This is a genomic window from Agrococcus phoenicis, assembly GCF_047302415.1.
Classification (GTDB): domain Bacteria; phylum Actinomycetota; class Actinomycetes; order Actinomycetales; family Microbacteriaceae; genus Agrococcus.
Genome location: NZ_CP154854.1, coordinates 1 through 54,202, shown reverse-complemented (window position 1 = coordinate 54,202; position 54,202 = coordinate 1). Strand labels below are relative to the sequence as shown.

The following is a 54,202-nucleotide window of genomic DNA, read 5'->3' as shown; positions in this document are numbered from 1 at the left end:
CGCCTCGATCGTCTCCCCGAGCAGCTCGTCGAGCTCGAGCCGGTGGCGCTCGGCGCCGTCATGGGTGAGCCGCAGCGCCCGCACGAGCCAGGCGAGCGTGCCGCCCTGCACGAGCAGGGTGACGATCGCCACGACGAAGGCGACCAGCACCAACTCTGCGCGCATCGGCACATCGGCGGGCAGCGTCTGCACGGCCGCCACGGTGACGACGCCGCGCATGCCTGCCCATCCGATCGCGAGCATGTCCCGCCAGCCGAGCCGCTGGTCGTCGAGCGCCTCGATGTCATGCCCGCGCATCGCGTGGAGCCGCCGCAGCCTGGTGGCGCGCTTCGACCCCGCCTCGGCCTGCTCGAGCTTGCGCCCGAGGCGCGCGTGCTCGCGTCGACGGTTGCGCGCGGCGCTCCGCAGCCACCACATGAGCGGCGGCATCGAGGCGAGTCGCACCGCCAGCAGCACCGCGCACAGCAGCAGCCCGACGAGCACCACGTTCACCAGGTGGCGCTCCCCCGCGCCGACCGCGTCCATGATCACCAGCAGCTGCATGCCCATGGTCAGGAAGACGCCGTTCTCGACGATCACCGAGAAGGTCGCCCATGTGGCGCGCTCCTGCGCGCGCCTCGTGGCGCGGATCCGCACCTGGCTGCGGTTGCCGATCACGAGGCCGGTGATCACGACGGCGACGATCCCCGAGCCGTGCAGCGACTCGGCCGCCAGGAACGCGAGGAAGGGCGTGGCGAGCGAGATCGCCGTGTCGATCGCGCGGTCGTTGGCGAGCTGGCGGATGCGCACGGTCGCGGTGCCGACGACGGCGCCGACCACGACGGCGACGACGACGGCGAGGACGAAGTCGCCCAGGAGCGGGCCCGCATCGATCTCGGAGTCGCCGACCTGCACGATCGCGGTGACCGCGGTGCTGAGCAGCACGAGCGCCGTGGCGTCGTTGATGAGGCCCTCGCCCTCGAGGATCGTCACGACGCGCGGTGGCAGGCCGAGGCGCTTGCCGAGCGCCGTGGCGGCGACGGCATCCGGAGGCGCGACCACGGCGCCGAGGGCGAGCGCGGCGGCGAAGCCGATCACCGGCCACAGCGACTGCAGCACGAGCGCGACCGCGAGGGCGCTCACGCCGACGAGCAGCACCGCGAGGGAGCCGATCACGCGCAGGTTGCGGCGGAAGTCGACCGCCGGCACCTTGAGCGCCGCCGTGTAGAGCAGCGGCGGCAGGATGATGGTGAGGAAGACCTCGGGCGGGACCTCGATCTCCGGCACGCCGGGGATGAGCGAGATGCCGGCGCCGAGCACCACGAGCAGCAGCGGCGCGGCGACGCCGATGCGATTGGCGATGGTGGCGACGGCCCCGACGATGAGGATGCCGATCACGACCACCAGGGTCACTTCCGTGGTCACGCCGTGCATCCTCGGATCGTATCCACCTGCGCATCCCGAGGTTGCCGCCGTAGCCTGAGCGCGTCGGCCCGGAACCGTGCCGACGCGACACAAGGAGGAACCATGGCCATCACCTCGAACGCCAGCGCGACCTGGAACGGCGACCTCGCCTCGGGCAGCGGCACGGCGGAGCTCGCCTCCGGATCGAGCTTCGACCTCACGTGGAAGGCACGCGCGGAGGAGGGCGGATCGGTGACGCCCGAGGAGCTCATCGCCGGGGCGCACGCCTCGTGCTTCTCGATGGCGCTCTCGCACACCCTCTCCCAGGCTGGCCACACCGCGGAGTCCCTGGCGACCTCCGCCAAGGTCTCGTTCGTCGCGGGCACCGGCATCACGGGCAGCGCGCTGACGGTGAGCGGCCGCGTGCCCGGGATCGACCAGGCGCAGTTCGCCGACTTCGCCGAGCAGGCCAAGGCGGGATGCCCCGTCTCGCAGGCGCTCGCCGGGGTCGAGATCACGCTCGAGTCAGCGTTGCTTGAGGTCTAACTTGCGTTTCGCGCAATGTTCGCCCTAGCCGCCGGGTGCAATTCCGGGCTATAAACAGAGTTGACAGACTTTCCAACTCAACGAAGGAGCATCATGAAGCTCAACAAGCCCGGCCGCCGCGGTGACGATTTCATCATCATGGGCGACCTCGTCATCACCGGAGACGACTTCATCATCATGGGTGGCGGCGACGACTGACCGACGCCAGCACGAACCCGAAGCCGCGGCCCCGACACCTCCGTCGGGTCGCGGCTTCGGCGTTCCCGGGGCTCGGAGTGCGGCAGACCCCGGGCGCGGTGCGCGCGTGCGGCGCTAGCGCTGGCGAGCCACCGCCCACGCCTCGGTGACGCCCTCCCCGGCGGCGAGGGTCAGCTGCACCGGACCCTCCGCGGGCAGCTCGTAGGTGAACGGATCGGCGCGGGCCTGCTCGCACTCGATGGTGCCCTCGAGGAGCGTCGTGCCGGAATCGCCGACCGAGGCGCTCAGCAGCGAGAAGCTCACGGATTCGCCCCCGGTGCACTGCCCGTCGATGGACAGGACCCCGCCCGCCTCCAGCGGGGCGCGGACGTCTGACGTCGTGGTGGGCACGCCGTCGACGATCGCGAAGCGAGCCCTTGCGAGCTCGCCCTCGACCGTCGCCGGCTCGGCGTAGTCGACGCTCTCGCCGCTGCTGCTGGGGATCGGCGAGCGCGAAGGTGAGGGTGAGGGCTCTGCCGGTGGCGTCGACGCGGACGACGAGGGCTCGGGCGGCTCCACCGAAGTGCATCCGGCGCAGACCGCGCCGAGGGCGAGGGCGGTGATGATCGCGGTCCTCCGTGCAGCGCTCATCACTGCACGCTAGCAAGCCGCCCGCGGCGTGGCCCTGACCGCCGCCGCTGCACAGGGGGCCGCGACGAGCTGAGCCTGAGCGGAGGACAACCCCGTGACGCCCGACCGGTCGCGGATGGAGGGAAGGGCCAGCCACTCGCGACCGGGGCGACGGCTGTCGCGCGGAGCGAGGCCGAGCATGCAAGAACCCCCGGCCAGACTCTCGTCTGACCGGGGGTTCTTCATCTTCACTGTCTCAACACAGTGCGCGCCCGGAGGGATTCGAACCCCCAACCTTCTGATCCGGAACCTACGGCGGAGCGCGCCCATTTCCGCCTGAACGTGCCCGTCCGCCGGCTGCCTACTTCACTGACGTCCCCCCACGTCCTTGGGCGCCTCTACGTTTCTGGACGGGTTCTTGGACGCACCTTGGAAGTATCACCTGCCTTAGCGCTATCTCACGGACTCGGATACTTCCTTGACGCGGAACTCGTCAGTGTGCGTTGCGGGGCGTTCGCGACTCAGGCTGCACGTGGTTTTGAAGATGCGACTCGACATCCTCGGGGGAGGTGTACTGAGCCTTGATCTGCGGCCACCATCGACTCTCGGCCACGGCTCTGGGCCCGTACCAGCCCTCGCTCGCGCGAGTTCTCGTCACGATCAATCCGTGGCGAGCTCGAGAGAGCATGACCAGCAGGACCCTCTGCTCTTCATTCAGCGCGTCACCGTGGCTATTGCGCTTCCCCGGCAAGTGTCCCTCCTCGAGGCCAACCACGAACGCCCAGTCGAACTGCTGGCCCTTTCCGGTGTGGGCGTTGAGCAGATGGACTCCCGGGCCGACCGCCTGCTTGGCATCGGCCGTCCGCATGGATCTGACGGCGGTTCGGGCGGTCGTTGCCTCGCTCCGCTCAAGGGTGTCGAACGCGTCGTCGACGAGCTCCCTCGCGTCAACGTCAGCAGGGTTTATCGAGTTGAGGACAGCGAGCCGCGCGTCGGCGACCGCGGCACCCCGCGGAAGCGCAGCGACCGTCGTCTGGATCAGAGCCACGGTCGCAGGGTCCTCGATCGCGAGCTCCCACCTGCGCACTGGAATGTCCGTCATGTCGGCGAAGGCGGCGTCAATGGACTTCCTCCGCCATCCGGCCCTGGCGATGATCCCGATGGAGGCCTCGGGCGAAACACCGTGGATCGATGTCGCCAGCCGAACCGCCAGCTCTGCCTCGGCCGCCTGGTCCTGGAGCACGAGCGCGGCGGAGCAGCCCCCACCGGGCCACTCGTCCGGCAGGGCGGCGACGAGACCCGACCCCGGGTCGATCTGCTCGCTGATCGAGCTGACCGTCTCGAGGACCATCGGCGAGGAGCGGAATGACTGATTCAGCCTGATCGGGTCGCCGCAGGTGCGCCTGACCAGCGCCTCGACCTCGACGGGCGCGGCACCTGCCCACGAGTAGATGCCCTGGAGCGGATCGCCTGCGAACGTGCGTCGTTCGCTGCAGCCGAGGACCGCGAGATCGAGCTGCTGCAGCGAGAGGTCCTGGAACTCGTCGACGATGACAGCGCCGAAGTGCGCCTGGTAGAGCCGCGCAACCGCTGGGATGCGGAGCAACCGCTGCGCGTGCCGAAGGAGGTCGTCGTAGTGGAGCTGGTTGGTCTCCTGCCGCGCGAGTTCGACCGCCAGCGCGAGTTCCGCGTCTCGGCCCGAATAGTGGTCGCGGATGGCTTGCAACACCTCGGCATCGGAGCGAGGTCCGCGCTTGACTTCGCCGAGCAGCGTGTCGATGGCGTACACCTCGGAACCGGTTCCGCCAGCCGCCTGGATCGCCCGCTTCGCGGTGCTCGTCTTCGGCATCCCGAGGTCGTCCATGCGCAGGCCGATGGTCCTGCCGTGCGCGAGGACGACCTGGGTGGCGAAGCCGTGGAAGTTGCGCACAACCATCTGCCGACGCGCTCGCGCCTGCCCCATCACCGAGCGCAGGCGCTCCTCGAGGTTCGCGCGGGCGCGCTTAGTGAAGGTCAGGGCGAGCACTCTCTGGTTCGGCTGCAGCGAGCCGATCTGGTGGGCGGCCCTGTGGGCCAGCACCTCGGTCTTCCCGCAGCCCGGAGGGGCGACGATCAGCAGATGGTCCCTCTCGGAGGTCGCCGCCGCCAGCTGCTCCTCGCTGAGCGCGAACCCCGTCATTGCCGGCTCAACTCGTCGAGCATTCGAACGAGCCTTGCCACGCTGCCGATCCTCTCGGCGCTGCCCGCGTCTAGCGCTTCCGATATGCAGGTCGCAGCTTCCACTTTACGATTGCCGCTTCGGCAGAACTTCGCGACCGCCTCGGCGGAAATGTCTTCGATGGCCTTAGCTTTGGACGCCTGGAGTATCCCCTGCTCCCGGCAGAGCCCACTGTCGACGAGGGCCTGCGCCGCGACTGGTCCGCCGAGCGCATTCGCGTACTCGTCTTCAAGGTCTTCCTTCGAGATGAAGACCTTCTTGTCGATGACGTTCTTGGGCTTTCCTCCGAAAGCCTGGACCCACGACGCGCTCTCCTTCTCGTCCACGAGGCCGAGCAGAGTCGGCCCGAATCCGTCGGGGCCGAGGAGAGGGAAGACATTTCTGAACTTGTCGGCCCCGTCCAACTCGACGACCACTGCTCCGAGCCGGTCGAGGTCGATCCCGAGTTCTTTGGCGACCGCCTCGACGATCACTCGGTCGGCGTCGCCCTCCACGAGGACGACGAACCTGGCCGTCAGCGCTTCCAGCAAGCGCGGCGACCACCAATGGGCTCGCACTTTCTCGACCTTCGACAGCTTTTCGTCGCCGATCTGGTGGCAATGCCCGTGCCGGTCCACCGAGATGACCTCGGCGGGCTCGAACCGGTGGAGGACGTACGGCGAGTGGGTGACGATGATCTTTTGGTTCCCTTCGCCGCTGAGGAGGTCGGCCGCCGTCCGCTGGCTCGTGGGATGGAGATGGATCTCCGGCTCGTCGATCGCCAGGACGTTCGCCGTGCCCTCGGCCAGGTCGAACAGCGTCATCGACATGAGCTGCCGAAGCCCGTCCGACTGCTCCATGAGCGACACCTGGCCATCGCCGCGGTTCAGGAAGATGGTCACGTCCTGGAGCACGTCGCTGGACGGGTCCGTGACGCTCCGGACTGCGAAGTCGTCCTTGACGACCGCGCGCGGCATCGCACGGCTGAGGTGGACAGCAACCCGGTCGAGGAGTTCCCCGACCGACTCGTTGCCCGCCAGCTCCTCGTTGAACTTTTCCAGGATGGTCTTCAGCCCGTCCTCGTTCGTGCCGAGGTCGGCAGCGTCCAGCAAAGTCCTGACCGGACTGTGCGCGCCCTCCATCATTGAGGCTCCCCGTGTCGCCTTGAGGTAGCGCCAGCCGAAGGCCTCGAGCTGCTCCCGGGTGGGGGCTCGTTCGTGGCCGCTCTCCGGGAACCACCGACGTATCGTCACGGCCTCGTCATCCTCGGGGTCCAGCTCCACGATCATCTGGACCCAGAGGTATTCGCTGGACTGATCCTCGGCGATACTGATCTCGGAGGGGAACGGCCGTCTGTTCTCGTTCGTAAAGTCGGTCCACATGGCATTGACGATGAGCTGCTGCTCGGGGTCCCTCAGATCCCCATGGGACAGAGCCTGGTACAGGCCCGCGGTGCTCGATCCCAGCAGCAGGTTGAGCATCCGAAGGATGGAAGACTTGCCGACGTCGTTCGCTCCCACGATGACGGCGTGCCGGCGCACGTCGAAGGCCAGGTCCTGGATCCGGCTGTGATTCGTGATCCCCAATCTTGACAGTCTCAAAGTGACCGCCCCCTTCCGCTGCTACCCAACTCGTATTGCCTTCATCGCTGCATGAATGATGCACTCCAGGAGCGACAGTTGCGGCTCACAGTCTCAACTCGAGCTCTCGCTGGGTGATCGTGACAGGTATGGTGCGTCATTCAATCTTTTGAGCGTCGCTAGATAGGAGCCCAGCCACATCCTCGCAGGAACACGACCTTGTCAGTGCAACGATCGCCTCCATCAATTCGACGCCGTCGAGTGCCGCCCCCTCAGCCAAACCAAAGTGGCGCGGGGGTCGGCTCGCTATCCCCTGCGATCTGCGGGAGACTGTCGCGCTTCGTCCCGTTCTCGTCGAACCCGGACGGCATCGGACACACCTGCTCGAACTTGGAGCCCAGGATGCCCTGCGGCAGGGAGCGCGGCCTCGACGGCATCGTCCGAGTTCATCTCGGAAGTATGCCTGCCTCGGCGACGACGCGGGAGCCCTCGGGGTCGACGCCGGGGACGGTGGCTGCGATGTCGTAGGTGGTGAGCATCGCCAGCGGCAGGATCGCCTGCAGGGTCTCCTTGGAGCGGGCGCCGATGCCGTCGCCTTCGACGTAGCGCATGGCGTCGATGATGCGCTCGGCTCGCTGGCGCAGCGTCCCGTCGCGTCCGAAGATGTCGATCTTGATCGGCACGGTCGGGTCTGCCAGGCGCACGACGCGAAGGTTGACCTGCTGGCCGGTGAGGGCGGATGCGCGCGCTGCCCACATGCCGAGGTCGCGGGAGAGGCGGCCGTCGCGCTTGGTGTCGAAGATGACGCCGGCCTGGCTGGTGTACTCGGTGTTGGCCATCGCTTCGCCGACGATCCACTCGAGCAGCTTCGACTTGCCGGAGCCGGGGTCGCCCAGGACGATGACGCCGGCCCACATGTCGGAGCGCGACAGGTGCGCGGTGGTGCCGTCGCTGGCGCCGATCTCGGGGCCGATGGGGTGGGCGAGCGCGGCGGGCACGCGGCGCGATGCGGTCGATCCGGTGCTGGTCGCTCCGGGTAGCGCGAGGGAGGCGACGAGCTCGGGTCCGACGATGAAGCTGGAGTGGGCCAGCGGCCACTCGCCGTCGTTGGCGGGCACCTCGACCTGGCGGCGTTCGTCGCCCTCGCCGACCCAGCGGGTGCTGGCCTTGCGGGGCGCGCGGGGCGGGGTGAGGCGGCGCGGCGGTGCGGGCACGAGGCCGGCTGCGAGCTTGCGCTGGATGCGGGTCCAGCCGGAGCCGATGATGCCGCGGTGCTTGGTGATGGTGGTGGCGGCGATGCAGGCGGAGATGGCGGCGACCGCCCACGGCCAGGCCGTCGGCAGGGTCAGCTCCGGCACCTCGGCCAGGTACGGGGCGCCGACGAAGGCGCCCGCGGTGGCGAGTACGCTGATGCCGGTCGCGCGCCACCAGGGGCGCATGAGGGCCGAGCGGCTGACGGTCTCGGCTGGGGCGATGATGTCGAAGCCGCCGAGGGCCGCGGTGAGCTGCTGGACGAGCTCGGCGCTGCGCCCGGCGATCTCGCTGCCGGCCCAGATGGACACGATGCGGCTGGATGCGCGCAGGCTGTGGTGGGTGCGGGCGTCGCGCTGGTGGGTGAACCACCTCGACCAGTCGCTGCGCTCGGCGCGGGTGGGCTCGCGCATCGACATGGCGACCCAGTCCCCCGGCATGAGGTTCGCGTCGATCGAGTCGGCGACGGCCTGGAGGGCGGTGCCGGCCTGCGTGTCGAGCTCGACGCTGGAGCGTCCGTGCCGCCAGGCGAGCCGGTGCAGGTCGGGGCGCTGGAGGTCGACCGGTTCCTCGTCCTGGTTGGAGGAGGCGTTGAGGCTGGTGGCGATTCGGAATGCGCGGTTCTTGGCGTTGCTGCCGTCCGAGACGAAGCGGCGGGAGATCGCCCCGTCCTGGTCGCAGAGGGCGACGAGCGTGGTGCCGGATGCGGCGGTGGAGAACGCCTCGGAGACGGCCTGGGAGAGCTTCCGCTCGACGTCGGCGTGCAGCGTCCCGGCGCGCGTGAAGGTGAAGGAGGTGGCCACGCGACCATCCATGCGGCAGGCCCGATCGACTTGGGGCTGGGGCGCAGGAAATCGTGTGCGCCCGCAACGTCTTTGCGCGCCGCCCGAGCCCCAAGCCGCGCCGGCCCGCGGCCGAGCCGCTCCTCCCCGGGCCGCATCGGTCCACATCGCCGCGGCGCGTCGCTGCGCCCCATCACGATGCTGTCTGCGTCAGGGTCTCCTTCGTCGTCCCTTCCTGGTCTCCCTTGGGGAGCGGCTGCGGCGTCACGGGGTGTCGCCTTGCCGGCCTTGTGGCCCCCTCCATCCGGCGGTGTCCACTGCGGCGCGGTACGTCGTCCCGGAGGCTTCCGCCTCCTCCTTCGCCGTCCCGCTGCGATTCGATGCTGCCCGCATCGCTTCGCTGCTGCGCGCCCGCCTGAGTGGACGCTTGCTCGGGGCGCCGCCCCGAACCCCGGGAGTCGGATGGTGCTGGAGTGCAGGTGGGTGTGGTCCGGCATGGGTGCTGGGGCCCGGAGGGCTGCGAGACGTAACGCCCAGCCTCGCATCGTGACGATTCGCCCCTTGCCCCCATGGCACTGTCCGCCGCCGGCGGGCACCGAAGCCTGGTGGAACCGGGGCTGGCCCTCATCCCGGGACGCGCTGCACCGCCCCGGAACGAGACGCACCCCGGAAGGTGGAGACGGGATGCCCGCCGCCGGCGGGGAAGCACAGCAGAGGTCAGCTGCAGAGCAGCACGGAACGAGACGAGGAGGGACGAAGCGGAGCATCACGCATCGGGTGTGCCGGAGGCAGAGGTTCGCGTGGCCGCAGGGCGTGTCGGAGAGGCGAGTCGTGGCAGAGCGGGACGTGGCGGAGCATGCAGGAGGTGAGTGGGGTTGGCCCGCCGCCGGCGGGACCTCGAGGTAAACACAGGTGGACGGTTCGAGCCGGAGGGTGCGCAGGGTGCGCGGCCGGAGTGGTGCCGGAGGAGCTGCAGGGCAGAGCCGGAGGTAGAGACAGAGCTGGAGGTGAGGCAGAGGAGGGAGCAGGTGGCGAAGACGGAGCAGGGCGAAGGCGAAGCCATACGAGGGAGCCGCCGGAGGCGGAGCCCGAGAGCACGAAGCGGAGCAAGGAGCGGAACGAGTAGGAACGAATCGAACATCACGTCGATCCGGTACATCGCGGAGCGTGTCGTGGGGCGAGCCCCGGAGGGGCGAGCCCTCCTTCTTATGGTGCTTCCCGGTCTGCTGCTCGTTGTCGGTGGTGCCCGGAGGGTGCCGCTATCGCGGCGGCTCGGCTTGGCGGCCTCGCGTGGCTCCGGGCGGTGGCCGGGGGCGGGGGTGGGTGTGCGCGATCGCGCGATCGGTGCCGAGCGCGGCGGGCTGGTCAGCGGAGGGTGCGCGTGGTGGCTCGCTGCTCGAGGAGGTAGGCGCGGATCGTCGTCCAGGCGAGCGCGTCGAGTCCGGCGAGGCGGCGGCCTGCGGGGGTGGCGGCGATCAGCTCGTAGACGGTGAGCCCGAAGGCCATCGGTGCGAGGCAGAGGAACACCAGCGCGAGGCCCGCGCCGGCTGCCGGGTGGGTGAGCGATCCGGTGACGAGCGGCGCGACCGCGGCGAGAGCACCGCCGGCGAAGAGGGTCACCTGCCAGGTCATCGCCGCAGACGAGATCGTCGCAAGGCTCGGGTCGGCACCGGGTTCGTCTCGGTCGAGCTCGGCGTGCATCTGGCGGCCGCCGGATCGCGCGATGCGGGTAGCCGAGCGCAGGAGCTGCTCGCGGCTGTGACCGACCCGGGCCGCGTTCCGGCCGGCGTCGACAGCAGCCTGGTGGAGGGTGGCTCGAGCCTGGAGCCCGAGCGCGGTGATCGGGTTCTCTGGTCTGGTCGGTCGAGACATGGGACGCTGCTCCTTGGGGTCGCCTGGTGCATAGGCGGTCGCCGCCTCGTGGGGCGTGAAGCCACACGACCGAAGGAGGGGCCGAGGATGCAAGAGAGCAAGAACGCCGAGCAGCGCGACGCCACTCGAACGCAGCGTCGACCGCAAGAGACGCTGCCGGGTACCGCCATCGTCGCCCTCACCGCTGTGGTCCTCGTCTCCGCTGTCGTGGTCATCACCTCGCTCGGCGTGCTGGTCTGACGACTCCGCATCGGCAGCCCCGCGACGCACGACGAAGCCCCCGGTCCTGACGCCGGGGGCTTCGCTGGTCGAGGGGTGCGGGGCTACTGGCTGAGCGTGCTGTCCGTCTTGGCCAGGTGTGCTTGCAGCCGGCCCATCGAAGCGCGGCGGTCGTCCTGCAGTCGGGTGCGGGCGGCGGCGCTGATGGTGACAGCGGTCGGGGTGACGGTGCCGTCGGTGGTGGCGCCGAGCGCGACGAGCAGCTCGTAGGCGTCGGCGTCCTCGGTGCGCTCGATGGTGACGTCGTGGTCGACTCCGCGGCAGCTGTCGCCGAGCGCCTGCTCGATGAGGTCGGTGCGGGCGATGGCGGCGGCGTCGCTCTCGTTGCGGGCGAGGTGGCGCGCGAAGTCGCGCATCGCCTCGGGGCTGGTGGCGGTGGTGTGGTGCCACTGCTCGCGCGGGTCGATGGCGCGCAGCTCGAGCTCGTCGATGGTGAGCTCGTACTCGCTGACCGAGGTCGCCTCGTCGTAGGAGATGCCGTGGTCGGTGAAGACGCGCGAGGTGGGGCTGACGATGTCGACCCCTCGCTGCCGGGCGATGGCGAGGATGGCGGAGGCGGTGGCTTGGCGCGACTCGACGTTCGCGTCTGTGCGTGCGCGGCGGGCGGTGCTGAGCCGGTCGAGCCTCTCGCCGATCGCGGGGTGTTCGGACAGCTGTCCGGCCTGGCCGGGGGCGGCGCCAGCTGCGAACTGGCCGCCGGTGGATGCGGGGCTGCCGGCGGGGCGGTGGGCGCGGCCGTGGTTGTCGATCGACATGGGATGCCTCCTGGCTGTCTCACCTGGAGCATCTGCGGGCGGCACGCCCGATGCGGCTACCGGGCGTCTGCGAGCACGGCGCTCAGCGGGTGCGCCGGCGTGATCCAGACGATGCCGGGGTGGTCGTGCTCGATCTGGTGCGCGACGTCGGTCGGGGGCTGCTCGCCCTTGATGCTGACGAGCTCGGCGAGGAGCGACTCGAGGCTCGGCGTGGGTTGCGCGTAGGCGACGGTGGTCTCGGTGCCGGTGGGCTGCGCGATGACGACGACGTGCTCGCCGATCGCGCGCACCTCGGTGATGCGCAGGCCCGTGTCCGCTTCGGCGTTCGGGGTGCCCCACAGGTCGGCGATGATGGCGGCGAAGTCGTCGGTGATGGTGGTCATGGTGTGGCCCTCTCCCCTGGCTTGGTCGCTCTGGACATAGCCGGTGCACGACGAAGCCCCCGGCGCGGCCGGGGTTCGGTCGACGACCGGGCGTGCTACGAGGACTGACCCGGCGCGTACTTCCAGAGTTGGAAGATGGGGGCGCCAGGTTCGAGCTCGAGCTCTTCGACTGAATCGTCGAGGATCGCGTTCGCGCTCTTGTTGTCGAGCGGGTCGAACTCCACCACGCCAGGAACGAAGTGCATCAGCAGGGGACTCAGCTGGAACATGGTTGCGATAGTGACGGTCTTGCCCGTGGCGGGGTGGCGGACGACGTCGCCGTCGTAGACGTCTGCCGCCGTCTTCCACTCCTCGATGAGCTGCAGCACGATGCGATAGTGGCACACCGCGCACGACGAAGCCCCCGGCGCGACGGCCGGGGGCTTCGGTCGGGTCACTCGAAGTAGCCGGTGACTCCGAAGAGGTACGAGCTGCAGGGGTCGCCGTAGAAGTCCGAGGTGAACGACACGGTGCCGCCCGGAGCTGCCTCCATCTCGTTCGTGTAGTCGCCGAAGGTGCGCTCGATCGTGCCGGCCTCGTCGAAGCAGTAGGTCGAGACAGAGAAGGGGCCGACCTGCTGCGCGTCCGACTCGTTCGTGGCGGAGCCGATGAAGCCGGTGTCGGTCGCCGACCACTCGGTGACGCGGAGGTCGCCGGTGTTGTAGAAGGACGTGTCGGCAGGCATGGAGTCGAAGTTGAACTCCACGTCCGCATCCTCGGGCACCTCGCCCGACTCGAGGTAGATGTAGGCGAGCCCCAGGCCACCCGGCGGGATCTGCGCAGGGGTGGTGCCCTGCGACATGCCGTTGGCGACCATCGCGCCCGCCGAGTCGCGCACCGTGGCGGTGGCGTCGACGTGGGAGACGGCCTCGCTGGTGTTGTTGCGGAACACGAACGGGAGGGTGCGCGCGTCGGCGTCGAGAGTGCCGACGCTGACGGCGGAGATGACGTCCGGCTCGCCGTCCTCGAAGTCGGTGACGGTGGCGTTACCGCCGAGCAGGCCGTCGGCGTTGAGGGCGAGCGGTGCGGCTGCCTCCGGCTCCGGCTCCGCCTCCGGCGGGGCGGTCGTCTCCGCCGGCGCCGAGGCTGCGGCTGGTGCGGAGGACTCGGCGGCGGGCTCCTGCGCGGGAGGCGCGATCGAGCAACCAGCGAGCAGGGCCACCGCGAGGGAGGCGATGACGAGACGGGAGGCCGTGGGGCCGAAGCGGTGCTGCACTGGGGTCGTCCTTGATCTTCACGATGTCTGCCGTCAAGCGATGGCATCAGGAGCATCGTAAGCCGGGCCGGGGACAGAGCGGCGACGGAACGACGAAGCCCCCGGCGCGATGGCCGGGGGCTGGTGTCGGTCGGGGCTGGGTCAGCGGCCTTCGGCCATGACGATGTAGTCGAGCGCGGTCTCGTAGCTGGAGGCCGAGTCGGCGGCCTCGCGGGCGCCGGCGGGGCTGTAGCCGGCGCCGACCATCTGGGTGAAGGCGACGTCGGGGTCGTACTCGTTGAGCGAGACGTTGCTGCCCGTGCGCCGCGGGAGCGTGTCGAGGTCCTGCCGCTCATAGGGGTCGTCGTCGAGGAAGTCGGGGACGCGGGCGTCGTCGTGGCGGTCGCCGTCGTGCGGCTCGTGCAGCCACTCCCATGCTTCCGGGGCGAGGCGGCGCCAGGGGCCGACGCCGCGGCCGTGCGCGTCGCGGTCGCGGCCGATGAGCTCGGAGTCGCCGGTCATCATGTCGTCCTCGTAGTCGTCCCAGACGGCGACGATCTCGTAGCCCTCGAGCGGGGCGAGGACGCGGTCGATGTCCTCGCTGGTGTAGCCGTTGGCGAAGGTGCCGCGGTGCTCGAGGATGTGCGTGTGGTCGGGCAGGGTCATGCCGAGGGGCTGGCCGAGCTCGGCGGCGCCGGCGGGTGCTGCCTGGGGTGCGAACTGGCCGCCGGTGGAGGCGGGGCTGCCGGCGGGGCGGTGGGCGCGGCCGTGGGTGTCGATGGTCATGGATCCTCCAGTGGTCTCTTGCCTGGAGCATCTGCGGGCCTGGCGCGCGGCGGAGACTTGGCGGGTGCCGTCAGTCGGCGCTCTGGCGCATCGCCCATCTGCGGAGCGTGGCGCGGATGCGCGCGGGGTTGACGGCCGCGTAGCCGCCGCCGGGCAGGCGGTCGCGGATGCAGCGTCCGGCGAGCAGCTCGGTGCGGGCGATCAGGGCCGTGTCGACCGGTGCGCGGTCGGGCACGAGGGCGGTCAGCGGGTCGCCGGGGCGGATGCCGGAGACGAGCGGGATGCGGATGGATGCGGCCGCGGCGGCGGTGAGCTCGTGCACGGGGGCGCTCATGCCTGCTCGATGATGTCGCCGAGCCAGTGGATGAGGACGACGTTGCCCTGGCGCCTCATCGGCTGGCCGGAGCTCCATGACTGTGCGACGTAGACGCCGGGGCGACCGGTGGGCTCGAGCGTGTAGTCGGCGCCGCGCGGGCCGGTGATCCACATGGTGGAGGAGCCGGCGTGGTCGCCAGTCGCCTCGATGCGCTGCTCTCGGACGGTGAACTCCTTGCCTCCGAGCTCGATCGGGGCGAAGTGCTGGATCGTGTAGCCGTCGTGCTGCTCGATCGGGGATGCGGTCTGGAGACTCATGCTCCTTCCATAGGCGGCGGGGTGGGACAGGAAGGCGGTCGCGCGGCCCTCTAGATAGTGAGGGGGAATCCATGATCCGCATCCGCCGTGACGGCAGCTTCACCTACCGAGGCGAGCAGTGGCTCGTGCTCGGCGGCGGCCCTGCCACGCCCAACGCTGACTTCGGGTACGAGCTGTGGTGCCCGAGCCGCTCGGTGAGCGTCGACGGGTTCTTCCGCATGTCGGACATCCGCGCGTACCTGGCAGAGGCCGAGGCGAACGGATGGCCGCTGGAGGAGTGAGAACGCGACGAAGCCCCCGGCGTGACGCGTACCGGGGGCTTCGGTGGCGGGTCAGGCGAAGGTGCCGTAGGTGATGCCGACGATCGCGCCGAGGATCATCCAGGGGCCGAACGCGAGCTGGCTGGCGGAGTACGTCAGGCGGCCGACCATGAGGGTGATGCCGAGGATGGCGAAGAGGAAGAAGCCGGAGACTGCGCCGACCGCCAGCGGGATCCAGCCGTACCAGCCGAGGACGAGGCCGATCACGACCGAGAGCTTCACGTCTCCCAGGCCCAGGTCGTTGGGGCGGAACCAGGCGAGCGCGAAGAAGGCGATGCCGAGGATGAGGCCGCCGAGGCCGGCGGTGAGCAGGCTCCCCCACGCACCCGTGACGATCGCGGCGAGCACCAGCAGCATCGCGACGGCGCCGGTGGTGGGCCAGACGATCTTGTCCGGCAGGCGCTGCGCTGCCTGGTCGGTGGCGACGAGGAGGCTCGAGCCGATGACGAACGCGACGAGCACGAGCGCGACCGCCCACGCGCTCGTGATGGCTGCGAGGTAGGCGCCGAGGACGCCGGCGATCATCGGCGGCACCCAGCGGGCCAGCCACTTCGACTCGGCCGGGTCGGGGTTGCCGGTCGGCGTGAGCATCGCGGAGAACAGCTCGGCCATCTGGTCTCGCTCCCCGCCGGGGCCGGCAGGGACGACGGGCTTCGAGCCGTGGGCGACCATCGCGCGGGCGTAGGGCGTCAGCGCGTAGGCCGCCAGCGCGGCCACGGCGGCGGCGACGAGGATCTGGATGATGCGGCCGGGCTCGGTGAGCTGGGCGAGGAAGTCGGCTGGGGTCACGAGGGTCTCCTAAGTCGGGGCGGCGGCGGCCGCTCGGTGTCCATAGGCGGTCAGGCGGTGAGGCGGACGAAGCCGGTGCACGACGAAGCCCCCGGCGCGATATCCGGGGGCTTCGTCGTGGAGGCTCTAGTCGATGGGCTGGGCGAGCGCGGCGGCAGCACCGGCACCGAACTCGCTCTCGTACTCGTCGATCGCCCGCTGCAGGATCGGCTCGTGAGCGACGAAGCGCTCGCCTCGCACGGCGCCCTCGACGTGCAGGGATGCCGACCACGTCGCGCCGCCGCCGGTGATGCGTGCGCCGCGGAGTGTCCAGCGGTGGATGGCGCTCGCCTCGATCGTCATCTCGAGCATCGCGGTGTGCGTCGGCCCCTTGCGTCCACCGCTCAGCTGCTCAAGCAGCTCGTCCTCGCTGAGGTGGCCGTGCCGGAGCGCGAGGCGTCGCGCCTCGAGCGCCTCGGTCATCTCGTCGATCTGCTGCTCGTCGAGAAGTGCGGCGATGGCGGTGACGTCGGTGCGGTGCTCGGGCTCGGTCCGGAGGTCGAAGCTGTTGGGCATCCAGCCGTGCTGCGTCTGGATCTCGAACGAGCGGTCTGCGAGGTGCTCGGGGTCCAGGTGCTGCAGGTCTGCAGCCTCGAATACCTCTGCGCCGCTTGCGACCGTCTCGCCATCCTCTTCGACGAGCTCGGCCATGCGGATGCGATCGGGCTCGTACTCGGTCGTGCCCCAGTGGAGGTAGGCGGCGTTCGGCCAACGGGACTGCAGCTGCTTGCGCGCAGCTTCGATGCGCTCGGTGGCGACGAGGCGCTGCGCTGCGTCGAGCGCCACGGCACGCACGAGCTCGCGGTTCTGCTCCGGGCTGAGGCCAAGGCTCTGGGACTGGCCCGGGGCGGCCTGCGCGGCGAACTGGCCGCCGGTGGATGCCGGGCTGCCTGCGGGGCGGTGGGCCCGGCCGTGGGTGTCGATGGTCATGGATCCTCCAGGGGTCTCTTGCCTGGAGCATCTGCGGGTCAGTGCCAGCCGTGGCCTGTCTCGGTCAGCCCGCCTGGTGGCTGCTGCAGTCGCAGCCGCGCATGCCGAGGATGTCGCGCTGGCCGTTGTAGGCGCGCATGACGACCAGGCGCACGTCGACCGCGGTCCAGGAGGCGATCCGGGCGGGCAGGAGCGTGGCGATGCGGGAGATGACGCTGCCGAGGAAGAGGTCGTGGGCGATGAACGCGATGACGGCAAGGCTCCACAGCATCGAGGCGTCGAGCGCGATCCCTTCGTCGACGACGCGGGCGCCGAGCCGGAACACGAGGACGGCGAGGGTCGCGCCAAGCACGCTCGTGAGCCACTTCGGCCGCACTTCTCGCTCGAGGCGTGCCCGCTCGCGCTGAGCGAGCACGGCGGTGCAGTCGGCGATGGCGTGTGCCTCGTCGGGCGTCGCGCCCTCATCGCTGGCGAGGCGGCCGATGCGGATCGCACGCTGGTGCTGATCGGCGGTCTGCTCGTTCAGCCGCTCCTGCCGGTCGCTCATGCGGGCGCTACTACTCGGCGATCGGACGGGGCGCGCTCGTCATCGCGCACCTCCTCGGCGCGTGCGCGTGCTGCGCACGCGGCTCGCATCGACCAGCAATTTCAGGTCCTTCTCGGGTACGTAGCCGAAGCCTGCGTCGATCGTCACTAGTGGCGCGTCGACGTAGATCGCGGTCGCCGCATGGACTGCATCCATGGAGTGCAGAGCGGCATCGGTCATAACCAGGAGCACGTTGTCTGAGACTTCGTGGAGCTCGATGCACGCTGACGGGTTCACCGACAGCAGCTCCTCCCACTCCTCGACGAGGCGCTTCGCTAGACGGCTCGCGCGACGCCGGACGCGTCCATCCGCGTGCTTGCGCGGCCAGGCGCGGGAGCCGTGTTGCTTCTTGATCGCGATCTTGAATGCCGTCTCCGCCAACTCGACCTCGAGGACGCGGTTGTAGTACAGCGCCGTCCCGTGCTCCACCATGCGTTCCATGAACTCCGCACACGCGCCGTGGTGATCCTCTGTCGGCACGAGCACGGCAACTACAAAGCAGGTGTCGAGCACGACCGCGTCGGGCACCTCGGCGATCGCCTCGAACGAGACAACGCCGCGCTCAAGGGCGGGGCGACCCCGAGCGGTCAACGCGTCGTCTGAGTCCGAGGTGCAGGCGAGCGCGTCGTCGACTTCGTCCTGACGCTGCCAATAGCCGCCTTCGCGATCTTGATCCGCTTCGACTTCGCCACCTTGGGCGCGACAAGGCGGCCGCTCTTCGCGGAGGCGCTCATCTTGCGGTATCGGGTAGCCATGCGTGAATGGTAGCCCGGGGAACCGTGCACATCTAGAGTGCGGGCAATGATCAGTTGCCCCGTCGGTGCCAAAGCTTGGCACAGGAGCCAGCCAGGCTCTCAGCGCCTGCTGCCAGGGGCTCGCTGTACCAGGACCTTCATCGTGCACTCCCAGCATCGGCGACAGCCCGTTCGCGGGGCTGCCGGTGTCAATGATGGCGCGGTCGCGGTCGAGCACCACCGCCTACAAAAGTATGCGCGTGTCACCACAGCGCCATAGCCTCGCCTTCGATGACGAACCGTCCAGTGGAGTGGGAGGTGCTGCACCCGCTGACGGGCGCCGAGCTCGCCGTGACGCGTCTCGTGTGGCACGGGCCCTGGCAGGAGCCCTACTTCCGGGTGGTCAGCGCGAACTCGGAGCGCGAGCAGCGCAAGCTCATCGGCTACTGGGGCACTCTCGACGACGCGCACACCGCCTGCCTCGCTGTCTACGAGCGCGCCACCGGCAAGTCGATCAGCGGCGGCGACCTCCCGCCGAACCTGCACGTTCCGGCGCAGAAGCCGCCACCCGAGCCGCACACCACCGGCCAGCCGGCACGCCCGCAGCTGCACAGCAGCCGGGCCTGAGCGCCACCTTGCCGCCATGCCCGACCCGCTCGACCTGATCCCGGTGGAGGCCTGCCCCGACTGCGGCACGGTGCTGCACGAGAGCGGCTGCCGCGGCTGTGGCTTCGAGCGGCCACCACTGCCGGGTGACTGCGGACACGATGTCGGCGCCGATCTTCCGAGCATCAGTGGCTGGTAATCCATGCACGGTGAGCCCTCTTGTAAAAGCCACTCGGCTTGGCATAAACTTTAGTAAAAGGAACTTGGCTGGCTGTTAGGAGACAGGATGCTTACACCCGAATCGGCTGCCAGCATGGCGGACTTCGGCGAGCATGTTCGCGATCGCCGGATGGTGCTGGGGCTGAGTCAGCAGGTCGCCGCGGCGCGCGCCGGCGTCTCCATCCCGACGCTGCGCGCGATCGAGGAAGGCTCCGGCGGTTCTCGCCTCGACTCGGTGTTCAAGGTGCTCGACGTTCTCGGAATCGCTGGGACGATGACCGAGTCGATCGACCCGCTGCGCACCGAGCTCGGCGTTGCCAGAGCATCCATGCTGGCCAGGAAGCGCGCGCCACGCAGGTCGAGGACGACGTGATCCAGGTCACCCTCGCTCTTCCGGGCGGCCGTGAAGTCGTCGCCGGGCAGATCACCGAGCAGGCGGGCCGAGGCCGGGCGAAACCGACCCCCGTCTTCGAGTACGACGCGAGGTTCATCGCTGACCCTGATGCGTACTCCCTCTCCAACGACCTGCCGCTTGGGCCCGGCCCGCACTGGCCGCGCGACGGACGCGACATGTTCGCAGGCTTCCAGGACGCGCTGCCAGATTCATGGGCCAAGCGCCTGCTGCACGAAGCGCACCGACGGGGCTTCGCCGCACGCGGCGAGAAGGTAGAGCCCGCAACCGACCTCGAGCTGCTCCTCATGGTCGGCGATGAGCACCGGCAAGGTGCACTGCGCTTCTGGCGAGATGGCGTCGCCCAGCGCCCCGACAGCGTCCAGACAACCCCGCTCGAGCTTCGCTCGCTCGCTGCGGCCGCAGAGCGCTTCACCCAAGGCAAGGAGACTGCGGATGAGTTCCGAAGGCTGCTCGCTGCGGGGTCGACCCCTGGCGGCTACCGCCCGAAGACGAACGTCAGAGACGATGCAGGCCATCTGCTGCTGGCGAAGTTTCCTTTGCACACGGATCCGTACGACGTCTCCGCGTGGGAGGAAGCCACCATGCGGATGCAGAAGGCCGCCGGCATCGACGTCGCTGGCTCGAGGCTCATGCGCCTCGGGCGCTCTCGGCATGCCTTCATCACTGCCCGCTTCGACCGCGAGGGCCCTGCGCGGCTGCACTACCGCAGCGTCGCAGCCATCTTCGGCACTCAGGTCGGCGAACGCATCCCCTACTCCAGGATGGCGCAGCTGCTCCGCAAGGAAGCCTCCGATCCGAGGGGCCTGCAGCGCGAGCTCTTCCGGCGCGCCGCCTTCAACACGCTGGTCCGATGCACGGATGACCACATGCGCAACCACGGCGTCATCCGACGAGACCGCGGCTGGGGCCTCTCCCCCGCCTTCGACGTCAACCCGCACCGCGACTATGCCGACGCAACTCCGCTGACCGAGGCTGACGATCCTGCAGACCGCGACATCAGAACGCTCGCCGCCGCGCACGACGCCTTCTCGCTGAGCTCGGCCGACGCGGCCCACATCATCCGCCAGTGCGCTGCCGCCACCGACGGGTGGTTCCACGCAGGGGCGGCCGCCGGCGTCGAGGGCGAGGCGATCGACTTCATGGCGCGCGCGTTCGAGCACGACAACCGCGTCCGTGCACACCGCCTGAGTGCTGTCGACTCCAAGACGATCGACGTGTCACCTGGACATCAAGAGCGGAAGCCGGCTGGCGCCCCGCGCTCGACAGGAGGGCAGTTCGCAGGCAAGGCGCCCCCGCCACCGGCCTCGCACCTCTAAGCCGGCAGCAGTCGCCGCCTATGCCCTCCTCGAGAGACGAGCACGAGGAGCGCGCGATGAGCATGAGCATGTGGGAGAAAGGCAAGGTCGTCCTGCCTGCGGCGGCAGTGGCCCCGCTGAAGCAGGCGCTGCGCAAGGCGCAGAACGAGATGTACGACGCGGTGCTTGCTGAGGCGAAGCGCCTGGAGCCGATCTACGCCGGACAGAAGCCGCGCCGCGGCTACCTGCCAGTCGGGCTGCCCGAGCCCCGTGGCGAGGCTGCCGAGCACGCCGACCATGCGATCTACAGCCGCTGGCACGACCGCGCCGGCAGCACCCGTGTCGGCCGCATCACGCCTGCTGACCTCGAGCAGGTCGTCGGCGCACGCGCGACTAACCGCACGACCACGTTCACCTGCGGCAGCTCGAGCCTCAGCATCGACGGTCGCACGCTGACCTGGGACGTCGACGAGGGCAACCGCTCCGTCGATGACGCGCACGCGCAGTTCCTCTTCCGGGCGCTCGAGCGACAGCTCGACGGAACGGCCTGGACCCGCGGAACCGGCGGCATCTTCTACGGCAAGAACGAGCACGGCGAGGAGGCCTACGGCGCCAGCGGCGACTACGTCTCCAAGCATTGGGGCCCGAAGGGCGCTGCTGAGACGCAGGCATGGGTGGGCTTCGGTGAGCGCTGAGCGCGGCGACGCCCCGGATGCCGATGTGGGGCCCGAGATGTCGGACTTTCCCCGACCGCCGTGGTCCCGGGATGACCGCATCCACCTCGCCTCTAAGGTGCAAGGCCTCCGCCTCCGCCGCGGCATGAGCCAGATCGAGCTGGCCGGCGCCGCTGACGTGACGCCAGCCACGATCAAGCACATCGAGTCAGGAATGGCACCCCGCCCGCTGACGCTGAAGCTGGTGCTCGTGGCCCTCGACGTGCCAGTTGGCGCCTAGCGCGAGGCGATGCGCGCGTGCAGTGCGCGCTCAACCTCAGGCGCGCTGAGCGTCACTTCCCGCTCGCAGCGAGCGTCGCGTGCAGCTGCGCACGGCCCACCCAAAGATCGCGAACCTCGATGGGCCCGATCCACCCTCCAGGAACGAGCATCGTGTCGTAGATCGCCGCGACGATGCTGAGGTGCTGCTCGCGCGTCATGTGTGCGAGGTCGCTACCGCGCGGCATCTGCATTCCGTTGAGCGTATTGAGCTGCTCGGCGCGCGCTGCCTGCGCTGCGACGCGTGCCTGTTGCCTCGACTCGCTAGCCATGGCTGCTCTCATTGTCGGCGGATCAGGACGAAGTGATCGTCGCACGCAAAGGCGTCCCCGGGCTGACGGGATCCAAGTCAGAGAGCAAGAGCCTGCGCCTTCTCGATCAACGCGATCGACCTTGGCGAGGGCTGTTGCAGTCGGGGAACCACGAGCTCACCTAGATGACGAGCAGCCGGCACTTCGCCGCCACGAACTCCTCTTCAGTGAGAATGCCTTCGGCACGCAACGCTGCAAGCCGCCCCAGGAACTCGAAGAGCTCGCCGGTGGCTGTCGTCATCGGCGGCGCTGGTGGAGACTGAGGCCGCTTTGCCTCGGCGACGCGACGCCGGAGTTCGTTGAAGTCCGAGAACGCGAGGGCTTGGACGTTTCGATACCGAAACGTTATCGCCGCGACCCGCCAAGCCTGATCGAATGGACCCGTGATGGCGTCACCTGCCGTCTCTATGAACCGCCGTCCGCTCGAGAGCAAGGAAGCCCGTGAAGAAACTCCGCAACACACTAACTGTCGCAGTGCTCGCTGCGGCGCTATCGATCAGCGCAGCCCCATTGGCTTCAGCGGCCAGTGTTGAAGACTCCAGCAGCGACGCAGAGGTATTCGAGTTCACAGTACCTCGTCCGAACCTCACCGGGAGTAACGAAGGTGCGCCGCGCAGTACGGCATCTACCACCGCTGTGGCAGCCATCTGTGAGTTTACCCAGAGGGTGGACTACGTTCACATCTCTAGCACTTCGACCCGACGTGCGGTCCAGTCCCACGGCAATTGGGACAACGAGAACTGCAACTACGCGCTCGCGGACGTCACCACTCAAATAGACAAGAGGAACGTTCTGGGCTTCTACTATGCGGTCGGAACGCAGGGCAAGGGTCGCCTGGCTCCGAACCCAAGGGGGCTTACGAGCGGCAAGCCGGGACGAGTAACCGCCCACTATGACTGCAATGGCACAGCTGCAAACATGTGGCGTTCTTGGACCGACATTGACATCGTTGGCTATAACGACGCGCCCAACCGTGTCTATTCGCCGCCGATTGAAAGGGCGTGCGGTTAACGGTTGAGGAGCGCGGCGGGGCGTCTTGAGCAAATCATGAACATGCCTAGCGATTGCGCAAGACGCCCTGGTCGCCAGAAAGGTCAAGAATGAATGCAATTGTCGCGCCACGATGTAACTCACGAGTGGTATTCGCTGCGCTGACACTCGGTACTTTGACAATTGTGGGGTGCAGCTCACACGAAGACGACTACGAGGACGCGGCGCAAGTCGCAACTCAGTTCATCGGTGACTACGATGAGTGGGCTCAGGATGGTTATTCAATGCCGGTGCCCGAGCAACTTCGCACTGCTGTAACTGTGGAAACACTTTCACAACTTGAATCCGATGGTCGCTGGTATTCCGACGGCGGAGTCCAGCAGACTGGGTCGCTCATTGTCGCTGAGGTGCAGGTCACGGAAGAGACAGCGAGGCATGCACGAGTCGAAGCCACGCTGGATTCTTCGAATATTGAACTGCTCGCTGATGGGGAACCCGTGTGGATCAGCGAGGACTCCATCGTGAGGATCGTACTCTCGCTCGAGCGAGGCGACGAGTGGCTCGTCGCGCACATCAACTATGAGGACAGCTGAACTTCGATTTAGAGTGTTACATTTGCGTTTGCTACCATTGAGCCATGGAACACTCGGAAGAAGTGCAGACGTCGGAACTCGAATGGCTTTTCTCCTCGCCCGCCCCTTGGCGCGATTTGGTTGCTTTCGGGCCCTCGCTCTTCGGCTCGTATGCTGTCCTGAGCTTCCTAGAATGTGCACCCTCTTCGCCTGCCGCTCCGGATCAACCGAAGGAACTTGTTTCCGGGGATCCTGAGAAGTTGCAAGTGGTACTGTCCGAACTGCGCCGATTCACGCGTACTCCAGACGAATGTTACCTGTGCTACTGGGACGGCAACTGGGGGCTAGATCTCGAGGGCGGAACCGTAGGCATCGCCGAACGGATGTATTTCTTCCGTCGCGGTCACCTTAGCGAGCGCGGCGAGTGGATACTAGTCCCTGCTGGCATCACCGAGTCGCCGGAGCAAGAGGCACTCCCGGCTTTTATCTGGCCGAAGGACCGATCATGGTGTGTTGCAATCGACGTCGATTCAGACTTCGCAGGGATCGGTGCATCGGCAGAAGCGATCGTGCAACTTGGCACTTTAACTCGGGTCTCCGTCAAGCATCTCGAACGAAACGGCTCTGCGAGTTCGTGATAGTAGCGCGTCTTCGGGCAAGTCGCTGTTAGCCTCGGTGGTCTTCAAAGCAACTCCCGCTCTGAAACGAGCGTCGCGATGCGCGACCGAAGCGGTCATTCCCCGCCCGTGCGGTGGCTACCGCTGTCTTCTTTAGCCCCGCCTACTCGTTTGGCGCTCGAGCGAGCCTGGCCGGTGGGGAAGGGTGGACGCCTACGAGGTGCACCTGCTTTCTTCGTGGCTGGGCGTCGGGCTTATCGTCGCGATCGTCGCTGCAGCGGCGCTGGCGAGGCGCCTTCCGACCCACGGGACCCTCATCACCACTGCTCTGCAGCTGATCGCTCGCCTTATCCCCGTCCTGGCCATCGTCGGGCTGCTCGTACTTTTGGACAGCGACCCCGGTCCGCTCGGCTCCCCGCCGATTTCGCAGGGCCCGAGCTCGCTCTCTGCAAGACGATCCAGTCCATCATCCAGGCGAGGCGTCGGAGCCGGGCGGCTGACCGGGACGTACAGCACCGGTGACCAATCCGCCAGCAGAACGGGCCGCGCCACGTCGGGCCGGCACGTGGCCAGAGGCTCATCACGCCGGAAACCGCCCAATCATCTCTGATGCCGTCGCGCTCGCATCCGAGTCGCAAAAACGAGCGTCTGCGAGAGGCTTGCGGAGCGTGTCGCTCGACACTCGTGCGACGGCTTGTGCGTCTCGCAAAACCCTGCCTCAGAATCAACGCGTCAGAAAGGCGGCACCACGATGAGTTCTGAGAAGCGGCAGGGCAAGCTGCTCGGCTACTCGCGCGTCGCCACCTCGGGCCAGGACGCTCGGGTCGAGCTGGAGGTGCTCGGGACTGCTGGTGCAGGTCAGATCTTCACCGTCTCCGCACCTGGCCGGAAGGCGTGGCGGCCATAGACCACCAACTGTGTGATCGCGTGTGAGGGCGACACCACCATCATGTGGCGCCTCGCCCACGCTGGCCGCTTCGTGAAACTCATCGTCCGCTTTCGGCAATCCGAGGCGAGTGCTCCACGGCAATGCCTCAGTCGTGCGCCACGGCACTATCGCGATGAGTTGGCCGAGCCGTCCCAGTTGCCCTCAACCTCGCCCAAGGCGATACTTGCCCACCTGCGCTGGTAGGTGTAAATAGCGCCGCCTCGAAGCCTCCAGGTTGCCGCGACGAGATCGAGCACAACCCTGACCATGCCGTCGAAGTTCACCGACGTGGCGCCGGGATGGCCTTCACGAGGCCGCTTCATGGCGACTAACTCCCATTCGCGGCCGAGCAGATCATGGCGGAGCATGTCATGCGTGAAGCGATTGCGTGCGCGGTATGCGACGTGAGCCGCGGCGACCGATGCCTGTAGCGCGACCTTTGCGCGGCCGTCAAGGGATCCGTGCTCACCGATCAGGCGGATGCAATCGGCCACGTTATTCGCGAAGTGGTCGGGCGAGTCGAGGAACGCATCCAGACTGCCCTCGCCGCGCAGTGCAGCGTGCAGAAAGCGGAGGCTGGCGTCCATGCTTGCGGTCTCGCTCGCGATTCGGCCGAGCAAGAAGACCCGCTGATCCTCGAGCGGGAGATTGCGCAACTCGTCGAGCTCCATGGCGCAATGGTCGCAGACGCGGCGGCCGCGCTATCGACACCACCGACGATCTGGTCGGAGCGCCGACTCGATGCGCTCGACTTCGAGGCGCTTTGGCTGTGCAAGAGCACCTCAGCCATGGAGGAAGCCTCGCATGGCTCTTTGCGCAGCCGATCGACGCCATCATCGCGCGGGTCGGAGCCGGCAGTCTGCTCGACGCGTCGCCGACGCACATCGTGTGCTTCGATCATGCGGGGCCAGAGCCGGAACGCCCAACTTGAGCGACTTCTCGATTCGACTGCGCGACCAGCTGGGTGATCATGACGTAAGCCGTGCTCACTATCGACCTGACGGCGCGCACCACGAGCACTCGATCTCGGCGTCGAGCAGCATGAACTCCGCGTGGTCCTCGCCGTTCAGCTTGAACCAGGAGTGCGGCTTCGAAAAGAGCTGGATGACGCGCGGGTGGCGCTCAGCCTGGCCCGCAGCATGTGGATCGAGGTGTTCCTGGCAGGCGATGATGCCATCGTCCCGGATCCACATCACGCGCGCTGGCTGGAGCGGATCTCTGAGGCTGGCCGCCCGCGGCGTCATGATGCACTCCCGTAAACCTCGTTCATCGCTCTCCTATGTCCTGACATGGACTACTGCTGGTCACGTCCATGCGGCATGTACATAGGCGGTTCGGCGACATCTCTTGCAATAGGGGCAGCAAGCCACCCCAGCCGTTGCCTCAGGGCTCGGTGCGTCGTATGCGCCGGGCGTCACCAGGACACTGGCGGCCAGACGCCCGGTCCGCGATGAGCAAGAACATCCAGCGGTTGATCTACTCGCTGGCGCGGTTCGCAGCGACACCTGCTCGGCCGACATGGTGGCCTGGCCGTAGTTGTCCTCCATGAGGTGGAGGGCGTCGTCGAAGAGGCTCTGCTCCTCCTGCTGGGCGTACTCGAGGCCATCGCCGACGCTGGTGCCGCCGTCCTCGCCGATCTCGCGGTCGAGGGACTCGGCGGGGCCGGCGACGATGGCCTGGTGCCAGCCGATGCGGGGGCGGCGGCTGGGCGGGAACGAGAGGCGGATGTCGTCGGCCATGAGCTCGAGCTCGCGGGCGGTGAGCTCGCGGCCGATCTTCTGCTGGCGCTGCTCTGCCGCCTCCTTGAGCTTCACCTGGGCGGTGCGCTCCTCTCCGCGGAGGTTCGCGTTGGCCTGGGTGATGGCCTGGCGCATCGCGGTGTTGCGCAGGTAGCCCCAGTTGCCCTCGAGCTGCTCCCAGTCGCCGGAGGCGAGCTTGTTCACTGCGACCTCGTGCACCGTCGAGAGCACCTCGTCCGGGTCGACGACGAAGCCGAACTTGCGGGCGACGGCGCCGCGGATGGCGGCGGACTGCTGCGCGAAGGTAGCGCGGTCGGTGGCGTTCAGCTGCATCGCCTGCCGTGGAGCGACTGCGGGTGCGTACTGGCCGCCCGTGCTCGCGGGGGATCCGGCGGCGCGGTGGCGGGAGCCCCGCGCGTCGATCGTGGTGGTGGTCATGGTGCCCTCCAGAGGTCTCTCTGCATGGAGCATCTGCGGGAGCTCTCGCGGGGTCGTTCGAGGCGCCGCCGCGGCCGCCGACGGCAGCGGCGCAGCAGTGATCCCGCTGGCGCGCGCGAGGTCGGGCTCGGGGCATGTGGCCGGAGGTGCGGGGCACACCTGGCGGCCCGCGGGGTTCGCCGGGGAGGGTCGTCTGGGCCTCGTTGCGGGCTCCCGGAGACCATCCCGTGTCAGTGTGGTGCAGGCAGATTCCGCGCCAGCCCTGGTCAGTCAGGGGCGCGTTTGCACGAAAGTAGGGAAGAACAGGCCCGTTTCGGCCGGGTTCTGCACCACTTCAGCACCACTCCAGCGTGGTGCAGCTACTCCCCAGTGTTTGCAAGGGGAGTCGGGGCATTCGGCCGGATCCTGCACCACGCTGCACCAACCCATGCCCGTGTCAGCGTGGTGCAGCTCAGTGACCGATCTAGCCGCGTGAAGACGCGGAATCGCTCCGCGAAATTGCACGAACGTAGGAGAAAACAGGCCCAAATCTCAGAACGAGGGGGGGTCAGGTGCGCATGCATGCGCGTGCGCGCGTGTGCGTGCGTGCATGCATGGGCGGGCGCATACGACCCCATGTGTCCCATATCTTCTTCTTCTCCTCCTACTTTCTTAGAAAAAGGAAGGAAGGAAGTAAAGGCGCGGATTTTCGGGCCGTCAGGCTGCACCACGCTGACACGGGCACGGGTTGGTGCACAAACACCTACTTTCGTGCAACTCTGCCCCTGCGTCCCAGTCAAGGCGCGGAAGTTCTTGCACCACTCGGTGCACCACACTGACACGGGATGACGTGGTGCAGGTGGTGCAGAACGGGCTGTTTCGGGGCTCTTGAGCACCACTCGCGCACCACCGGGGCCTCCGCGGACCTCCTCCGGGTACGACGAAGGGCCCGCAGCCGAAGCCGCGGGCCCTGATGTCGGTCAGCCTTCGGCCGCCTCCTGGAGCAGCTCGTCGAGCTCGTGCGTGAGGTCGCGCACCTCAGTGCCGTCGAACATGGCCACCAGCAACTCGCGTCGAAGCCGCAGCGCCGCCTCGCGGCGACCGAGGAGGAACGTCGCCTCCTCCGGCCCCTGCCGCATGTCCTCATCCGTCGGAGGTAGCTCGAGCATGTCCTCGAGCGCGCCGGCGGCGTCGCCGAAGCTGCTCCCCGTGGCTCGGTGGAAGGCCTCGACGGCGCTCTCCCAGCCCTCGGTGAACACGGCGTCGAACTCTGCGGGGTCCGGCGACATCTGCCGCCAGTGGGTCACCTGCGACACCTCGCGGCCGAAGAGCCAGTACGAGCGCCACTGCTGGTCGCCCTCGAAGCCCGTCACGGCCGCGCCGTCCGTGTTGTGCGGAGCGCCGCCGAGCAGGTGGCGAGTCACCTCGCCGTCCGCGTCGCGCTGGATCTCGTCGTAGCCGCCGGCCACCGTCTCGGAGTCTCGGCGTCGCACGAGCGTGCCGTCGTCGAGGAACTCGAGGGCACCGAAGGACTGCACCGGCAGCGCGGCAGAGGGAGCGCGCAGCTCGTGGTCGAACTGGCCTCGCACAGAGGGCGGGACGCCGTGGAGCTTGCGTCGTCGCTGCGGCGACATCTGCATGCGTCGCTCCTCGTCTGTGGTCAGGCGCACCTGCTGTGCGATCTCAATCTAGGCGTACGGTGCAAGAGCCCTAAAAGGTCGGGCTGAGAAGGTCGCACGCAGCGATCAGCAAACGCCCCGCAGAAGCCGCGTCGTGGTCGCCGCGATAGCCATCAGTGCCACATGCCTCGCATTCGGGGCGGCCTCGTCACTCGCCGGCATCGATGCAAGGTCACACGCCAACCGTCACGCCTTTTCGCAGGCGGGCATCTCCACAGTCCATCCCCCGGCGTCGGCTAGCCCGTCCTCGTCGCCGGCAAGGTGCGATCGAACTTCATCGAGTCGCTCGACACGGGCGAGGTGCACACGACGAGCGAGCTGGTGATCTTCACCATGGCGCCGATCGAGCTGTAGCGGTCACCTCCGGGCGCTGGCTGGCGCGCGTCGCGTAGCCGGCCAGCGCCGCCAGGAGCGCGCAGCAGCGACCCGGACGGGTCCTTCGTGCGGCCCGGCGCGCCTCAGGCGCTCTCAGAGCCGCTGGCGGCCTCGAGGGCGGCGCGCCGCGCGCGCCACGCACGGTGGTCGCGCAGGAACGCCCGCTCGTTGTCGAGATCCAGTTCGTACCGGCCGGTCTCGGGCACGCGCTGCGGCTCAGGCCCGGCGAGTTCGTCGAGCTCGCGCTGCCAGGCGCGCAGATCCTTGCGGAACTCCTTGAGATCGTCGGGGTCCAGCGGGCTGAAGCCCGTCGCGCGCTCGGGTTGTGGCTTCGGTCGGAGGGCCGCTGTCTCGTGTACTGATTCGGGCATGGTCGGGGGTCCGTTCTCTCGTGCTGATCGCAACCGTAGAGGCCAGCGGCAACGCTAGAGCGAGGTGTTCGCCGTCGGCGCGAAAGACGAGGCGCCCGGGCCGCTCCGAAACGCCTCAGCCGGCCGAGGCCAGCAGCAGCACGTCGAAGGCCACACCGAGCGCGGCGCCGAGTGCCACCGGGCCAGCGGCGAGCGAGACGGCGCCATGCGAGCTCGACGACGCCGGGACTGCGATGCGGTCGACTGACCGCAAGACAGAACCTCGGCGTCCGCCGCCTATGGGGTGGGCAGGCGCCCAAGTGGTGTGCGAGTGGTGCTCGAAAGGCCCGAAACAGCCCGTTCTGCACCACCTGCACCACGTCATCCCGTGTAACAGTGGTGCACCAAGTGGTGCAGAAACTTCCGCGCTATGACTGGGATGCAGGGGTAATGTTGCAAGAAAACATCTTCTAAGCACCAACCCGATCCCGTGTTACCGTGGTGCAGCCCAGTGGCCCGAAAATCCGTGCCCTTACTTCCTTCCTTCCTTCCTTTTTCTAAGAAAGTAGAAGAAGAAGAAGAAGATATGGGACACATGGGGTCGTATGCGCCCGCCCATGCGTGCACGCACGCACACGCACACGCACACGCGCGCACGCGCATGCATGCGCACCCGACCCCCTCGATCTGAGATTCGGGCCTGTTTTTCTCTACTATCTTGCAAACTCGGCGGCGACTTCCCCGCGATTGCGCGGCAGAACGCGCCATGAACCTGCACCACGGTAACTCGGGATTGGGTTGGTGCAGCGTGGTGCAGGATTCGGCCGAATGCCCCGACTCCCCTTGCAAACACTGGGGAGTAGCTGCACCACGCTGAAGTGGTGCTGAAGTGGTGCAGAACCCGGCCGAAACGGGCCTGTTCTTCTCTACTTTCGTGCAAACGCACCCCCGACTGACCAGTGCTGGTGCGGAATCTGCCTGCACCACACTGACACGGGATGGTCCCCGGGAGCCCGCAACGAGGCCCAGGAGGCACCCGACGCCCCCTCCGAGGCGTGCCGAAACCACCCCGCCGCGCCCCGCTGAACGCTCCCGCAGATGCTCCGTTCGAGAGACCCCATTCCTCGAGGAGCACACCATGTCGACCATCCGCGACGCACACGGCCGGGACCACCGCCCCGCCGGCAGCCCCGCGTCCACCGGTGGCCAGTACGCGCCGCAGCAGGCGCCTGGCATCGCCGCCCAGTTCCCGATCGTCGCGGACACGCCCGAGCTCGTGGACCAGCAGAACCGTGCCCGCAGCCGCGCCATCGCGGCCGGCATCGGCTACATCCCCTCGAGCGTGCAGGTGCCCATGACCGACCCGCGCCACGCGAAGGCGGTCGAGCGCTGGCACGAGCAGGCTCGCGCGACGGCGGAGTTCAACACGCGCGGCACCCGCCCGCTCATCCCTGCCGACTGGGGCGAGCAGCTCCCCGGCAAGTCGAGCCGCGGCAAGCGCCGCATGGGCCGGCGCAGCTACCGCAGCGCCGACGGCAAGCTCGCGATCCGCAGCTACCCGATGACGCGCATCCGCTCGTACGCGGAGGCCAACGGCGAGGGCAACCCCTTCGACGTGCCGGTCGAGTTTGAGGTGAGTGACGAATCAGTACTTCATCAAGCGCCTGCAGATGGTCGACGACGGGCAAGCAGAGTTGCTCGAGGGGCTGCTTTTCGATCTTGAGCATGAGCGTTTCCTGACGCAGCTGGGCTCGCTTCCCATGCAAGTGCTTCGTCACGACCACTTCAGCAGGCGAGTCGCCGGCGAGTCTGCTTTCGCCGAGAGGCGACCCAGACCATAGCGTGCGAATCGCACGGCTTCCAGCAACGCACAACTGAAAGAGAACCGTTCGATGGCATACAAGACTTCGATCCGCGTCGAGCCGGGTTACGACCTGCGTGATGAGGGAGGTCAGGTCGTGCCGCTCGGCGTCGTCTTCGACCTGAAAGGTCCGCGCGCCCGCATCAGCTGGGGCATCGACACCGGCTGGGTTCAGCGACCAGTTCTCTCGGACAGACTGCATACCGGCGCTCAACTGCGAGGAGACCGGCCAGGCGCAGACCCGCTGGCCAACATCCGCTTTCCTCGTTCCCTCATCGTCTCGATAGTCGATCCCTCGGCTCATCCGGGTGAGTCAGACATCGCGGCGCCCGGCTACGAGGAGTACCTCCTCGAGGCGCTCTTCGCCGGTGGAGCCCCTGCGGTGTTCTCCATTCTGCGCACGATCCATGACGTGCACGCCGCTTGAGACCGCACCGGCGCACCCGCACTCGCATCTCGCGCGACCGCAATCGCGCGTCAAGCTGAACGGTGCCGCCGTTGGGCGACTGCTGCCCGACGCAGCCGAGACCGGGCCGACATCATCGCTAAGCGCGTCGAGCACGATCAAGTCATCGGTAGTCAGACGTCAATCGGAACCCGCTCGGACTACACCGCTGGTGCCACTCTCGAGCAGTCGCTGAGTCACTAGATCGTACGCACCTGCCTGGCTCCAGACTTAACGCCATCGACCTCCGACTCTCGGCGCGCGGAAAGCCACAAGCGGCTGACGACAGATCCCCTCGCGCGTGCCGCATGGAGAAGAGCATGGAAACGTTGCTCGGCCCTGACCGTCCTTCGAAGACCGCCTATGTCGATCGCATGACAACGACCACCATCGCCCCTCCGCCGCTCGACCTCTACGCCACATCGCCCGGCACGCTCCTCACCGAAGCACAGCTGGCGGCCGCCCTCGGCATCGCGCAGAAGACGGCCCGCAGCTGGAGGTCGCTCGGAAAGGGGCCAGCCTGGCGCAATCTCGGCGGGGCGCTCGTGCGCTATCGCGCTGGCGACGTCGTCGCATGGATGGACTCGCACCGTGGGTAGGCCCCGTCGGGCAGCAGGCTGGGGCAAGATCCGCTTCGAGCTCCGCGGCGACACCTGGCACGCCGATGCCCGCTATCGCGATGCCTCTGGAAACGATCGGCGCCATCGCGCCCACGGACCGACACCGGAAGTTGCCGAACTTCGGCTTCGAGCGCTTGCATCACACGCCGACGCGGACGCCGACCTGACGGCGACATCGACCGTGCGACAACTCGCGCTCTTCTGGCTCGCGGAGCGCCAGATCGACGTTGAGGCACGACTCGCGGACCCACAAGGCCGCGCCGGAGTCGCTCCGCAAAGTCTGGTCAAGTACCGCAGCGACATCGAGTCTTCGATCCTCCCGCGGCTCGGTGGTCACCTGCTCGGTGAGCTCGATGCGCCGCGACTTGAGAAGGCTCTTCGCGAGGTTCAGCGCGAATCGGACGCCAAGGCCCGACGCGTACGAGGACTACTTCGCCAGATGCTCGACGAAGCCGTGCGAACCGGCGCCCTACCCGCTTCGCCGCTCGCTCCGGCACGGCGGGTCCGCACCAACCCCGCCGCGCCGGTCGCCTACGACGCCGCTCAACTGCACGCCATACGCGAAGCTTGGCAAGCATGGATCCGTGACTACACGAAGCCGGGGCCGAAGCCAAGCGAGGATGTGCTCGACGCTCTGCTCATCAGCGCGGCAACGTCGATGCGCATCGGCGAGGTGCTTGCTCTACGACCGCTCGATGTCGCGCTCGATGCAGAGCCTCCACACCTGCGAGTGACCGGGACGCTAGTTCAGGTCGAATCGATTCCGCTGCACCGACAGGAGCACCCGAAGGACGCTAGGCAGGCCCGCGCCATCCGCCTGCCCATGGCAGCAGTCACGATCCTCCGTCGCCGCACAAGCGCGACGAAGGGTCCAGAGCACCCCCTGTGGCCCGCAGTCGAGCGCCGATCGAAGCGCTCAGGCCATGGGCACCTTGGCCCGCGCTGGCGATCGCCGCACAACGTCCGTCGCACCATCCGCGATTTCCGGGTCGCTCGCGAGGAAGATCTGCGCACAGCGGGCGTCAACCCCGACACGCTCAGGCCGAAGTCGATGCGATCCACGGCGGCGACAGCAGTCGCGCACGCTCTCACTCCAGAACATGCCGCGGCTCTCGCTGGCCACCGGTCAGTCGCCGTCACGCATCAGCACTACATCGGCCGGCTCGAGATGATCGATGGCGGCCAGGCCGATGTGCTCGACGCGCTGCTAGGCGACTAGCGGCACATCGCTCGGTCCCGATGGGCACCTAGAATCTGCACGTGCCTTCGCCACGGATGCTCGTAACCTTCGAGCTCGACCAGGCCGAGCTCGACGCCGTCGTCGTGGCCGCGGAGAAGGCCAACATCACGCCCGAGGCTTACGTCCGACACGCGGTACTCCGCATGGCAGCTCAGGATGCTCGCCTCCCGACCGCGGCCCTCTCAGCGGAGCGATCACCATCGAGGCGCTCGCTGCGCCCGCCGCGCTACAGCGCGGTGATGCCAGTCCATGAGATCGTGCGGCAGCTCACGGCACACCTCGGCATACAGCTGCTCAGCATCACGCTCGGCGCCGATGCCGATGCGATCAGGAACTGGGCGGAGGAAAAGAACCCGCTCCCGGGGCTATACGAGCGCCGGCTGCGCGCGGCGCACGAGTCGTGGCAGCTCGTCTGTGTCGCGGAGTCGCCTCAGACCGCGCGAGCTTGGTGGATGGGCATGAAGGATGGGCTCGCTGATATCTCGCCCGCCGAGGCCATCGCGCTTGATCGGTACGACGACGTCAGGGCGGTCGCGCGGTACTTCGTGGAGGCGGGGTAGGCCCGGCGCGGTTGCCCTCGCCCTTCGGCGTCGCCCCTTCGGCGTCGCCCCTTCGGCGTCGCCGCTCGCGATTCCTAGCGCTTTCGCCGCCGTCAGCCCTGCGTGTGTAGGAAGCGCGAGAATCAGCGGCGTCGTCGAGGACCTCAGCGGGACGCGCAGGGCTTCGGAGAGACAATGTCGCCCACGGGGACGATCAGCGCGTTCTTGGACGCGTTTCTGGACACACGCACCAACCACGAAGGCCACCTGCTCTCGCAAGTGGCCTTCTACTGTCTCAACACAGTGCGCGCCCGGAGGGATTCGAACCCCCAACCTTCTGATCCGTAGTCAGATGCTCTATCCGTTGAGCTACGGGCGCCAGGCCAAACGGCCAGAGATCAGATTACATGATCTCTGGCCGTCGAGCGAATCGGGTCACGCCGCATGCGGCGCGACGAGACTCACAGGGGGCGGATGTCCGCTGCCTGCGGGCCCTTGGTGCCCTCGACGATCTCGAACTCGACTGCCTGAGCCTCTTCGAGGGTCTTGAAGCCGTTGGACTGGATCTGGCTGTAGTGAGCGAACAGATCCTTGCCGCCGTCGTCCGGAGCGATGAAGCCGAAGCCCTTGCCGGAGTCGAACCACTTGACGGTGCCGGTTGCCATATTTCCTTCAATCAATGCAATGCAGCCTGGGGCTGCGTTCAGAAGCGCGGAACAAGATCCGTCCTGCGCCTTCGCAAGCCTAGCGCGTCGACCGATGCTCTCGCTGAGAAACTTTCTGCCGCACCCGAGGTCGAGCGGCACGAGCCCGACAGCGCGGCCCGCCGAGCACGGCGAAGGCCCCGCATCCGGTGGACTGCGGGGCCTCGATGTGGAGACGGAGGGATTTGAACCCTCGGTCCCCTATTGGGGACTCCACCTTAGCAGGGTGGTGCACTCGGCCGGACTATGCGACGTCTCCTCGGCCCGCTCGTCGGCAGGCCAGCGGCAACTCTACCAAAGAGCAGGCGGGTCTCGTGACGCCCGGCGCGAGGGAGGCCGCGTCAGCTGCCGTACGGCACGACGCACGACTGCTGCGAGGCATCCTGACCCACGACATCCTCGAGGCCGTTCGTCGGCGTGGGCGTCGGCTCGGATCCCGGTGTGCCGGTCGGCAGCGGCGTCTCGGTCGGCAGCGGCGTCTCCGTGGCCTCCGGCGACTCCTCGCCCGGCGCCGGCGTCGGCGCGGGGGTCTCGTTGGTCGAGCCGATGCCCAGCGAGTCCTCGCCCAGCTCGATCGGCAGGTCGAGGCGGATGCGCCGCATCAGCTCCGTCGCCGCCTCCTCATCGGGGTAGACGCGGTTGCCCTCGAGCACGTTCGGGTAGAGCACGAACTGCATGGTGTCGAGCGGGATGTCGGCCAGCACGCGCGCCATCGACACCATCGTGCCGACGTTCGCGAGGCCCGAGGAGAGCGTCATGTTGTCCAGCGCGACCTGCGAGATCGCGTAGAGGCGCGTGAAGTCGGTGAGCACCGCATCCGATTGCAGCGTGCGCACGAGCGACGACAGGAAGACCTGCTGCGACGAGATGCGCGCGAGGTCTGAGCCATCGCCGACGCCGTGGCGGGAGCGCAGGAACTGCAGGGCCTGCTCGCCCTCGAGCTCGTGCGTCCCGGCCTCCTCGATCTGCAGGCCGGTCCACGGGTCGTCGATGGGGCCCGCGAAGCAGACCGGCACACCGCCGACGGCGGTCGACATGCTGATGACGCCCTGGAAGGTGATCATCGCGGCATAGGGCACGTCGAGGCCCGTCATGTCGCTCACGACCTCCGCGACGCACGAGAGCCCGCCGCGCGCGAGGGCCTGGTTGAACTGCACGTCGGCCTCCGCCGGCGCGGTCTCGCCCGTCTCGGGATCCTCGCAGGTCGGGAAGTCGACGACCAGGTCGCGTGGGATGGACACGACGCGCGCCTGCTGGTGGTCGTCGCTGACGTGCATGAGCATCGTCACGTCGTTGAGGCGCCCTCCCTCGTACGCCTCCTCGCCGAAGGCCTCACCCTGCCCCTCGCGCTGGTCGGAGCCGACGAGCAGGATGGTGAACCCGCCCTCGTAGGGCGCGAAGCCGGCCTGCGCGGGCGGCACCTCGGAGCCCAGGTCGACGGTCGCGATGCCGGTCGAGAGCCGCAGCACCGAGACGCCGACGACACCGATCGCGGCGACGAGCACCACCGAGAGGCCGAGGCCGACCCAGCGCAGCAGGTGGGTGAGGCCCGAGTGCCGGCGCAGGCGCCCGTGACGGGGCGCCATCGACGACGTGTCGACGACGCTCGACGCTCGCTCAGCGCTCACGCGCCACCTCCTCCTGCGGTCAGCCAGGCATCCAACGGGCGGAGGGCGTGGGATTCGAACCCACGAGGCATCGCTGCCCACCGGTTTTCAAGACCGGCTCCATCGGCCGCTCGGACAGCCCTCCAAGCCCGGCCGCTGGGGGCGGTCAGGCCTCGGGCGATTCTACGGTGCGATCGGATGTGCCGCCTACGCGGCGCTCATCGCGCGCGCAGGGCGGGGTTCGGCACGCCCCGCGGCCGCTCACGCGCCGGCGGCGATCCCCTCGAGCAGCACCGCGAGGCCGTCGTCCTCGACCGATGCGGTCACCTCGTTGGCCGCGCGCTTGACCTCGTCGGGCGCCTGACCCATCGCCACCGCTCGGCCGCTGCCCGCCACGACCCACTGGAACATGTCGATGTCGTTGCGGCCGTCGCCCACGACGACCATGCGGTCGCGGGTCACGCCGAGCACGTCGGCCACCCGCTCGAGCCCGGTCGCCTTGTTCACGCCATCGGGTGCGATGTCGAGCCACGACGAGTAGCCGATCGCGTAGGAGACCTTGTGCAGGCCCATCGACTCGACGATCTCGAGGAAGTCGTCGACCTGGTGATCGGGGCTCATGACGACCACGCGCATCGCCTCGGTCTCGAGCAGCTGCTCGAACTCGACCTGCTCCGCCTCGTCGAGGTTCCAGTCGAGCATGCCGTTCGTGTAGCGGCGGTGCCCCGCGGCATCCTCGACCATGAAGGAGCCGGTCGGGAGGCCCTGTGCGATCGTGCGCAGCGCCGGCTCCGGGTCGAAGGTCTCGACGTGGATCGGCTCGTAGGCGGCACCGCGCCGCTCGAGCACGAGCGCGCCGTTCGCTGCCACGAGGTGGCTGGGCTCCAGGCCCAGGCGCTCAGCGGTCGACTCGGTGGTCGCCTGCGAGCGCCCGGTGGCGAGCACGATGGTGTGCCCGGCGTCGATGACCGCCCGCACCGCATCCGCGACCCTGGGCGAGAGCGAGTCGTCCTCGCGCACGATGGTGCCGTCGATGTCCAGCCCGATCAGCAGCGGCAGCGCCGTCATGCCCGCCCTCCGCCGGCCACGGGCTCCATGACCTCGAGGCCGCCCAGGTAGGGCCGCAGGGCCTCCGGCACGCGCACCGAGCCGTCGGGCTGCTGGTGCGTCTCGAGGATCGCCACCAACCACCGGGTCGTCGCGGCGGTGCCGTTGAGCGTCGCCGCCGGCGCGGTCCTGCCGCTCTCCGTGCGGTAGCGCGTGGCGAGCCGTCGCGACTGGAAGGTCGTGCAGTTCGAGGTGGAGGTGAGCTCGCGGTACTGCTGCTGCGAGGGGATCCAGGCCTCGATGTCGAACTTGCGCGCCGCCGAGGAGCCGAGGTCGCCCGCCGCCACGTCGATGACGCGGTAGTCGAGCTCGCAGGCCTGCAGCATGCGCTCCTGCAGCGCGCGCAGCCGGTCGTGCTCCGCCTCTGCATCCTCGGGTTTGACGTAGGAGAACATCTCGAGCTTGTTGAACTGGTGCACGCGCAGGATGCCGCGGGTGTCGCGACCGGCGCTGCCGGCCTCGCGGCGGTAGCAGGTCGACCACCCGGCGTAGCGCAGCGGCTGCTCGAGGTCCACGATCTCGTCGGCGTGGAAGCCCGCGAGCGCCACCTCGGAGGTGCCGGTGAGGTAGAGGTCGTCGGCCGGCAGGTGGTAGACCTCGGCCGCGTGCTCGCCGAGGAAGCCGGTGCCCTGCATGATCTCGGGGCGCACCAGCGTCGGCGTGGTGAGCGGCGTGAAGCCGTCGCCCAGCACCTGGTCGAGCCCCATGAGCATGAGCGCGAGCTCGAGCCGCATGCCGATGCCGGTGAGGTAGTAGAAGCGCGTGCCCGCCACCTTGGCGCCGCGTGCCAGGTCGAAGGCCTTGAGGCCCTCCCCCAACTCCACGTGGTCGCGCGCCTCGAAGTCGAAGGCGCGCTCCTGCCCGTGCGTGCTGAGGGTGACGAAGTTCTCCTCGCCGCCGGCGGGCACATCGGGGTGCACGATGTTGCCGAGCCGCGAGACGGCTGCGTCGAAGGCGGCCTCGGCGTCGGTCACCCTCGACTGCGCCTCCTTCACGCCCGCGGCCAGCGACTTGCCCTGCGCGATGAGCGTCGGGCGCTCCTCCTTCGCGGCCTTGCCGACGAGCTTCGCGTGCGCGTTCTGCTCGGCGCGCAGCGCCTCGAACTCCGTGATCGCGGCACGGCGGGCGCTCTCGGCCTCGAGTGCATCGTCGACGTACTCCACCGGGTCGCCGCGGCGCTCCTGGCTTGCCTTCACGAGGTCGGGCTGCTCGCGCAGCAGCTGGGGATCGATCACCGCTCCAGTCTAGGAGCGCCCAGGTGACGTGCCGCTCAGGGCGCGCGCCGCGCATCCGCCGGCCCGATCCGGGCGGACGCTCGGGTTCGGCCGGGCTGACGGCGATACGGTGACCGCCATGCGAGCAGGCATCGTCTTCAACCCGGTCAAGCTGTCGCGCGACGAGCTCGCGCCGCAGGTCGAGACCGCGCAGCCCCTCGAGTGGTCGGAGCCCCTGTGGTTCGAGACCGGCCCGGAGGACGGCGGCGCCGCAGCGGTGCGCGAGGCGCTCGACGCCGGCGTCGACCTCCTGATCGTCGCCGGCGGCGACGGCACGGTGCGCATGGGCGCCGATCTGGTCACGGGCACCGGCGTGCCGCTCGCGATCATCCCCGCCGGCACCGGCAACCTGCTGGCGCGCAACCTGGGCATCGACGTCACCAGCCTGCGCAACGCGGTGCGCACCGCGTTCGACGGCGAGGAGCGGGAGATCGACCTGGGCGAGCTCGAGATCGAGTCGCCGGAGGGCGAGCGGTCGCGCCACGCGTTCGCGGTCATGGTGGGCTTCGGCCTCGATGCCGAGATGATCGACGCCACCGACGACGACCTGAAGAAGAAGGTCGGGTGGCTCGCCTACGTCGACGCCGCCGGCCGCGTGATCTCGTCGCTCGACACCGTGCGCGTGCAGGTGCGGATGGATCGCGCCCGCACCGTGCGGCAGACGGTCAACACGATGGTGATCGGCAACTGCGGCACGATCACGAACGGCATCGTGCTGCTGCCGGACGCCGCGATCGACGACGGCATGCTCGACATCGCGCTCATCAGGCCGAAGGGCGCGCGCGGCTGGCTGCAGGTCGGCGGCTACATCGCGCGCAACAACCTGCTCGTCACGAAGCTGCTGCGCAAGCGCGGTCGGCTCGGTCGGCAGCGCACCGGGCCCGCGCTGGGCTACGGCCAGGCGCGCGAGACGACGGCGCGCCTCGACGAGCCGCGCGTCGTGCAGGTCGACGGCGACGTCGTCGGCAAGGCCATCGCCCTCCGGGCGACGATCCGCAAGGACGCCCTGCAGGTGCGCGTGCCGAAGAAGCGCACCCTGATGGGTCCGGCGGTCTAGCCGCGCTCAGCCCTCGGGCTCACCGGCGAGCAGGCCGCGCAGCCAGTCGCGCGCATCCGCGAACGAGGCGTCCGTGTAGCGGCGCTCGACCTCGGTCCGGTGACCGTCGGCGCGCGGGTACGAGCCGAGGAACGTCACCTTCGGCGAGAAGCGCTTCAGCCCCAGCAGCGCATCCGCCACCCGCTCGTCGCGGATGTGCCCGTCGGCATCCATGACGAAGCGGTAGCGACCGAGGCGGTCGCCGATGGGGCGGGACTGGATCAGCGACAGGTTGACCCCACGCGTCGCGAACTGCTCGAGCATGTCGAGCAGCACGCCGGGCTCGTCGCTCGGCAGCTCGACGACGAGGCTTGTCTTGTCGGCGCCCGTCGGCTGGCCCGGAGCGCCCGCGCGACCGACGAACAGGAACCGGGTCACGGCATCCGGGTTGTCGCCGATGCGGTCTGCGAGCACGTCGAGGCCCGCGACCCAGCTGCCGATCGTGGGGGTCGACAGGGCAGCCTGCGCCGGCCCGCTGCCGAGGTCGGCGGCGGCCGTCACGTTGGATGCGGCGGGCAGGTGCGCGCGCCCGGGCAGCTCGCGCTGGAGCCAGGCGCTGCACTGCGCCCACGCCACCGGGTGCGCGGCCACGACACGGATGTCGTCGAGCCGCGTGCCTGCTGGCGCGACGAGCGAGAAGTTCACGCTCACCACGTGCTCGGAGATGATGCGGAGGCCCGGGATCGCCGCGAGCGCATCCTGCGCTGCTGTCACACCGCCCTCGATCGAGTTCTCGATCGCGATCATCGCGGCGTCGGAACGGCGCTCGGAGACCGCCGTGAGCGCCTCGGTGACGTTCGCGACCGGCACGCGCTCCGCGCCCTCGAGCCCTGCGACCTGCTCGAGCGCCGCCTCGGTGAAGGTGCCGCGGGGGCCGAGGAAGGTGACGACGCGCGGCTGGCTCATGTGCCCGAGCCTACGTTCTGCACAACGCAAGCCCGCGCTGCGCAGATCGCGCGTCGCGCGGCAGCCTGTGCTCCCTGCCCGCGGATCGGGCGGCATGAGCGTGCGTTGTGCACGACGCAAGACCGACCTTCGCGGAGCGCGCGTCGTTCGGTGGCCGGTGCTCCCGGCCCACTGACTGCGCGGCGCGAGCCTGCGCTGTGCACAACGCAAGCCAGCGCTGCGCAGATCGCGCGTCGCGCGGCAGCCGGCGCTCCCAGCCCCTGATCCCGCGGCGCGCGCTTGCGTTGTGCACCGGCCGGCGCCTCGCTCCACCGCCGATCAGGCCGCAGTGCTTGGATGGGGCCATGAGCAGAGCCGGCACCGTCGCCCAGCCCCAGGACCTCATCGACGCCCGCGCCCTCGAGCGCGCCTACTTCGAGCTCGTGCCCGATGTGTCGAACCCCGACCAGGCGGTCGCGTTCGGCACCAGCGGCCATCGCGGCAGCGCCTTCGACACCGCCTTCAACGAGGCCCACATCCTCGCCATCACGCAGGCGATCGTCGAGTACCGCGCCAGCCAGGGCACGACCGGCCCCCTGTTCATCGGCCGCGACACGCATGCGCTCTCACTGCCCGCCGAGCGCACCGCGCTCGAGGTGCTCGTCGCCAACGGCGTGCGCGTCATGGCGGATGCGCGGGGCTCGGTCACGCCGACCCCGGCGCTGTCGCGCGCGATCCTCGCCCACAACCAAGCCGCGTCCGCCGCCCCGGGCTCGAACAAGGGGCTGGCCGACGGCATCGTCGTCACCCCCTCGCACAACCCGCCGCGCGACGGTGGCTTCAAGTACAACCCCCCGCACGGCGGGCCGGCCGACTCCGACGCGACGGGCTGGATCGCGCACCGCGCGAACGAGCTGATCGCCGGCGGGCTGGAAGGGGTGCGCCGGGTCGCGATCGAGGGCTCGAGCGACGCGCGCGTCGAGCTCTACGACTTCCGCGACGCGTACGTGCACGCACTCGGCAACGCCATCGACTTCGAGGCGATCAAGGCGGCCGGCCTGCACATCGGCGCCGATCCCCTCGGCGGCGCCGCGGTCGAGTACTACGGCGCGATCGCCGAGCGCTACGGCATCGACCTCACCGTGACGAACCCGACGGTGGACGCGACGTGGGCGTTCATGACGCTCGACTGGGACGAGAAGATCCGCATGGACTGCTCGAGCCCCCACGCGATGGCGTCGGTGCTCGCGCGCCGGGAGGAGTTCGACATCCTCACCGGCAACGACGCCGACGCCGACCGGCACGGCATCGTCACGCCCGACGGCGGCCTGATGAACCCGAACCACTTCCTCGCGGTCGCCATTGAGTACCTCTACGCCCACCGGCCCGGCTGGAGCCCCGACGCCGCCATCGGCAAGACCCTCGTCTCCTCCTCGATGATCGACCGGGTGGCGGAGGCCCTGGGTCGCCGGCTCTGGGAAGTGCCGGTCGGCTTCAAGTGGTTCGTGCCGGGGCTCATCGACGGCTCGGTCGCGTTCGGGGGCGAGGAGAGCGCTGGAGCCTCCTTCCTGCAGCACGACGGCACCGTCTGGACGACGGACAAGGACGGGATCCTGCTGTGCCTGCTGGCCTCCGAGATCCGAGCAGTGACGGGCAAGAGCCCCTCGCAGCTCTACGGCGAGCTGACAGAGCGCTTCGGCGCGCCGGTGTACGAGCGGGTGGATGCGCCGGCGACGCGCGAGCAGAAGGCCCGGCTCGGCAAGCTGACGGGCGACGCGGTCGCGGCGACGGAGCTCGCCGGGGACCCGATCGTGGCCAAGCTCACCGAGGCGCCGGGCAACGGCGCGGCGATCGGCGGCCTGAAGGTCGTCACCGAGCGCGCCTGGTTCGCGGCCCGACCCTCCGGCACCGAGGACGTCTACAAGATCTACGCGGAGTCGTTCGTGGGCACCGACCACCTGCGCCGGGTGCAGGCGGAGGCGAAGCAGATCGTCGACGCCGCGCTCGCCGGCTGAGCCCTCTCCGGCTGAGAGCCCCCTTCCGCCGATCCCGCGCGGGCGACCCGCCTGAGCCGGGCCGCCCGCGGGGTCGACCGGGCCCAGCATTGCGTCGAGCGCTGGTCGGCACGGGTCCGGCGCCGCGGGCAGCCCCTACCCGTCAGTGGTCGCCCCTAGCCTCGCGCCATGAGCGAGCCCTTCGAGTTCCGAGCCACCGACACCGATCTCGAGCGCCTGCGCCGCCGGCTCGACGACAGCGTCGTGCCAGCCCCGACCCCTGACGCGGGCGGCATCCCGATGCCGACGCTGCAGCGCCTGCTCGACCGCTGGCGGGAGGGCTTCGACTGGCGGGCCGTCGAGCAGCGCCTGGCCGCCTTCGACCACCGCATCGCCACGATCGAGGGCACCCGGATCCACTACGCGCACGTGCGCGGCGGCACGCCCGGTCGGCTGCCGATCGTGCTGAGCCACGGTTGGCCGTACACCTTCGTCGAGATGCTGCCCCTGGCCGAGGCCCTCCGCGGCGAGCTCGATGTCGTGATCCCCTCGCTCCCGGGCTTCGCCTGGTCGGAACCGCTTGCCGAGCCGTTCACCTCGCAGGCCGTCGCTCGACGCTGGCGCTCCCTCATGGTCGACGAGCTCGGCTACCGGCGCTTCCTCACCTACGGCGAGGATGTCGGCACGTCGGTGAGCGATTGGCTCGCCGGGGCACACGCCGATGTGGTGGCCGGCCTGGTCGCGACGCACGCGTCGTTCGGCGTGCGCGATCGCGGCGAGCAGCTCGACGCGGCGGAGGCTGCGTTCTTCGCCGCGATCGCCGACGCCGAGCGCGACGCCGGCGGGTACACGCACCAGCAGGGCAGCCGACCCGACACCACCGCTGCGGCGCTGCTCGACTCCCCCATCGGCCTGCTCGCCTGGGTCGGCGAGAAGCTGCTGGAGTGGTCGGGCGAGGAGGGGCTCGACGACGACACCGTGCTGACCACCGTGACGCTCACCTGGCTCACCCGCTCCATCGGCACCTCGTTCCGCCCCTACAGCGACACGGGTGAGACGCCGCACCCGCTCGTCCGGGTGCCGAGCGCGGTGCGCGTGCAGCGACGCGAGCTCGACTACCCGCGCTCCCTCGCCGAGCGCAGCTACCTCGATCTGCGCTCGTTCTCGCCGCTCGAGCGCGGCGGGCACTTCCCCGCGCTCGAGACGCCGGAGGAGGTCGCCGCCGCCGTGCTCGAGCTGGAGGCGCAGGTGCGAACCTCGGTCTGACCGACCGACGACCCGTGCGCCAAGGGCGCCCTCCCCGCAGCCGCTGGTGCAGGGAAGCACCGCTGGGCACGGGAGGCGCAGCTGTGCGCGGCGAGGCCGCGCTGGGTGCGGGCGGGCGCGCCGCGGTGCCGTGGTCAGGGGGCGAAGGACTCCGTGACGATCCGCACGTCGGGTCCGAGCGCGTCCGTGACCAGTGCGATGCCCGACTCGACGGTCAGGTCGTCGCGCCAAGCCGATCGGGTGATCGGCTCGGCCGCGTCGACGAGCGGATGCAGCTGCAGGTTGCGCCGGTTGGCCCACTGCTGGTTCGCGAACTGCGCCGGCGTCAGGTCGAAGTGCATGTAGATCGGCACGGCGGAGGGGTCGACCACCTCGACCTCGCCGCCGGGCTCACCCTCGAGCTCGAACTGCGCGACCGCGCTCACCACGCGCGGGATGGCCATCTGCGTCGTCACCGAGTTGCCGAGCGAGTAGTAGACGAAGCCGCGGCTCCCGTCCTCCCGCTCGAGCCACTCGGCCTCCTGCAGCACGTGCGGGTGGGTGCCGAGGATCACGTCGGCGCCCAGGTCGACGAGGCGCTGCGCCTGCTCGCGCTGGCGGTCGTTCACGACGCTGGAGTACTCGTCGCCCCAGTGCACCGCCACGATCGTGGCGTCGGCGACCTGCTGGGCCTCGGCAAGCTGCTCGTCGACGAGCGGATCGTCGAGCCACGTCACCGCGATGTCGTTCGTCGGCGTGTTCGACAGGTCGACGAAGTTGAGGAAGGCGACCGTGAGGCCGTCGATCTCGGCGGTGGGCACCTGTTCGCGCTCCTCGGCCGACCGGAAGGCGCCGTGGATCAGCAGCGGATCGAGCTCGTCCCACACGGCGAGCGTGCGGTCGATGCCCTCCTGGCCGCGGTCGAAGGTGTGGTTGTTGCCGAGGCCGATGGTGTTGCAGCCCGCATCGGCGATGCCTTCGGCGAACTCGACGGGCGCGTTGAAGGCGGGGAAGTACGTGAGGCCCAGCTCGACGCCGCCGCTCGGCGCCTCCTGGTTGCAGTAGACCAGATCGCTGTCGGCCCAGATCGGCCGCGCCGCGTCCCAGAAGTGGCCGTACTCGTAGGTGCCGTCGGGCTGCAGCGCATCTGCCGTCACCGAGTCGTGCGGCAGGATGTCGCCCATCGCGCTCACCGACACCGAGACCGCCTCGGGCGTCGGCGTCGGCGTCGGGCTCGCGGATGCGCCGGCGCCCGCAGCGGGGTCGGTGGCGGTCGGCGTCGGGTCGAGCGCCCCCTGCTGGCAGCCGGTGAGCAGCAGGGCCGCCGCCGCCAGCCCGGCGACGAACAGCCGCCGCATCAGGAGCCGGCCATCACGGCGTAGATCACGAAGAGGATCAAGATCGCGACGAGCGTCCAGATCCAGTCCCCGGTCGTGCGCTGCCCGCCGCCGGAGCGGTGCGAACCGCTCGAGCGGCTCCAGCTCCAGCCGCTCGAGCCACTGCGACGCCCCGAGCTGCTCGAGGAGCGGCCGAACGAACCGCCGCCGCCTGAGCGCGAGCCGCCCCCGAAGAAGCTGCGCGAGCCGCCTCCGCTGCGCTTGAAGCCGCCCCCGCCGCCCCGGAACCCACCGCCGCCGCTGCTGCGGCCGATCTTCGCCATGCCATCAGGGTATGCGGATCGTGTCGATCTGCGCTGCGCGACCGGCGAAGCGGGCGAGATCGCGCGCGAGCGACGCTGTCGCCGCTGTCGCCGCTGTCGCCGCTACGGGCCGTAGTCGGGCGCTGCCCCCGAGCCGAGGAACTCCTCGTAGGTGGCGGCGCCCTGCGCGTGCATGGCGGCGCTCGTCTCGGCGCCGACGAACCGCAGGTGCCACGGCTCGTAGTGGTAGCCGGTGATGCCCTGCAGCCCGTCGGGGTAGCGCACGATGAATCCGTGCTCCCAGGCGTGCTCGGCGATCCACTGCCCCGCTGCCGTGCCGCCGAAGCAGACGTCGAGGCGGCACGCGCCGCCCGCGCCGACCACGTCGACCGCGAGGCCCGTCTGGTGCTCGCTGTGGCCGGGCCGGGCGCTCGTCGTGTCGGCGACCGCCTGCCCGTGCTGCGCGACGTAGCCGTTGTAGAGCGACGCCTGCCGCGCGTGGCTGCGGTAGGAGGAGAACACGTGCACGCCCTCGCCGATGTCGGCGAGCATGGCAGCCGAGAGCTGCTCCAGCGCGGCGTCGGCCTCCGGCCGCACGAGCTCGTCGCCGTCCTGCGCGATGGACACCGACACGAGCTGCGGCTGGTAGTCGGCCGGCTGCAGGGGGGTGCGCTTGTTCACGAGCACCTGCAGGCTGGCCGCCGAGCCGGCGTCGACTGCGGGCGCCGCGGCCTCGGTCGGCGCAGGAGTCGGCGTCGGGGTCGGCGTCGGCGTCGGGGACGGCGTGGGCGTCGGCGCGGGCGTCTCGCTCGGCGTCGGCGTCGCGCTCGGCGTCGACGCCACGGGCGCGGATGCGCTCGGCGTCGGTGCTGCCGTCGGCGAGCACCCGACGACCGCGAGCGCTGCGCCGACGATCATCGCGGCATTGCGCAGCGCGCCCGGGCGCAGCAGCCTCCGCGGCTCGAGCGGTCGCGGGAACCCGCGCTGGTCGGCGTCCTGCACGTCTCGTCTCACGCTCCCAGCCTGGCATGGCCGAGCGTGTTGCGCTGGATCGTGGCATACTTGCTTGGTCCAAGACCGTTCGTCGGGCTAATGACTTTGTACGAAGAGGAATCCATGTCACAGCGCGAGATGCGCTCTGGCGAGGCCGCAGCCCCGCCCGCCCCCTTGATGACCCAACGGCAGATCACCCTGGTGCTGATCGGCCTCATGATCGCCATGTTCCTGTCCTCGATCTCGCAGACGGTGGTCGGCACATCGATGCGCACGATCGCCGACGACCTGCAGGGGCTCGAGCTCCAGGTCTGGGTCGTGACCGCGTTCCTGATCGTCTCCACGATCGTCACGCCGATCTACGGCAAGCTCAGTGACATCTTCGGTCGCCGGCCGCTGTTCCTGATCGCGATCGTGCTGTTCCTGATCGGCTCGGTCGCGTGCTCGTTCGCGCAGGACATGGTGCAGCTCGCCGCGTTCCGCGCGATCCAGGGCCTCGGCGCCGGCGGCCTCATGTCGCTGCCGATGACGATCATGGCGGATGTGCTCAGCCCCCGCGAGCGCGCCAAGTACCAGGGCTACTTCCTGGCCGTCTTCGGCGTCTCGTCGATCCTCGGCCCGCTGATCGGCGGCCTGCTGGCCGGCGCCGACCAGATCCTCTTCCTCGAGGGATGGCGCTGGGTCTTCCTGTTCAACCTGCCCATCGGCGTCGCGGCGGTGTGGATGGTCTTCCGCTACCTGCACCTGCCCGCGCACCACGAGCGCGTGCGCATCGACTGGTGGGGCGCCGCGCTGCTGGTCGTCGGTGTCGTGCCGCTGCTGCTCGTCGCCGAGCAGGGACGCGAGTGGGGCTGGGCCTCCACCGCTGCGCTCGCCTGCTACATCGTCGGCGCCATCGGCATCGCGCTGTTCCTGATCGTCGAGTCCCGCATGGGCGATGCGGCGCTCATCCCGCTCCACCTCTTCCGCAGCAGCACGTTCTCGATGGCGACGCTGCTGGGCGTCTTCACCGGCTTCGGCATGTTCGCGGCCATGATGATGATCCCGTTCGTGCTGCAGATCGTGCACGGCATGAACCCGACCGAGGCGGGCTTCGCGACCCTCCCGATGATCCTCGGCCTCATGATCGCCTCCATCGGCTCCGGCCAGATCATCGGTCGCACCGGTCGCTACCGGCTGTTCCCTGTGGTCGGCCTGGGCATCATGGCGGTCGGCTACGGCGTGCTGGTGACCCTGCAGTACGACAGCCCGCTCTGGATGCTGCTCATCGCGCAGTTCTGCATCGGTCTCGGGCTCGGCCAGCTGATGCAGACGCTGACGATCGCCTCGCAGAACGCCGTGCAGCCGAAGGACATGGGGGTCGCCACCAGCGCCTCCACCTTCTTCCGGCAGCTGGGCGGCACCACGGGCGTCGCGGTCGCGTTCTCGCTGCTGTACTCGCGACTGCCGCAGACCCTCGAGGATGCCTTCGCCCGCCAGGATCTGCGCGCCGACCTCGTGGCGGCCGCGCAGGATCCCGCGGTGCTCGCGAACCCCGACAACGAGCGGATCCTCGACGTGCTGGCGCAGCCCGAGCAGATCGGATCGGCGCTCAACTCCGATTCGTCGTTCCTGAACACCGCGGACCCGCGACTGGCGGCACCGTTCCTCGACGGCTTCAACACCGCGACGCTCGCGCCGTTCTGGGTCGCGCTCGCCGTCGTCGTGCTCGCGTTCCTCCTCGCGATCTTCTTCAAGGCGCCGCCGCTGCGCCAGAAGTCGGCGATGGAGGAGGCGCTCGACGAGCGAGCGCGCGTCGCGCAGCTCGAGGCGGATGCGTCGGCACCGGGCTCCTACGCGCCTCCCGTCACGACCGCGTCGACCCCGGTGGTGACGAGCGATCCTCACTCGCAGGCGCCGGACCGCGAACCCTGAGCCCCCTCACAGGGGCACCGCCTAGCGTGGAGTCATCGGAGCGGACGCTCCAGCGATTGATCGATCAGGGAGGTTGAGGACATGGGACTCGGCGACAAGATCTCGAACCAGGCGAAGGAAGCGGTCGGCAAGGCCAAGGAGGGCATCGGTGACGCCACCGACAACGAGCGCCTCCAGGCCGAGGGCGTGAAGGACCAGGCGGTCGCGAACTCCAAGCAGGCCGGCGAGCACGTCAAGGATGCTGGCGACGACGTGAAGGACGCCTTCAAGCACTGATCGTTCAGCGACGAAGGAGGGGCCGGGCGCATCGCCCGGCCCCTCCTTCGTGCGCGAGGGCTCGCGCGGTCGGCTAGTAGTTCAGCTCGCCGAGCTGCGCCGCCGTCGCCTCGATGCCGAAGTCGCGCGCCTGCGCCTGGATCTTCTGCGCTCGCGCGAGTCGTGGCAGGTCGCTGCCGTCGGTGATCTTGCCGCCGGACTCCTCGAAGGCGCGCACGAACGCATGCGCCCACGCCACCTCCTCGACGCTCGGAGCGAGCCCCTCGTTGATGGTGGCGGCTTGCGTGTGGGTCAGGCAGAGCTTGCCCGACATGCCCATCTCCTTCGCCAGGCTCGTGCCCGCGACCAGCGCATCCGTCGACAGCGTCGGGCCGTCGATCGGTGCGGGCAGGCGAGCCGCTCGCGATGCGATGACGAGCTGCGAGCGCGCGTACGCGAGCGCCATGGGATCGTCGCCGGTCGCCGTGTCGCGCTTGAAGTCGCCGGTGCCGAAGGCGATGCGGAAGGTGGAGGGGGCGTTGGCGATGCGCTCGACGTGGAGCACGCCCCGCGCGGTCTCGACGAGCGCGAGGATCGGCATGTCCTCCGGCAGGCGGTCGGCCGTGTCGTCGACGTGGCTGGCGGACTCCGTCTTCGCGAGCATGATGCCCTCGAGGCCGGGCGCGTCCTTGAGCTCTGCGAGATCGGTGCTCCAGAACTCGCTCGCGGCATCGTTGATGCGCACCCACGCGCGGTGCCCGGTGCTCAGCCACTCCACCGTGTCGGCGCGGGCCTGTGCCTTGTCCTTGGCGGCCACGGCATCCTCGATGTCGATGATGATGGCGTCGGCCTCGCTCGCCTGCGCGATCTGGAAGAGCTCTGGCTTCGATGCCGGCACCAGCAGCCAGGAGCGGGCGATGAGCGGCGAGATGTCGGGGCGAGTCACCTGACGAGCCTATCGAGGGACCACCGCGGCATCGCAGCGCGCGCACACCGAGGGCTTGGGCTCGCCGACTAGCCTCTCGGGATGGAGCTCATCCAGGGATTCGGACAGGGCGCCAGCGTCTGGCTGGCCGCACTGGGGCTCGGCCTGACCGCCGCGGCGATCGTGCTGCTGCGCATCGGGTCGGCACGACGCCGCGAGACCGAATCGGGCCAACCCCAGCTGATCCTCGGCATGGCGCTGCTCGTGCTCGGTGTCGCGCTGTTCGTGCCCGGCATCATCTGGTTCGTCGGCAGCTTCGCGAACGGCTGAGCGGCTGAGTGGCTAGCGGCTGCGCAGCTGAGCGGCAGCCGACGGACGCCTCGGCGAACGCGACAGCGCGGCCACTGCCCCGGATGATCGGGCAGTGGCCGCGCTGCCGTGCTACGCCTCCTTGCGGCGGTGCAGGAGCAGCGCGAGGCCTGCGAGCAGCAGGAGCCCTCCCAGCGCGAGCGCCGGCGCGAGCGTGCCGCCCGTGGTCGGCAGCGAACCGGAGCCGCCGGGCTGGCCAGGCTGGCCGGGCTCGCCGGGCTCGCCGGGCTGGCCAGGCTGACCGGGCTCGCCAGGCTGACCGGGCTCGCCGGGCTCGCCGGGCTGACCGGGCTCGCTCGGAGCGACGATCGTCACCTCGTCCGTGATCTCCGTGCCGTCCGGCGTGGTCACGACGACCGTGGCGTCCCCGGGTGCTGCGTCCTCCGGGATCGGGATCCCGGTCGAGAAGTCACCGTCCTCGTCGGTCACCACGGTCACCGGGTCGCCGATGGGTGCGCCGTCGCCGTCCTCGACGATGATCTCGATCTCGGTGCTCGGCGGGAACCCGCCGCCCGTGACAGGCAGCTCGCCACCCGGCTCGACCGTCTCCCCTGCGTCCACGATCGGCAGGTACACCTGCACCGGATCGGAGGGGTCGGAGACGTTGCCGGCGGGGTCGGTCGCGATCGCCTCGATGACGTGACCGCCGGCGCCCAGCGGCTCGTCGATCTCGAGCTCCCACGCACCGTCCTCCCCGACGGTCACGTCGCCGACCGGCGTGCCGTCGACGATCACCGTGATCGTGTCGCCGGCCTCGCCGGTGCCCTCGATCGTCGGCGTGCCATCGGTCAGCACGTCGCCGTCGCTCGGGCTCGTGATGACCGGCGCGTCGGGAGCGGTGGTGTCGATCGTGACGACGACCGGAGCGGACGGCTCCGAGACGTTCCCCGCGGGGTCGGTCTGCGTCGCCTCGATGGTGTGCTCGCCGTCGGCCAGCTCCTCCTCGGGCGTCGCCGTCCAGGTGCCGTCCTCTGCCACCGGGACATCCTCGATGAGCGTCGTGCTGCCATCCGGGCCGGTGATCGTCACGTCGACCGTCGCACCCGGCTCACCGGTGCCGCTGATCGGCGGCGTGCTGTCGTTCAGCAGGTCGCCGTCGCTCGGCTCGGTGATGACCGGCGCGTCGGGCGCGGTCACGTCGATCGTGAACGAGACGGGGCCGTCGGAGGCGGTGGCGCCCGCCGGGTCGGTCGCCGTCGCCTCCGCGGTGTGCTCGCCCTCGGTCAGCGGCTCGGTGTCGGTGATCGCCCACGAGCCATCTGCCTCGACCGTCGTCTCACCGATGGCGTCGCCGTCGATGGAGACCGCGATCGTGTCGCCGGCGTCGCCCGTGCCGGAGATCTCCGGCGTGGTGTCGGCCACGGCCTCGCCCTCGATGGGCGAGAGGATCTCGATCTGCGGCAGCGTGCTGTCGATCGTGAAGGTCACCTCGTCGGAGGGCGGCGACGTGTTGCCCGCCGCATCCTGCTGCGTGGCCGAGGCCGTGTGCTCGCCGTCGGCGAGCGGCTCAGGCGTCGTCAGCGTCCACGTGCCGTCGGGCTGCACGGGAGCCGTGCCGATCACCACGCCGTCGACGACCACCTCCACCGTCGCACCGGGCTCGCCGGTGCCGCTGATCGCCGGCGTGCTGTCGCCGATGACCTGACCGTCCGTCGGGCTGGTGATCACCGGTGCCGCCGGGCTCGTCGAGTCGACCGTGAAGTCGACCGGCTCGGAGCTCGGCGAGACGTTGCCGGCCTCGTCTGTCGCGGTGGCCGTCGCCGTGTAGTCACCGTCCGCGAGGGGCGAGACCGGGGTGACGGACCACGAGCCCGTCCCGTCCCCGTTGGCATCGATGACCGGCACCTCGCGGATGTTGACGGTGCTGCCCGCATCCGTGATGCTGACGTCGACCGTGGTGCCCGCCTCAGCCGTGCCGCTGATCGCGGGCGTGCGGTCGCTCGTGACCGAGCCGTCCGCGGGGCTCGTGATGACCGGCGCCTCGGGAGCCGCGGTGTCGACCGTGATCGTCACCGGTGCCGACGGGGCCGAGGTGTTGCCGGCCTCGTCCGTCGCCGTCGCCGTGATCGTCTGCTCGCCGTCCGACAGCGGCTCGGTCGGGGTGACCGACCAGGTGCCGTCGTCGCCGACCGGGACGCCCTCCAGCACGACCGAGCTGCCGTCGGGGCCGCTGATCGTGACGTCGACGGTCGTGCCCGGCTCGGCGGTGCCGGCGATCGTGGGCGTCGCGTCGTCCGTGATCGTGCCGTCGAGCGGCTCGGTGATCACCGGTGCCTCGGGAGCCGTGGCATCGATGGTGAACGTGGTCGAGTCGGCAGCGGAGGTGTTGCCCGCTGCATCCGTCTGGGTCGCGTCGACCGTGTGGTCGCCCTCGGCCAGCTCCACCGTCGTCGGCAGCGACCACGCGCCATCCTCATCGACCTCGGCCGTGCCGACCACGGCGCCGTCGATCGAGATCTCGACCGTCGCGCCCGGCTCACCCGTGCCGCTGACCGTCGGGGTCCTGTCGTTGATCGTCGACCCGTCAGCGGGCGACTCGATGATCGGAGCGTCCGGTGCAACGGTGTCGACCACGAACGTGTTCGAGTCGGCAGCGGAGGTGTTGCCCGCCACGTCGGTCTGGGTCGCGTCGACCGTGTGCTCGCCCTCGGCCAGTTCCGCGGTCGTCTCCAGCGACCACGCGCCATCCTCATCGACCACGGCTGTGCCGACGGCCACGCCGTCGATCGACACCTCGACCGTCGCGCCCAGCTCGCCCGCGCCCGACACCGTCGGCGTCGCGTCAGCGATCGTCGAACCGTCCGCCGGTGCCTCGATCACCGGAGCGTCCGGCGCCACGGTGTCGACCGTGAACGTGACGCTGTCTGCTGGCGAGACGTTGCCAGCGGCATCCGTCTGGGTCGCGTCGACCGTGTGCTCACCCTCGGTCAGCTCCTCGGTCGTCGGAAGCGACCAGTCGCCGTCGAGGTCGACCTCGGTCGTGCCGACCAGCCCGCCGTCGATCGACACCTCGACCGTCGCGCCGGGCTCACCCGTGCCCGAGACCGTCGGCGTCGCGTCAGCGATCGTCGACCCGTCCGCGGGCGAGACGATCACCGGCGCCTCAGGCGCCACCGTGTCGACGGTGAAGATCACCGAGTTCGACGTCGCCGACTCGTTGCCCACCGCATCCGACTGCACCGCCGTGATCGTGTACGTGCCATCAGCCAGCTCGACCGACGCGAAGCTCCACGCCCCGTCCTCATCCACCAGCGCCTCACCCAGCACCAGACCCTCGGACGAGGTCACCACCACCGTCGACCCGGCCTCACCAGAACCCGCCACCGTCGGCGTGCTGTCACCGGTCGTGCTGCCGCTGAGCGGCTGCTCGATCACCGGCGCCACCGGAGCAGCGCTGTCGACCGTGAACGACACGCTGTCCGCCGGCGACACGTTGCCCGCCGCATCCGACTGCGTCGCATCCACCGTGTGCTCACCATCGGCGAGCACCTCCGTCGTCTCCAGCGACCACGCGCCATCCTCATCGACCACGGCCGTACCGACCACCGCGCCATCGATCGACACCTCGACCGTCGCGCCCGGCTCACCCGTACCCGTCACCGTCGGCGACGCATCCGAGATCGTCGAACCATCCACCGGACCCGTGATCACCGGAGCAACCGGCGCCACCGTGTCCACCACGAAGGTGTTCGAATCCGCAACGGACACGTTGCCCGCCGCATCCGTCTGCGTCGCATCGACCGTGTGCTCACCATCGGCCAGCACCTCCGTCGTCTCCAGCGACCACGCGCCATCCTCATCGACCACGGCCGTACCGACCACCGCACCATCGATCGACACCTCGACCGTCGCACCCGGCTCACCCGTGCCCGACACCGTCGGCGTCGCGTCAGCGATCGTCGACCCATCCGCAGGCGAGACGATCACCGGCGCCTCCGGCGCCGTCGTGTCCACCACGAACGCGTTCGAGTCGGCTGCAGAGGTGTTGCCCGCCGCATCCGTCTGCGTCGCATCGACGATGTGCTCACCCTCGGCCAGCTCATCCGTCGTCTCCAGCGACCAGTCGCCGGCCTCGTCCACCTCGGCCGTGCCGACGACC

58 protein-coding genes and 3 tRNA genes (1 of these 61 cut by a window edge) are annotated in these 54,202 nt (G+C 69.3%); 23 read left to right on the top strand and 38 right to left on the bottom strand.

The window, feature by feature from the left end:
- Positions 1-1,404, bottom strand: the 5' portion of a protein-coding gene (locus AA0Z99_RS00305; protein WP_413318370.1) for a cation:proton antiporter. 306 nt of this gene lie to the left of the window's left edge; 1,404 of the gene's 1,710 nt are visible here — the first part of the coding sequence; its start codon is at positions 1,402-1,404; the stop codon falls past the left edge of the window.
- A gap of 102 nt (positions 1,405-1,506) precedes the next feature.
- On the opposite strand from AA0Z99_RS00305, the gene AA0Z99_RS00300 reads away from it, so the two are divergent.
- The gene (locus tag AA0Z99_RS00300) at positions 1,507-1,929 is read left to right on the top strand and encodes an OsmC family peroxiredoxin (protein WP_413318368.1); all 423 of its coding nucleotides are present in this window, start codon (positions 1,507-1,509) and stop codon (positions 1,927-1,929) included.
- Positions 1,930-2,241: 312 nt separating this feature from the next.
- On the opposite strand, the gene AA0Z99_RS00295 is transcribed toward AA0Z99_RS00300, so the two are convergent.
- From AA0Z99_RS00295 to AA0Z99_RS00275, 5 genes are all read right to left on the bottom strand, one after another.
- Entirely contained in the window at positions 2,242-2,757 is a 516-nt protein-coding gene (locus AA0Z99_RS00295; protein WP_413318366.1) for a hypothetical protein, read from the bottom strand.
- Positions 2,758-3,229: 472 nt separating this feature from the next.
- Positions 3,230-4,915 (bottom strand): UvrD-helicase domain-containing protein, encoded by a 1,686-nt coding sequence (locus AA0Z99_RS00290; protein WP_413318364.1) that lies wholly within the window; start codon positions 4,913-4,915, stop codon positions 3,230-3,232.
- Complete coding sequence (locus tag AA0Z99_RS00285) at positions 4,912-6,519, bottom strand: ATP-dependent nuclease (RefSeq protein WP_413318362.1); 1,608 nt, start codon at positions 6,517-6,519, stop codon at positions 4,912-4,914. The genes AA0Z99_RS00290 and AA0Z99_RS00285 overlap by 4 nt, the downstream gene beginning before the upstream one ends.
- 440 nt (positions 6,520-6,959) lie before the next feature.
- The gene (locus AA0Z99_RS00280) at positions 6,960-8,567 is read right to left on the bottom strand and encodes a hypothetical protein (RefSeq protein ID WP_413318360.1); all 1,608 of its coding nucleotides are present in this window, start codon (positions 8,565-8,567) and stop codon (positions 6,960-6,962) included.
- Between the two features lie 1,344 nt (positions 8,568-9,911).
- The gene (locus AA0Z99_RS00275; RefSeq protein ID WP_413318358.1) at positions 9,912-10,418 is read right to left on the bottom strand and encodes a hypothetical protein; all 507 of its coding nucleotides are present in this window, start codon (positions 10,416-10,418) and stop codon (positions 9,912-9,914) included.
- Between the two features lie 87 nt (positions 10,419-10,505).
- Here AA0Z99_RS00275 and AA0Z99_RS00270 point away from each other — a divergent pair, with 87 nt between their 5' ends.
- Entirely contained in the window at positions 10,506-10,658 is a 153-nt protein-coding gene (locus tag AA0Z99_RS00270; RefSeq protein ID WP_413318356.1) for a hypothetical protein, read from the top strand.
- A gap of 83 nt (positions 10,659-10,741) precedes the next feature.
- Here AA0Z99_RS00270 and AA0Z99_RS00265 read toward each other — a convergent pair whose 3' ends face one another.
- The 7 genes from AA0Z99_RS00265 to AA0Z99_RS00235 all read right to left on the bottom strand — a co-directional run bounded on the left by AA0Z99_RS00265 (position 10,742) and on the right by AA0Z99_RS00235 (position 14,488).
- On the bottom strand, positions 10,742-11,452 hold the full coding sequence (locus tag AA0Z99_RS00265; protein ID WP_413318354.1) for a hypothetical protein: 711 nt from the start codon (positions 11,450-11,452) through the stop codon (positions 10,742-10,744).
- 56 nt (positions 11,453-11,508) lie between these two features.
- On the bottom strand, positions 11,509-11,835 hold the full coding sequence (locus AA0Z99_RS00260) for a hypothetical protein (RefSeq protein ID WP_413318352.1): 327 nt from the start codon (positions 11,833-11,835) through the stop codon (positions 11,509-11,511).
- A 95-nt stretch (positions 11,836-11,930) separates the two neighbouring features.
- Entirely contained in the window at positions 11,931-12,203 is a 273-nt protein-coding gene (locus tag AA0Z99_RS00255; protein ID WP_413318350.1) for a hypothetical protein, read from the bottom strand.
- Positions 12,204-12,268: 65 nt separating this feature from the next.
- Positions 12,269-13,090, bottom strand: coding sequence for a hypothetical protein (locus AA0Z99_RS00250; protein WP_413318348.1), 822 nt, complete (start codon positions 13,088-13,090; stop codon positions 12,269-12,271).
- 141 nt (positions 13,091-13,231) lie between these two features.
- Entirely contained in the window at positions 13,232-13,855 is a 624-nt protein-coding gene (locus tag AA0Z99_RS00245) for a hypothetical protein (protein WP_413318347.1), read from the bottom strand.
- Between the two features lie 70 nt (positions 13,856-13,925).
- Positions 13,926-14,189, bottom strand: a complete 264-nt coding sequence (locus AA0Z99_RS00240; protein ID WP_413318345.1) for a hypothetical protein — start codon at positions 14,187-14,189, stop codon at positions 13,926-13,928.
- Positions 14,186-14,488 (bottom strand): hypothetical protein, encoded by a 303-nt coding sequence (locus tag AA0Z99_RS00235; protein WP_413318343.1) that lies wholly within the window; start codon positions 14,486-14,488, stop codon positions 14,186-14,188. The genes AA0Z99_RS00240 and AA0Z99_RS00235 overlap by 4 nt, the downstream gene beginning before the upstream one ends.
- A 71-nt stretch (positions 14,489-14,559) precedes the next feature.
- On the opposite strand from AA0Z99_RS00235, the gene AA0Z99_RS00230 reads away from it, so the two are divergent.
- Positions 14,560-14,769, top strand: coding sequence for a hypothetical protein (locus AA0Z99_RS00230; RefSeq protein ID WP_413318341.1), 210 nt, complete (start codon positions 14,560-14,562; stop codon positions 14,767-14,769).
- A gap of 51 nt (positions 14,770-14,820) precedes the next feature.
- Here the strand turns inward: AA0Z99_RS00230 and AA0Z99_RS00225 are convergent, their stop codons facing one another.
- The 4 genes from AA0Z99_RS00225 to AA0Z99_RS00210 form a co-directional block, all read right to left on the bottom strand.
- Entirely contained in the window at positions 14,821-15,597 is a 777-nt protein-coding gene (locus tag AA0Z99_RS00225; RefSeq protein ID WP_413318340.1) for a hypothetical protein, read from the bottom strand.
- A 126-nt stretch (positions 15,598-15,723) separates the two neighbouring features.
- Entirely contained in the window at positions 15,724-16,566 is an 843-nt protein-coding gene (locus AA0Z99_RS00220; protein WP_413318338.1) for a hypothetical protein, read from the bottom strand.
- A gap of 64 nt (positions 16,567-16,630) precedes the next feature.
- Positions 16,631-17,113, bottom strand: a complete 483-nt coding sequence (locus AA0Z99_RS00215) for a hypothetical protein (RefSeq protein WP_413318336.1) — start codon at positions 17,111-17,113, stop codon at positions 16,631-16,633.
- 39 nt (positions 17,114-17,152) lie between these two features.
- The gene (locus AA0Z99_RS00210) at positions 17,153-18,127 is read right to left on the bottom strand and encodes a type II toxin-antitoxin system VapC family toxin (RefSeq protein ID WP_413318334.1); all 975 of its coding nucleotides are present in this window, start codon (positions 18,125-18,127) and stop codon (positions 17,153-17,155) included.
- Positions 18,128-18,177: 50 nt separating this feature from the next.
- Here AA0Z99_RS00210 and AA0Z99_RS00205 point away from each other — a divergent pair, with 50 nt between their 5' ends.
- The 6 genes from AA0Z99_RS00205 (at position 18,178) to AA0Z99_RS00180 (ending at position 21,375) form a co-directional block, all read left to right on the top strand.
- Positions 18,178-18,513, top strand: a complete 336-nt coding sequence (locus AA0Z99_RS00205) for a hypothetical protein (RefSeq protein ID WP_413318332.1) — start codon at positions 18,178-18,180, stop codon at positions 18,511-18,513.
- 16 nt (positions 18,514-18,529) lie between these two features.
- Entirely contained in the window at positions 18,530-18,691 is a 162-nt protein-coding gene (locus AA0Z99_RS00200) for a hypothetical protein (protein ID WP_413318331.1), read from the top strand.
- A gap of 114 nt (positions 18,692-18,805) precedes the next feature.
- On the top strand, positions 18,806-19,084 hold the full coding sequence (locus AA0Z99_RS00195; protein WP_413318329.1) for a helix-turn-helix domain-containing protein: 279 nt from the start codon (positions 18,806-18,808) through the stop codon (positions 19,082-19,084).
- On the top strand, positions 19,081-20,442 hold the full coding sequence (locus AA0Z99_RS00190; RefSeq protein WP_413318327.1) for a type II toxin-antitoxin system HipA family toxin: 1,362 nt from the start codon (positions 19,081-19,083) through the stop codon (positions 20,440-20,442). Before AA0Z99_RS00195 ends, AA0Z99_RS00190 begins: the two co-directional genes overlap by 4 nt.
- Before the next feature lie 56 nt (positions 20,443-20,498).
- Positions 20,499-21,116 carry a hypothetical protein gene (locus AA0Z99_RS00185; protein ID WP_413318325.1) on the top strand — a complete coding sequence of 206 codons (618 nt, stop codon included), beginning with the start codon at positions 20,499-20,501 and terminating at the stop codon, positions 21,114-21,116.
- A 37-nt stretch (positions 21,117-21,153) separates the two neighbouring features.
- Positions 21,154-21,375, top strand: coding sequence for a helix-turn-helix domain-containing protein (locus tag AA0Z99_RS00180; RefSeq protein ID WP_413320889.1), 222 nt, complete (start codon positions 21,154-21,156; stop codon positions 21,373-21,375).
- 52 nt (positions 21,376-21,427) lie between these two features.
- Here the strand turns inward: AA0Z99_RS00180 and AA0Z99_RS00175 are convergent, their stop codons facing one another.
- The gene (locus tag AA0Z99_RS00175) at positions 21,428-21,685 is read right to left on the bottom strand and encodes a hypothetical protein (RefSeq protein ID WP_413318323.1); all 258 of its coding nucleotides are present in this window, start codon (positions 21,683-21,685) and stop codon (positions 21,428-21,430) included.
- Between the two features lie 160 nt (positions 21,686-21,845).
- Positions 21,846-21,965 (bottom strand): SHOCT domain-containing protein, encoded by a 120-nt coding sequence (locus AA0Z99_RS00170; protein WP_413318321.1) that lies wholly within the window; start codon positions 21,963-21,965, stop codon positions 21,846-21,848.
- 895 nt (positions 21,966-22,860) lie between these two features.
- On the opposite strand from AA0Z99_RS00170, the gene AA0Z99_RS00165 reads away from it, so the two are divergent.
- The 3 genes from AA0Z99_RS00165 (at position 22,861) to AA0Z99_RS00155 (ending at position 24,810) form a co-directional block, all read left to right on the top strand.
- Complete coding sequence (locus AA0Z99_RS00165) at positions 22,861-23,307, top strand: hypothetical protein (protein ID WP_413318319.1); 447 nt, start codon at positions 22,861-22,863, stop codon at positions 23,305-23,307.
- A gap of 44 nt (positions 23,308-23,351) precedes the next feature.
- Positions 23,352-23,924 carry a hypothetical protein gene (locus tag AA0Z99_RS00160; protein WP_413318317.1) on the top strand — a complete coding sequence of 191 codons (573 nt, stop codon included), beginning with the start codon at positions 23,352-23,354 and terminating at the stop codon, positions 23,922-23,924.
- Between the two features lie 730 nt (positions 23,925-24,654).
- Positions 24,655-24,810: a hypothetical protein gene (locus AA0Z99_RS00155; protein WP_413318315.1), complete on the top strand. Its 156-nt coding sequence runs from the start codon at positions 24,655-24,657 to the stop codon at positions 24,808-24,810.
- 146 nt (positions 24,811-24,956) lie between these two features.
- Here AA0Z99_RS00155 and AA0Z99_RS00150 read toward each other — a convergent pair whose 3' ends face one another.
- The 6 genes from AA0Z99_RS00150 to AA0Z99_RS00125 form a co-directional block, all read right to left on the bottom strand.
- Entirely contained in the window at positions 24,957-25,502 is a 546-nt protein-coding gene (locus AA0Z99_RS00150) for a hypothetical protein (protein ID WP_413318314.1), read from the bottom strand.
- 318 nt (positions 25,503-25,820) lie between these two features.
- Positions 25,821-26,027 (bottom strand): hypothetical protein, encoded by a 207-nt coding sequence (locus tag AA0Z99_RS00145; RefSeq protein ID WP_413318313.1) that lies wholly within the window; start codon positions 26,025-26,027, stop codon positions 25,821-25,823.
- A gap of 108 nt (positions 26,028-26,135) precedes the next feature.
- Positions 26,136-27,008, bottom strand: a complete 873-nt coding sequence (locus AA0Z99_RS00140; protein ID WP_413318311.1) for a hypothetical protein — start codon at positions 27,006-27,008, stop codon at positions 26,136-26,138.
- A gap of 959 nt (positions 27,009-27,967) precedes the next feature.
- Positions 27,968-28,627 (bottom strand): hypothetical protein, encoded by a 660-nt coding sequence (locus AA0Z99_RS00135; protein WP_413318309.1) that lies wholly within the window; start codon positions 28,625-28,627, stop codon positions 27,968-27,970.
- A 497-nt stretch (positions 28,628-29,124) separates the two neighbouring features.
- Positions 29,125-29,412, bottom strand: a complete 288-nt coding sequence (locus AA0Z99_RS00130; protein WP_413318307.1) for a hypothetical protein — start codon at positions 29,410-29,412, stop codon at positions 29,125-29,127.
- Positions 29,413-29,527: 115 nt separating this feature from the next.
- Positions 29,528-29,665: a hypothetical protein gene (locus tag AA0Z99_RS00125; RefSeq protein ID WP_413318305.1), complete on the bottom strand. Its 138-nt coding sequence runs from the start codon at positions 29,663-29,665 to the stop codon at positions 29,528-29,530.
- Between the two features lie 864 nt (positions 29,666-30,529).
- On the opposite strand from AA0Z99_RS00125, the gene AA0Z99_RS00120 reads away from it, so the two are divergent.
- The 5 genes from AA0Z99_RS00120 (at position 30,530) to AA0Z99_RS00100 (ending at position 34,117) form a co-directional block, all read left to right on the top strand.
- Positions 30,530-31,114 carry a hypothetical protein gene (locus AA0Z99_RS00120; RefSeq protein WP_413318303.1) on the top strand — a complete coding sequence of 195 codons (585 nt, stop codon included), beginning with the start codon at positions 30,530-30,532 and terminating at the stop codon, positions 31,112-31,114.
- Positions 31,115-31,283: 169 nt separating this feature from the next.
- Complete coding sequence (locus AA0Z99_RS00115) at positions 31,284-31,679, top strand: hypothetical protein (RefSeq protein ID WP_413318301.1); 396 nt, start codon at positions 31,284-31,286, stop codon at positions 31,677-31,679.
- 326 nt (positions 31,680-32,005) lie between these two features.
- Positions 32,006-32,296, top strand: coding sequence for a helix-turn-helix transcriptional regulator (locus tag AA0Z99_RS00110; RefSeq protein ID WP_413318299.1), 291 nt, complete (start codon positions 32,006-32,008; stop codon positions 32,294-32,296).
- Entirely contained in the window at positions 32,289-33,536 is a 1,248-nt protein-coding gene (locus AA0Z99_RS00105; RefSeq protein WP_413318297.1) for a phage integrase central domain-containing protein, read from the top strand. The genes AA0Z99_RS00110 and AA0Z99_RS00105 overlap by 8 nt, the downstream gene beginning before the upstream one ends.
- Positions 33,537-33,592: 56 nt before the next feature.
- Positions 33,593-34,117, top strand: coding sequence for a hypothetical protein (locus AA0Z99_RS00100; protein WP_413318295.1), 525 nt, complete (start codon positions 33,593-33,595; stop codon positions 34,115-34,117).
- A gap of 285 nt (positions 34,118-34,402) precedes the next feature.
- On the opposite strand, the gene AA0Z99_RS00095 is transcribed toward AA0Z99_RS00100, so the two are convergent.
- From AA0Z99_RS00095 to serS, 7 genes are all read right to left on the bottom strand, one after another.
- A tRNA-Arg gene (locus tag AA0Z99_RS00095) sits at positions 34,403-34,475 on the bottom strand.
- A gap of 82 nt (positions 34,476-34,557) precedes the next feature.
- Positions 34,558-34,761, bottom strand: coding sequence for a cold-shock protein (locus AA0Z99_RS00090; RefSeq protein ID WP_072314408.1), 204 nt, complete (start codon positions 34,759-34,761; stop codon positions 34,558-34,560).
- A gap of 209 nt (positions 34,762-34,970) precedes the next feature.
- Positions 34,971-35,059: transfer RNA gene (locus AA0Z99_RS00085), tRNA-Ser, on the bottom strand.
- Between the two features lie 82 nt (positions 35,060-35,141).
- Positions 35,142-36,428, bottom strand: a complete 1,287-nt coding sequence (locus AA0Z99_RS00080) for an LCP family protein (RefSeq protein ID WP_413318292.1) — start codon at positions 36,426-36,428, stop codon at positions 35,142-35,144.
- A 39-nt stretch (positions 36,429-36,467) separates the two neighbouring features.
- A tRNA-Ser gene (locus AA0Z99_RS00075) sits at positions 36,468-36,552 on the bottom strand.
- Between the two features lie 116 nt (positions 36,553-36,668).
- Positions 36,669-37,475 (bottom strand): HAD family hydrolase, encoded by an 807-nt coding sequence (locus AA0Z99_RS00070; protein WP_413318290.1) that lies wholly within the window; start codon positions 37,473-37,475, stop codon positions 36,669-36,671.
- Positions 37,472-38,749 (bottom strand): serine--tRNA ligase, encoded by a 1,278-nt coding sequence (serS, locus tag AA0Z99_RS00065; protein WP_413318288.1) that lies wholly within the window; start codon positions 38,747-38,749, stop codon positions 37,472-37,474. Before serS ends, AA0Z99_RS00070 begins: the two co-directional genes overlap by 4 nt.
- A 118-nt stretch (positions 38,750-38,867) precedes the next feature.
- Between serS and AA0Z99_RS00060 the strand changes: the two genes are divergently transcribed.
- The gene (locus tag AA0Z99_RS00060) at positions 38,868-39,845 is read left to right on the top strand and encodes a diacylglycerol/lipid kinase family protein (protein ID WP_413318286.1); all 978 of its coding nucleotides are present in this window, start codon (positions 38,868-38,870) and stop codon (positions 39,843-39,845) included.
- A 6-nt stretch (positions 39,846-39,851) separates the two neighbouring features.
- Here AA0Z99_RS00060 and pheA read toward each other — a convergent pair whose 3' ends face one another.
- Positions 39,852-40,790: a prephenate dehydratase gene (gene pheA, locus AA0Z99_RS00055; protein WP_413318284.1), complete on the bottom strand. Its 939-nt coding sequence runs from the start codon at positions 40,788-40,790 to the stop codon at positions 39,852-39,854.
- A 344-nt stretch (positions 40,791-41,134) separates the two neighbouring features.
- Here pheA and pgm point away from each other — a divergent pair, with 344 nt between their 5' ends.
- Both pgm and AA0Z99_RS00045 read left to right on the top strand, forming a co-directional pair.
- Entirely contained in the window at positions 41,135-42,784 is a 1,650-nt protein-coding gene (gene pgm / locus AA0Z99_RS00050) for a phosphoglucomutase (alpha-D-glucose-1,6-bisphosphate-dependent) (protein ID WP_413318282.1), read from the top strand.
- Positions 42,785-42,952: 168 nt separating this feature from the next.
- Positions 42,953-44,029, top strand: a complete 1,077-nt coding sequence (locus tag AA0Z99_RS00045) for an epoxide hydrolase family protein (protein ID WP_413318280.1) — start codon at positions 42,953-42,955, stop codon at positions 44,027-44,029.
- A gap of 134 nt (positions 44,030-44,163) precedes the next feature.
- Here the strand turns inward: AA0Z99_RS00045 and AA0Z99_RS00040 are convergent, their stop codons facing one another.
- The 3 genes from AA0Z99_RS00040 to AA0Z99_RS00030 all read right to left on the bottom strand — a co-directional run bounded on the left by AA0Z99_RS00040 (position 44,164) and on the right by AA0Z99_RS00030 (position 46,661).
- Complete coding sequence (locus AA0Z99_RS00040) at positions 44,164-45,366, bottom strand: CapA family protein (RefSeq protein WP_413318278.1); 1,203 nt, start codon at positions 45,364-45,366, stop codon at positions 44,164-44,166.
- Positions 45,366-45,668 carry a hypothetical protein gene (locus tag AA0Z99_RS00035; protein WP_413318276.1) on the bottom strand — a complete coding sequence of 101 codons (303 nt, stop codon included), beginning with the start codon at positions 45,666-45,668 and terminating at the stop codon, positions 45,366-45,368. The genes AA0Z99_RS00040 and AA0Z99_RS00035 overlap by 1 nt, the downstream gene beginning before the upstream one ends.
- Positions 45,669-45,770: 102 nt before the next feature.
- Positions 45,771-46,661, bottom strand: a complete 891-nt coding sequence (locus AA0Z99_RS00030; RefSeq protein WP_413318274.1) for a M15 family metallopeptidase — start codon at positions 46,659-46,661, stop codon at positions 45,771-45,773.
- 156 nt (positions 46,662-46,817) lie between these two features.
- Between AA0Z99_RS00030 and AA0Z99_RS00025 the strand changes: the two genes are divergently transcribed.
- Positions 46,818-48,554 (top strand): MDR family MFS transporter, encoded by a 1,737-nt coding sequence (locus tag AA0Z99_RS00025; RefSeq protein ID WP_413318272.1) that lies wholly within the window; start codon positions 46,818-46,820, stop codon positions 48,552-48,554.
- Between the two features lie 81 nt (positions 48,555-48,635).
- On the top strand, positions 48,636-48,830 hold the full coding sequence (locus AA0Z99_RS00020) for a CsbD family protein (protein ID WP_413318270.1): 195 nt from the start codon (positions 48,636-48,638) through the stop codon (positions 48,828-48,830).
- A gap of 73 nt (positions 48,831-48,903) precedes the next feature.
- Here AA0Z99_RS00020 and AA0Z99_RS00015 read toward each other — a convergent pair whose 3' ends face one another.
- Positions 48,904-49,755, bottom strand: coding sequence for an HpcH/HpaI aldolase/citrate lyase family protein (locus AA0Z99_RS00015; RefSeq protein WP_413318268.1), 852 nt, complete (start codon positions 49,753-49,755; stop codon positions 48,904-48,906).
- Positions 49,756-49,836: 81 nt separating this feature from the next.
- On the opposite strand from AA0Z99_RS00015, the gene AA0Z99_RS00010 reads away from it, so the two are divergent.
- Positions 49,837-50,064, top strand: a complete 228-nt coding sequence (locus AA0Z99_RS00010; protein WP_413318266.1) for a hypothetical protein — start codon at positions 49,837-49,839, stop codon at positions 50,062-50,064.
- Positions 50,065-50,175: 111 nt separating this feature from the next.
- Here AA0Z99_RS00010 and AA0Z99_RS00005 read toward each other — a convergent pair whose 3' ends face one another.
- Positions 50,176-54,183, bottom strand: a complete 4,008-nt coding sequence (locus AA0Z99_RS00005) for an Ig-like domain-containing protein (RefSeq protein ID WP_413320887.1) — start codon at positions 54,181-54,183, stop codon at positions 50,176-50,178.
- Positions 54,184-54,202: the final 19 nt, after the last annotated feature.

Excerpts from the sequence above, each read along its gene's own strand:
- AA0Z99_RS00290 (WP_413318364.1), bottom strand. The coding sequence starts at position 4,915 with ATGACGGGGTTCGCGCTCAGCGAGGAGCAGCTGGCGGCGGCGACCTCC.
- AA0Z99_RS00200 (WP_413318331.1), top strand. The coding sequence starts at position 18,530 with ATGCCCGACCCGCTCGACCTGATCCCGGTGGAGGCCTGCCCCGACTGC.
- AA0Z99_RS00045 (WP_413318280.1), top strand. The coding sequence starts at position 42,953 with ATGAGCGAGCCCTTCGAGTTCCGAGCCACCGACACCGATCTCGAGCGC.
- AA0Z99_RS00260 (WP_413318352.1), bottom strand. The coding sequence starts at position 11,835 with ATGACCACCATCACCGACGACTTCGCCGCCATCATCGCCGACCTGTGG.
- AA0Z99_RS00120 (WP_413318303.1), top strand. The coding sequence starts at position 30,530 with ATGTCGACCATCCGCGACGCACACGGCCGGGACCACCGCCCCGCCGGC.
- AA0Z99_RS00185 (WP_413318325.1), top strand. The coding sequence starts at position 20,499 with ATGAGCATGAGCATGTGGGAGAAAGGCAAGGTCGTCCTGCCTGCGGCG.
- AA0Z99_RS00240 (WP_413318345.1), bottom strand. The coding sequence starts at position 14,189 with ATGAGCGCCCCCGTGCACGAGCTCACCGCCGCCGCGGCCGCATCCATC.
- AA0Z99_RS00090 (WP_072314408.1), bottom strand. The coding sequence starts at position 34,761 with ATGGCAACCGGCACCGTCAAGTGGTTCGACTCCGGCAAGGGCTTCGGC.
- AA0Z99_RS00020 (WP_413318270.1), top strand. The coding sequence starts at position 48,636 with ATGGGACTCGGCGACAAGATCTCGAACCAGGCGAAGGAAGCGGTCGGC.
- AA0Z99_RS00155 (WP_413318315.1), top strand. The coding sequence starts at position 24,655 with ATGAGTTCTGAGAAGCGGCAGGGCAAGCTGCTCGGCTACTCGCGCGTC.
- AA0Z99_RS00150 (WP_413318314.1), bottom strand. The coding sequence starts at position 25,502 with ATGGAGCTCGACGAGTTGCGCAATCTCCCGCTCGAGGATCAGCGGGTC.
- AA0Z99_RS00040 (WP_413318278.1), bottom strand. The coding sequence starts at position 45,366 with ATGCGGCGGCTGTTCGTCGCCGGGCTGGCGGCGGCGGCCCTGCTGCTC.
- AA0Z99_RS00215 (WP_413318336.1), bottom strand. The coding sequence starts at position 17,113 with ATGAGCGACCGGCAGGAGCGGCTGAACGAGCAGACCGCCGATCAGCAC.
- AA0Z99_RS00160 (WP_413318317.1), top strand. The coding sequence starts at position 23,352 with ATGGAACACTCGGAAGAAGTGCAGACGTCGGAACTCGAATGGCTTTTC.
- pheA (WP_413318284.1), bottom strand. The coding sequence starts at position 40,790 with ATGAGCCAGCCGCGCGTCGTCACCTTCCTCGGCCCCCGCGGCACCTTC.
- AA0Z99_RS00135 (WP_413318309.1), bottom strand. The coding sequence starts at position 28,627 with ATGCAGATGTCGCCGCAGCGACGACGCAAGCTCCACGGCGTCCCGCCC.
- AA0Z99_RS00295 (WP_413318366.1), bottom strand. The coding sequence starts at position 2,757 with ATGAGCGCTGCACGGAGGACCGCGATCATCACCGCCCTCGCCCTCGGC.
- AA0Z99_RS00175 (WP_413318323.1), bottom strand. The coding sequence starts at position 21,685 with ATGGCTAGCGAGTCGAGGCAACAGGCACGCGTCGCAGCGCAGGCAGCG.
- AA0Z99_RS00245 (WP_413318347.1), bottom strand. The coding sequence starts at position 13,855 with ATGACCATCGACACCCACGGCCGCGCCCACCGCCCCGCCGGCAGCCCC.
- AA0Z99_RS00110 (WP_413318299.1), top strand. The coding sequence starts at position 32,006 with ATGGAGAAGAGCATGGAAACGTTGCTCGGCCCTGACCGTCCTTCGAAG.
- AA0Z99_RS00035 (WP_413318276.1), bottom strand. The coding sequence starts at position 45,668 with ATGGCGAAGATCGGCCGCAGCAGCGGCGGCGGTGGGTTCCGGGGCGGC.
- AA0Z99_RS00220 (WP_413318338.1), bottom strand. The coding sequence starts at position 16,566 with ATGACCATCGACACCCACGGCCGGGCCCACCGCCCCGCAGGCAGCCCG.
- AA0Z99_RS00070 (WP_413318290.1), bottom strand. The coding sequence starts at position 37,475 with ATGACGGCGCTGCCGCTGCTGATCGGGCTGGACATCGACGGCACCATC.
- AA0Z99_RS00140 (WP_413318311.1), bottom strand. The coding sequence starts at position 27,008 with ATGACCACCACCACGATCGACGCGCGGGGCTCCCGCCACCGCGCCGCC.
- AA0Z99_RS00025 (WP_413318272.1), top strand. The coding sequence starts at position 46,818 with ATGACCCAACGGCAGATCACCCTGGTGCTGATCGGCCTCATGATCGCC.
- AA0Z99_RS00195 (WP_413318329.1), top strand. The coding sequence starts at position 18,806 with ATGGCGGACTTCGGCGAGCATGTTCGCGATCGCCGGATGGTGCTGGGG.
- pgm (WP_413318282.1), top strand. The coding sequence starts at position 41,135 with ATGAGCAGAGCCGGCACCGTCGCCCAGCCCCAGGACCTCATCGACGCC.
- AA0Z99_RS00265 (WP_413318354.1), bottom strand. The coding sequence starts at position 11,452 with ATGTCGATCGACAACCACGGCCGCGCCCACCGCCCCGCCGGCAGCCCC.
- AA0Z99_RS00270 (WP_413318356.1), top strand. The coding sequence starts at position 10,506 with ATGCAAGAGAGCAAGAACGCCGAGCAGCGCGACGCCACTCGAACGCAG.
- AA0Z99_RS00170 (WP_413318321.1), bottom strand. The coding sequence starts at position 21,965 with ATGACGACAGCCACCGGCGAGCTCTTCGAGTTCCTGGGGCGGCTTGCA.
- AA0Z99_RS00180 (WP_413320889.1), top strand. The coding sequence starts at position 21,154 with ATGTCGGACTTTCCCCGACCGCCGTGGTCCCGGGATGACCGCATCCAC.
- AA0Z99_RS00300 (WP_413318368.1), top strand. The coding sequence starts at position 1,507 with ATGGCCATCACCTCGAACGCCAGCGCGACCTGGAACGGCGACCTCGCC.
- AA0Z99_RS00205 (WP_413318332.1), top strand. The coding sequence starts at position 18,178 with ATGACGAACCGTCCAGTGGAGTGGGAGGTGCTGCACCCGCTGACGGGC.
- AA0Z99_RS00115 (WP_413318301.1), top strand. The coding sequence starts at position 31,284 with ATGGCATACAAGACTTCGATCCGCGTCGAGCCGGGTTACGACCTGCGT.
- AA0Z99_RS00010 (WP_413318266.1), top strand. The coding sequence starts at position 49,837 with ATGGAGCTCATCCAGGGATTCGGACAGGGCGCCAGCGTCTGGCTGGCC.
- AA0Z99_RS00275 (WP_413318358.1), bottom strand. The coding sequence starts at position 10,418 with ATGTCTCGACCGACCAGACCAGAGAACCCGATCACCGCGCTCGGGCTC.
- AA0Z99_RS00100 (WP_413318295.1), top strand. The coding sequence starts at position 33,593 with ATGCTCGTAACCTTCGAGCTCGACCAGGCCGAGCTCGACGCCGTCGTC.
- AA0Z99_RS00130 (WP_413318307.1), bottom strand. The coding sequence starts at position 29,412 with ATGCCCGAATCAGTACACGAGACAGCGGCCCTCCGACCGAAGCCACAA.
- AA0Z99_RS00230 (WP_413318341.1), top strand. The coding sequence starts at position 14,560 with ATGATCCGCATCCGCCGTGACGGCAGCTTCACCTACCGAGGCGAGCAG.
- AA0Z99_RS00060 (WP_413318286.1), top strand. The coding sequence starts at position 38,868 with ATGCGAGCAGGCATCGTCTTCAACCCGGTCAAGCTGTCGCGCGACGAG.
- AA0Z99_RS00235 (WP_413318343.1), bottom strand. The coding sequence starts at position 14,488 with ATGAGTCTCCAGACCGCATCCCCGATCGAGCAGCACGACGGCTACACG.